The sequence below is a fragment of the Anabaena sp. 4-3 genome, from assembly GCF_001597745.1.
Classification (GTDB): Bacteria; Cyanobacteriota; Cyanobacteriia; order Cyanobacteriales; family Nostocaceae; genus Trichormus.
Genome location: NZ_LUHJ01000049.1, coordinates 1 through 41,754 on the forward strand (window position 1 = coordinate 1; position 41,754 = coordinate 41,754).

Annotated in this window: 37 protein-coding genes and 2 tRNA genes; 20 read left to right on the forward strand and 19 right to left on the reverse strand. The window is 40.9% G+C overall.

Going from position 1 to position 41,754, the window contains the following annotated elements:
* Positions 1-334 precede the first annotated feature (334 nt).
* The gene (locus A3775_RS13060; protein WP_066425282.1) at positions 335-1,195 is read left to right on the forward strand and encodes a hypothetical protein; all 861 of its coding nucleotides are present in this window, start codon (positions 335-337) and stop codon (positions 1,193-1,195) included.
* Positions 1,196-1,261: 66 nt separating this feature from the next.
* Here the strand turns inward: A3775_RS13060 and nadA are convergent, their stop codons facing one another.
* The gene (gene nadA / locus A3775_RS13065; protein WP_066425284.1) at positions 1,262-2,236 is read right to left on the reverse strand and encodes a quinolinate synthase NadA; all 975 of its coding nucleotides are present in this window, start codon (positions 2,234-2,236) and stop codon (positions 1,262-1,264) included.
* A gap of 146 nt (positions 2,237-2,382) precedes the next feature.
* Here nadA and A3775_RS13070 point away from each other — a divergent pair, with 146 nt between their 5' ends.
* A complete protein-coding gene (locus A3775_RS13070; RefSeq protein WP_066425287.1) occupies positions 2,383-3,312 on the forward strand; it encodes a TIGR04168 family protein in 930 nt (309 codons plus the stop codon).
* A 78-nt stretch (positions 3,313-3,390) separates the two neighbouring features.
* Positions 3,391-3,477, forward strand: a tRNA-Ser gene (locus A3775_RS13075).
* Between the two features lie 81 nt (positions 3,478-3,558).
* Here the strand turns inward: A3775_RS13075 and A3775_RS13080 are convergent.
* Positions 3,559-4,962, reverse strand: a complete 1,404-nt coding sequence (locus A3775_RS13080; protein ID WP_066377386.1) for an RNA-guided endonuclease TnpB family protein — start codon at positions 4,960-4,962, stop codon at positions 3,559-3,561.
* A gap of 35 nt (positions 4,963-4,997) precedes the next feature.
* Here A3775_RS13080 and A3775_RS13085 point away from each other — a divergent pair, with 35 nt between their 5' ends.
* Positions 4,998-5,246, forward strand: a complete 249-nt coding sequence (locus tag A3775_RS13085) for a DNA cytosine methyltransferase (protein ID WP_066377387.1) — start codon at positions 4,998-5,000, stop codon at positions 5,244-5,246.
* Positions 5,247-5,257: 11 nt separating this feature from the next.
* Here A3775_RS13085 and A3775_RS13090 read toward each other — a convergent pair whose 3' ends face one another.
* From A3775_RS13090 to A3775_RS13100, 3 genes are all read right to left on the reverse strand, one after another.
* Positions 5,258-6,697: a tetratricopeptide repeat protein gene (locus A3775_RS13090; protein ID WP_066425288.1), complete on the reverse strand. Its 1,440-nt coding sequence runs from the start codon at positions 6,695-6,697 to the stop codon at positions 5,258-5,260.
* 642 nt (positions 6,698-7,339) lie between these two features.
* Entirely contained in the window at positions 7,340-8,371 is a 1,032-nt protein-coding gene (locus A3775_RS13095) for a glycerate kinase (protein ID WP_066377389.1), read from the reverse strand.
* A 16-nt stretch (positions 8,372-8,387) separates the two neighbouring features.
* Complete coding sequence (locus tag A3775_RS13100) at positions 8,388-8,720, reverse strand: DUF565 domain-containing protein (protein WP_066377390.1); 333 nt, start codon at positions 8,718-8,720, stop codon at positions 8,388-8,390.
* 478 nt (positions 8,721-9,198) lie between these two features.
* Between A3775_RS13100 and A3775_RS13105 the strand changes: the two genes are divergently transcribed.
* Together A3775_RS13105 and A3775_RS13110 are read left to right on the forward strand one after the other, a co-directional pair.
* The gene (locus tag A3775_RS13105) at positions 9,199-9,831 is read left to right on the forward strand and encodes a hypothetical protein (protein ID WP_066425289.1); all 633 of its coding nucleotides are present in this window, start codon (positions 9,199-9,201) and stop codon (positions 9,829-9,831) included.
* 96 nt (positions 9,832-9,927) lie between these two features.
* Positions 9,928-11,790 carry a glycosyltransferase family 39 protein gene (locus tag A3775_RS13110; protein WP_066425291.1) on the forward strand — a complete coding sequence of 621 codons (1,863 nt, stop codon included), beginning with the start codon at positions 9,928-9,930 and terminating at the stop codon, positions 11,788-11,790.
* A gap of 101 nt (positions 11,791-11,891) precedes the next feature.
* Here A3775_RS13110 and A3775_RS13115 read toward each other — a convergent pair whose 3' ends face one another.
* Complete coding sequence (locus tag A3775_RS13115) at positions 11,892-15,164, reverse strand: hybrid sensor histidine kinase/response regulator (RefSeq protein ID WP_066425294.1); 3,273 nt, start codon at positions 15,162-15,164, stop codon at positions 11,892-11,894.
* A gap of 650 nt (positions 15,165-15,814) precedes the next feature.
* Here A3775_RS13115 and A3775_RS13120 point away from each other — a divergent pair.
* The 7 genes from A3775_RS13120 (at position 15,815) to A3775_RS13150 (ending at position 23,081) form a co-directional block, all read left to right on the forward strand.
* Positions 15,815-16,399 carry a KaiA family protein gene (locus tag A3775_RS13120; protein ID WP_066425298.1) on the forward strand — a complete coding sequence of 195 codons (585 nt, stop codon included), beginning with the start codon at positions 15,815-15,817 and terminating at the stop codon, positions 16,397-16,399.
* Positions 16,400-16,498: 99 nt separating this feature from the next.
* Positions 16,499-16,825 (forward strand): circadian clock protein KaiB, encoded by a 327-nt coding sequence (gene kaiB, locus A3775_RS13125; RefSeq protein WP_066377399.1) that lies wholly within the window; start codon positions 16,499-16,501, stop codon positions 16,823-16,825.
* 95 nt (positions 16,826-16,920) lie between these two features.
* Positions 16,921-18,477 carry a circadian clock protein KaiC gene (kaiC, locus tag A3775_RS13130; protein ID WP_066377400.1) on the forward strand — a complete coding sequence of 519 codons (1,557 nt, stop codon included), beginning with the start codon at positions 16,921-16,923 and terminating at the stop codon, positions 18,475-18,477.
* Positions 18,478-18,581: 104 nt separating this feature from the next.
* Complete coding sequence (locus A3775_RS13135) at positions 18,582-20,741, forward strand: TolC family protein (protein ID WP_066377401.1); 2,160 nt, start codon at positions 18,582-18,584, stop codon at positions 20,739-20,741.
* Between the two features lie 306 nt (positions 20,742-21,047).
* Complete coding sequence (locus A3775_RS13140) at positions 21,048-21,425, forward strand: hypothetical protein (protein ID WP_066377402.1); 378 nt, start codon at positions 21,048-21,050, stop codon at positions 21,423-21,425.
* Positions 21,426-21,636: 211 nt separating this feature from the next.
* The gene (locus tag A3775_RS13145) at positions 21,637-22,143 is read left to right on the forward strand and encodes a hypothetical protein (protein WP_066377403.1); all 507 of its coding nucleotides are present in this window, start codon (positions 21,637-21,639) and stop codon (positions 22,141-22,143) included.
* Positions 22,144-22,301: 158 nt separating this feature from the next.
* Positions 22,302-23,081 (forward strand): photosystem II S4 domain protein, encoded by a 780-nt coding sequence (locus A3775_RS13150; protein ID WP_066377405.1) that lies wholly within the window; start codon positions 22,302-22,304, stop codon positions 23,079-23,081.
* Between the two features lie 200 nt (positions 23,082-23,281).
* Here A3775_RS13150 and A3775_RS13155 read toward each other — a convergent pair whose 3' ends face one another.
* Positions 23,282-24,058 (reverse strand): SDR family oxidoreductase, encoded by a 777-nt coding sequence (locus tag A3775_RS13155; RefSeq protein WP_066425302.1) that lies wholly within the window; start codon positions 24,056-24,058, stop codon positions 23,282-23,284.
* A 245-nt stretch (positions 24,059-24,303) separates the two neighbouring features.
* On the opposite strand from A3775_RS13155, the gene A3775_RS13160 reads away from it, so the two are divergent.
* Both A3775_RS13160 and A3775_RS13165 read left to right on the forward strand, forming a co-directional pair.
* Positions 24,304-25,800, forward strand: a complete 1,497-nt coding sequence (locus A3775_RS13160; RefSeq protein WP_066425304.1) for a hypothetical protein — start codon at positions 24,304-24,306, stop codon at positions 25,798-25,800.
* Between the two features lie 68 nt (positions 25,801-25,868).
* A tRNA-Val gene (locus A3775_RS13165) sits at positions 25,869-25,942 on the forward strand.
* 101 nt (positions 25,943-26,043) lie between these two features.
* Here the strand turns inward: A3775_RS13165 and A3775_RS13170 are convergent.
* Together A3775_RS13170 and A3775_RS25045 are read right to left on the reverse strand one after the other, a co-directional pair.
* A complete protein-coding gene (locus tag A3775_RS13170) occupies positions 26,044-26,226 on the reverse strand; it encodes a hypothetical protein (protein ID WP_066377413.1) in 183 nt (60 codons plus the stop codon).
* A 5-nt stretch (positions 26,227-26,231) separates the two neighbouring features.
* The gene (locus A3775_RS25045) at positions 26,232-26,705 is read right to left on the reverse strand and encodes a type II toxin-antitoxin system VapC family toxin (RefSeq protein ID WP_066377490.1); all 474 of its coding nucleotides are present in this window, start codon (positions 26,703-26,705) and stop codon (positions 26,232-26,234) included.
* Between the two features lie 225 nt (positions 26,706-26,930).
* Between A3775_RS25045 and A3775_RS13180 the strand changes: the two genes are divergently transcribed.
* Entirely contained in the window at positions 26,931-27,395 is a 465-nt protein-coding gene (locus A3775_RS13180) for a hypothetical protein (protein ID WP_066377415.1), read from the forward strand.
* Positions 27,396-27,481: 86 nt separating this feature from the next.
* Here the strand turns inward: A3775_RS13180 and A3775_RS13185 are convergent, their stop codons facing one another.
* Positions 27,482-27,880, reverse strand: coding sequence for a nuclear transport factor 2 family protein (locus A3775_RS13185; RefSeq protein WP_066377417.1), 399 nt, complete (start codon positions 27,878-27,880; stop codon positions 27,482-27,484).
* A gap of 208 nt (positions 27,881-28,088) precedes the next feature.
* Here A3775_RS13185 and A3775_RS13190 point away from each other — a divergent pair, with 208 nt between their 5' ends.
* Positions 28,089-28,925 carry an SDR family NAD(P)-dependent oxidoreductase gene (locus tag A3775_RS13190; protein WP_066425306.1) on the forward strand — a complete coding sequence of 279 codons (837 nt, stop codon included), beginning with the start codon at positions 28,089-28,091 and terminating at the stop codon, positions 28,923-28,925.
* 10 nt (positions 28,926-28,935) lie between these two features.
* On the opposite strand, the gene A3775_RS13195 is transcribed toward A3775_RS13190, so the two are convergent.
* Positions 28,936-29,730 carry an aspartyl/asparaginyl beta-hydroxylase domain-containing protein gene (locus A3775_RS13195; RefSeq protein WP_066425307.1) on the reverse strand — a complete coding sequence of 265 codons (795 nt, stop codon included), beginning with the start codon at positions 29,728-29,730 and terminating at the stop codon, positions 28,936-28,938.
* Positions 29,731-29,773: 43 nt separating this feature from the next.
* Positions 29,774-29,944: a hypothetical protein gene (locus A3775_RS24250; protein ID WP_156481628.1), complete on the reverse strand. Its 171-nt coding sequence runs from the start codon at positions 29,942-29,944 to the stop codon at positions 29,774-29,776.
* Positions 29,945-29,962: 18 nt separating this feature from the next.
* On the opposite strand from A3775_RS24250, the gene A3775_RS13200 reads away from it, so the two are divergent.
* Positions 29,963-31,432, forward strand: a complete 1,470-nt coding sequence (locus A3775_RS13200) for an amidohydrolase family protein (protein ID WP_066425308.1) — start codon at positions 29,963-29,965, stop codon at positions 31,430-31,432.
* Here the strand turns inward: A3775_RS13200 and A3775_RS13205 are convergent.
* From A3775_RS13205 to A3775_RS13230, 6 genes are all read right to left on the reverse strand, one after another.
* The gene (locus tag A3775_RS13205) at positions 31,429-32,259 is read right to left on the reverse strand and encodes an alpha/beta fold hydrolase (RefSeq protein WP_066425309.1); all 831 of its coding nucleotides are present in this window, start codon (positions 32,257-32,259) and stop codon (positions 31,429-31,431) included. The two genes, A3775_RS13200 and A3775_RS13205, sit on opposite strands and share 4 nt — an antisense overlap.
* Positions 32,260-32,280: 21 nt before the next feature.
* Positions 32,281-33,669 carry a histidine--tRNA ligase gene (gene hisS, locus A3775_RS13210; protein WP_066377424.1) on the reverse strand — a complete coding sequence of 463 codons (1,389 nt, stop codon included), beginning with the start codon at positions 33,667-33,669 and terminating at the stop codon, positions 32,281-32,283.
* A gap of 253 nt (positions 33,670-33,922) precedes the next feature.
* Positions 33,923-34,369 carry a DUF3598 family protein gene (locus A3775_RS13215; protein WP_066425311.1) on the reverse strand — a complete coding sequence of 149 codons (447 nt, stop codon included), beginning with the start codon at positions 34,367-34,369 and terminating at the stop codon, positions 33,923-33,925.
* A 207-nt stretch (positions 34,370-34,576) separates the two neighbouring features.
* Positions 34,577-35,992, reverse strand: coding sequence for an aldehyde dehydrogenase family protein (locus A3775_RS13220; protein ID WP_066425312.1), 1,416 nt, complete (start codon positions 35,990-35,992; stop codon positions 34,577-34,579).
* Between the two features lie 184 nt (positions 35,993-36,176).
* Positions 36,177-37,220, reverse strand: coding sequence for a nitrilase-related carbon-nitrogen hydrolase (locus tag A3775_RS13225; protein WP_066425314.1), 1,044 nt, complete (start codon positions 37,218-37,220; stop codon positions 36,177-36,179).
* A gap of 23 nt (positions 37,221-37,243) precedes the next feature.
* Positions 37,244-38,017: a red chlorophyll catabolite reductase gene (locus A3775_RS13230; RefSeq protein WP_066377433.1), complete on the reverse strand. Its 774-nt coding sequence runs from the start codon at positions 38,015-38,017 to the stop codon at positions 37,244-37,246.
* Between the two features lie 208 nt (positions 38,018-38,225).
* Here A3775_RS13230 and A3775_RS13235 point away from each other — a divergent pair, with 208 nt between their 5' ends.
* Positions 38,226-39,086 (forward strand): oxaloacetate decarboxylase, encoded by an 861-nt coding sequence (locus tag A3775_RS13235; protein ID WP_066425322.1) that lies wholly within the window; start codon positions 38,226-38,228, stop codon positions 39,084-39,086.
* A 375-nt stretch (positions 39,087-39,461) separates the two neighbouring features.
* Here the strand turns inward: A3775_RS13235 and acsF are convergent, their stop codons facing one another.
* Entirely contained in the window at positions 39,462-40,538 is a 1,077-nt protein-coding gene (acsF, locus tag A3775_RS13245; RefSeq protein WP_066425334.1) for a magnesium-protoporphyrin IX monomethyl ester (oxidative) cyclase, read from the reverse strand.
* A gap of 427 nt (positions 40,539-40,965) precedes the next feature.
* On the opposite strand from acsF, the gene A3775_RS13250 reads away from it, so the two are divergent.
* Entirely contained in the window at positions 40,966-41,682 is a 717-nt protein-coding gene (locus A3775_RS13250) for a heme oxygenase (biliverdin-producing) (RefSeq protein ID WP_066425336.1), read from the forward strand.
* Positions 41,683-41,754 lie beyond the last annotated feature (72 nt).

Consider the following 41,754-nt stretch of genomic DNA (forward strand, 5'->3'; position numbering starts at 1 on the left):
ACAATTGCTCGGCGCCAGGTTTATTACTCAAACCAAAAAACCCCCTTTGATATATCAAGGGGGTTTTTGTTTTAGGCTATTATTCCTTATTTTAAGTAACACTTGAGATAGCTAAGTGTAAACCCGGTTATTGCTGAGGTATTGTATGCTTCTCATCCTGGGAATATAGAACCTCCTGACTATCAATGGAAAGAGGCTATATTTTTAAGAATTTATGTGGCAACCTGATGTTTTTACTCGTAAAATCAAAGGCAAGGTAAAGTTCACTAGAACAGTAGCCTTATATTAGGTTTACTTTAAAAATTAGGGTTGAAAAGCTATCAATAAATCTCCAATGGTAGATCGGATAAATGATATCACTTGGCAAGCTCACCAAGGTAGTGTTGCTGCAATTATTCAAGTATTAAACGAAACACTTACTAAGTCTGGTGTCAGAATTAGGGCTGTGTTTGCTGATGGAGTCTTACAATTGCTGTGTGAGGCAGCTAAGGTAGAGGAACTTGAGCAATCTCGCCTAGTAGAAGAAATCCAGCAAATCCTTGAGTCAATTGCACCGCGTAATATTCGGCGCGTCAAAATTAACAGTCGCATCGTTAGAGAACAGCAATTGCTGTGGTTAACAGAGATTGATGGCGATCGCGACAATCAATTACTATGGTCACAGGAAATTACACTGGCTCAACCAAATGTTGTTCAGCAATTAATTAAAGATTTTCAAGCATCTCAAGCTGAAGGACAACTAAATTTACCTAAGTTGTCGCCTATAACTAACAGTGATAAACAAAACAAATCACCTACAGTTAGATGGCAATTAGCATTAGGGTTAGGGTTGTTGCTCACGCTGGGTTGGGTTGTTTATACCCAATTTGGCGAACAGCTTAAAAATTTAGTGCAACTAGAAAATACCAATTCTTTTGCTACAGCTAATACTAACAGAACAAAAACAGAAGCCGATAAATCTCATGATTCATTTGCAGCAGCTGTGCGAATTGCTAACAAAGCTTCTGTTGCTGGGAAAACTGCGACAAGCTCCACTCAATGGTTAGAACTAGCGGCGATGTGGCAACGAGCTTCTGATTTAATGAATGCAGTTCCACCAACTCACAGCCGTTACCAAGAAGCTAAAATCCGCTCTCAACTATACAAAAAATATAGTGAGACGGCACAAAAAGAAGCAGCAAAGAGTGAGTTATGAGATTAAAGAAAATGTAGAGATGTCATATTAAAGTACATCTCTACAAATTTGACAAACATAATTTTACTAATTACTCATTTCTAACATCCGTTGAATTGGTCGCAGTGCTGCAATGCGGATGTGTTCTGGAATGGTGATTTCAGGGGTACGATTTTTCATCGCCCAATAGAGTTTTTCTAAGGTATTTAACCGCATGAACGGACATTCGTTACAAGCACAGTTATTCACTGGGGGAGCAGGGATAAAGTGCTTGTGAGGCGCAAGTTTTTGCATTTGGTGAATAATACCTGGCTCTGTAGCCACGATAAATTCTTGGGTGGGGCTACTTTGACAATATTTAAGTAAAGCTGCTGTGGAGCCAATAAAACTAGCGTGACGCAAGACGCTACTTTCACATTCTGGGTGAGCGATCGCTTCTGCTTGTGGATGAGCTATCTTTAGTTGAACAATCTTCTTCTCGGAAAATGTTTCATGTACTATACAGCTACCTTGCCATAATACCAAATCCCGTCCGGTCTGTTCCATCACATACCGCCCTAAATTTCGGTCTGGAGCAAAAATAATGGGTTGTTCTTCCGGTATTTGCTGCACAATCTTCACAGCGTTGGAACTGGTGCAGATAATATCGCTCATCGCCTTAATTTCGGCAGAACAATTAATATATGACACCACCAGATGATCGGGATGTGCGGCTTTAAAAGCTGCAAATTCGGCTGGTGGACAACTATCAGCCAAAGAACAACCTGCATTCAAATCGGGTAATAGTACCAACTTGTGAGGGTTGAGTATCTTGGCTGTTTCCGCCATAAAGTGAACGCCAGCAAAGACAATCACATCTGCATTCGTCTTAGCGGCGGCTCTAGCTAGTTGTAGGGAATCTCCAATAAAGTCTGCAATATCCTGAATATCTGGATCTTGATAATAATGCGCCAAGATTACCGCATTGAGTTCTTTCTTGAGACTTTCAATAGCGGCGAATAAATCTTGTGGTAGTCCACCCGTTTGAGTCTGTTCCCGTTGAGCTAAAGCAGTGGTAAACACAGTTAGGTTATTTTTTATTACAAATTTTGTCTATGAATCAATTATAGTAGTTTTTACCAAAAATAGTAGATGGGTTGATAGACCGAATTTATGTGCAAATGCGGCTGAGTTTCCTATGCTGGAAATATACGGGAAGAAAAAGTGGCATGACCAGTCAAAAATCGCAATCACAAACTCTCAAAATTGCTGTAGTGGGAGATGTTCACGACCAGTGGGAAACAGAAGATGGCATTGCACTCAAACATCTGGGTGTTGATTTGGTGCTGTTTGTGGGGGATTTTGGTAATGAATCGGTGGAAGTGGTAAGAGCGATCGCTTCGGTGGATATTCCCAAAGCAGCAGTTATGGGCAATCACGATGCTTGGTACACTGCTACAGAATGGGGACGCAAGAAGTGTCCTTACGATCGCACCAAGGAAGACCGGGTACAAGCACAACTAGATTTATTAGGTTCAGCCCACGTAGGTTACAGTAAACTAGATTTCCCAGAGTGGAATTTAACTGTAGTGGGGAGTCGTCCTTTTAGCTGGGGTGGTCAGGAATGGAGATTTGCTGACATCTGCAAACAGCGTTATGGTGTGACAACTTTGGAAGAGTCAGCAGCAAAAATCTGGGAGGCGGTGAAAAGTGCAGCCTGTGATACGATTATTTTTTTAGGTCATAATGGGCCGAGTGGATTAGGCGATCGCCCGGAAGACCCCTGCGGTAAAGATTGGCATCCTATAGGTGGGGACTTTGGCGATCCAGATTTTGCTGAGGCGATTTCTCAAACGCTCACGGCTGGTAAAAAGATTTCCTTGGTGACGTTTGGGCATATGCACCATAATTTACGGCATACTAAGAAACAACTGCGAAAAGCTATCTTTCAGAGTCCAGAAGGGATAATTTACTTAAATGCGGCTAGTGTACCCAGGATTGTAGAGCAGGACGGCGAGAAACTGCGGAATTTCTCCCTGGTTTCTCTAGAGGGGGGTATAGTCACACAGGCTGCTTTAGTTTGGGTTGGTAAAGATTTTCAGGTGGTGACAGAAGAAATTTTGTATCAGAAATCCAATTCAGTAGTGCAACCTGCTTAGTGATAAGGTATATTAGAATCTGTCTGGTTTATTGCTCATCAACGAATGTTAGGATAGGCAGTAGCTCGACAGTTTATTGGAGAGGTGGCAGAGTGGTCGATTGCGTCTGACTTGAAATCAGATGAACTCGCAAGGGTTCCGGGAGTTCGAATCTCCCCCTCTCCGTTGATTTTATAGAATATTGGTGTACCCCGCCCGATTTCAATCGACAGTGTTTACATAGCTCATGCTAAGATACACCGAGAGCTAATTACTTAGCTTCTCCTCCACTCGATGAGGGTTCCCAGGCTCAACCACCAACGCAGTTGATACACCCTGTCTCGCAACAGGCTCCTTGGGCGTACTTTTATCCTGTTTTCGAGGGACTCCCGATACAGCATCTAAATTAATCCCTAGTTCCTTCAAACCGCGCTTTAATATGACTTTTGCTGCATCAACGTCTGCATCTGCGTGATGACCACAATGTTCGCAAAGAAACTTTTCTTGATTTCGGTTTGTAGGACTTATATAACCACATTCGCTGCATTCTTGGGAGCTAAAGTTTGGCCTAACCTCATGTACTAGAACGCCAGCCCTTTCGGACAAAATTTTAACTTTCAGTTTGAGGGAACCCCAAGCAGCATCAGCGATCGCTTTATTTAGCGCAGACTTAGCAGACTGACCATTGCGTAAATACTTACCACTTTCATCTTGTTTGGGTTTGCAGCGTGTGATCATTCCCTGAATGTTGAGATTTTCAAATACAATCAGGTCGAATCGCTTAACTAAGTTATGAGCTATCTTCCATTGATAATCCTCTCTTTGATTCGTAACTTTCTGTTCTAGCTTTGCTATTTGCTGATATGCTTTTTGACGACGACGGGAACCTAAAACTTTACGACTGGCGGCGCGGTTAAGACGCGATCGCCTGCGTTCCATCTGGTTGTAAAATCGAGGATTGACAATAGTTTCACCAGTGCTAAGAGATATCAGCTTTTTAATTCCTAAATCCACTCCTAACGCTGTTTGTATTTGCTGGGATGCTGAAGGCTGAGGAACTGTTTCATCTTGCAACAGAACGGAGATATAAAAACCATCTGCTTTTTTCCGCACCGTCGCTGCACGAATTTTAAACCCAAGTGGAAACGGTCGAGATTGAAAAAATCGCATCCAGCCAATTCCGGGGAATCTGACTTTGTTGTGTTTAAAGCCAACATCCCCTGCTGGGTAGGTAAAAGAGCGAAATTTCCCCCGGCGTTTTGTTTTTGGATATTTACCTAAGCCTTGAAAAAAACGCCCAAATGCAGCATCAACCTGCTTGAGCATTTGTTGCAAGACGTGATAATTAACCTCGCTGTACCAAGGTCGTTCTTTTTTAAGGTCTACTAAATTTGCATCCTGTTGAGCTAATGGACTGCGTTTTTTACCCTTGCTAGTCCAGGGATTACCGTATAAAGCACCTTTGCTCACTGAACAAGTGAGTGGACAGCACTCAGCTTGAGTTTGAATAGTACAGTAGTTGCCCATAACAGGTGCTTTTGCTTGCTCATAAGCCTCTGTCCTTTCCCTGACTCGAAAGTTATATTGCAGGCGTAGCAGATGAAGCCAACGCTCCATTTTTTCAGCTTGTTTCGGTAAGGGTTTGAGTTTATATACGTAAGCCAGAAGCATGATGTAAAATAAGTAATATTTCTATTGTATTCCAAATGAAATACATAGAAAATTCTCACAGGCATTTACTACCTTGGGTTACAGTTTGGAATGCTAAAGGACGTTTTATACATCCTGAACAAGATAGAGATTTTACACCTCGTGAACTAGCTGCTTTACAAGGATTTCCTGATAATTTTATTTTCTACGGCAAGTGTCTACAAGTTCAAATTGTTCTGTTAATGAGTAGTGTTTTTATTCAATTTGTACCACTCAACCATCAAGGTTACTTGGTTGAGTGTTAAACTGAGCTAGGTTAAAAAATTCTCATCTTCCACCAAGGTGTATTTTTAATTTCATTTTCCAAAATTCTGATTTCTTGTTGAATTTTTTTGATTTCGTTGGGCATAGATTTTTTATAAAAAACACTTATTGCCTGCTTCAAATTTTCTACTGCTTCTTGAAGTTTTCCTTGTTGCTTACGGACATAACCCAGTTGTACATAGGCAAAAGCATAATTTTGATCAATTTGTAGAACTTGATTATAGTCTTTAATTGCTGCTCTGTAGTCTTTTTTTAGAGTACGAACATTACCTCGTTTAAAATATGCTTCTACACATTCAGATTTATTTTTAATGGCTAGAGTATAGTCGGCAATAGCTTGATTGTAATCTTTAAGCATAGCACGAGCATCAGCCCTGCTTAATATAGTAGAAACATCATTGGGTCGAATGTTAATTACCTGATTAAAATCTACAATCGCTTTTTCAAATTTCTGATTTGCTAAATAAGCATTGGCGCGATGTAAGTATGACTCAGCTATACAATAATGATTTTCGATAAGATAAGTAAAATCTGTTATTGCAGCATCATAATCTTGTAAATCAAAAAATATACAGCCTCGAATAAAGTAAACATTAAATTTGCGTTTATCCAACTTAATCACTTGGGTATAGTCAGCTATAGCAGATTTATAATCTTTAATTTCAAGATATATTCTTCCTCTTCTTTCATAAATATCCTGATTAGTTGAGTCTATAAGAATACTCTGTGTGTAATCAAAAATAGCAGCATTGTAATTTTTTTCTGCGGCGAAAAGATGCCCTCTATTACAATAAGCATTAATATGTTGAGGATTAATTTTGATTGCCTGAGTATAATCTTTGATAGCTCCTTGATAATCACGCATATCCGAGAGATTACAGCCCCTTAAAAAATATGCTTCATCACATTCAGGGTCAAGTTTGATGACTTTAGAAAAATCTTTAATGGCTGCTTGATATTGACTAATTTGAGAATAAATACAACCCCTTAAGTAATATGCTTCGCCATACTGACGATTTATTTCTATCGCTTTAGAAAAATCTTCAATCGCTTCTGCATACTGTTTATTTTCTAGCCTTTCAACTCCTCGGTTAAAAAAATCCTCATCACTTTTGAATACATCGATAAATCCTAAAACTCCTGCTGTGATTCCGTTACTTGCATGACCAACTACAGAACCTACTCCAGATGCTAGACTTCCAACTATAGAACCTATACTTCTTACGGTACTTTTAACTGAAGACTCTCCTTTTGCACCAATTAAAACACCTCCTATAGCTATAGGTACAGCAATCGGGCCAGTCAAACCTAAAGCACCTACTGCACACAAAGCTCCTACACCACCTGCTACAGCCCCTACTTTGTTTTTTCCAGTAAAATCATTAAATATAAGGTCAGGAGCGATATCGGAAACCAATTCTTCTAGGCTCATTTCTCCTCCAATTGATGACGGTCTAAAATCTCAAAGTATTATTGAGAATATGTGTTTACTTTACTTTATAAGTATGATGGACACAGTTGTTATTTTACACTTGTAAAAATGCTGAATTAGTCAAACATCTATTAATAATATCGATTGAAATGATTTGGCTAAAAGTAAGTAAAAACTCGGTTTAAAATGGATAAAAAATAAAAACTTCTTTTAACATTTCTGTATGTACACAGAAAATTAATAAAAGCTGAAAATAGCTCAGTTGATGCTCAAGTGATTACGTCATATCTTGCACCATTCTCAATAAGCTCCAGGTGGGCATTGCCAACAACCTAAAACTAAGGCTTTCAGCAAGTTGCAAGCAATGCCCACCCTACAAAAATTATCATCAAGGAACAGGTGCAAGATGTGTGTTACAATCTTGCAGAATGCCTTTTAGATAAAAACACAGCCAACGGAAGAGAAAATTTTCCCAGGACTTACGCAAAACATCACGAAAGTAGCGGTAATACCCTGCGGGAAGCCTTCGGCTACATGAATTACCGCTACATAATAATCAAGCTTTCAGTCTTTCAATCACATCTTGCGTAAGTCCTATCTTCCGCCAAGTCGATAGAATATAGGCATTAGTCCCAATCCCTATCACCTGACTGGGTGGTAAACTTTGCCAAAGGAACGATCGCTATGAATCTCAATTACTAAATCAACATTTTTCTGAGATTCAACCAAGGGCTTGATAAATAATTCTGGATGCAGCGATCGCCAGAAATAATTGACAAATTCTTCAATCTGTGCATCACTCATCCCCGTTTTACCAGCCGCAATCATTTGCTGTTCGGCTTGTTTACGCCATTCCACAGACCAACGATAATCAAGGGGATATAACACCACTAAACTATCTAATCTCTCCCACAGTGGTAAATATTCACATAGTCGTTGATTCATATCACGGGCAAATACCCGATCCTCATCAGTGAGAATCGGCGGTGGTGCATCGTCAAATACATCGGGATGAATCGGACGCACACCCACCAACCAACCCTCAAATAGCAGTATATCAACCTTTTCTACAATTTCTGGGTGAGTGCGATCGCCAGCACCACCATAAGCAGATTTATCAAAGCGGGGAATGATCACTGGGCTTTGTGAAGCGCGAATTTGCTCTAACACATTTAAGCCTAAGTCTACATCATGAGTTCCTGGGGGGCCACGCCAAATTAACCGGGGATCAACTTGCACTAAAGCCAGGCGATCGCTATAAGTTTTATACAAGTCATCAATAGACAAACTCACACTCCGATATCCCAACTCCTGAAGAATCAAACCCAGAACTTGGCACATCGTCGTTTTACCTGTTCCTTGTCCCCCCAAAATTCCCTGAATCACAGGACGCTGTAACTGTTGGTGTTGTAATGCAATTTTCATCGCCAGAGGTAGCCACAAGTCCCACAACACCGGCAACATTTTCTCTACTGGCGTATGTAGGCGAGTTTGGCAGAATTCGCTAAACCCTGGTAATACAGATTGTAAAAGCTGCGATCGCTCCTGAATAACTTGCCCGACATTGGCCGACGTGATCCCAAAAGCTTCTGCCCGGAATTTATCTGCTAACGCTGCTGTTTGTGCTGCTTGTTGCCAACTTGCAGTCCCTATCCCTTCTAACCAACTGTTCATCGTCTCTCTACTCAACTTAAGAACCCAGTTTAAAGGCTTCAATAAATAGGCTATAAATGAAACCTACTTTCATTAAGTTGAGTGATTCTACCCAGAGTTCTCGTCTGGCAAAAAAGCTCCGACTATAAAAGATTCTGCTAGTCACTTCAGTCAACACCACTAAAATAGCAGCTATCACAATGTCCAATGTCCCTCTTTGTCCAGCTATGGTAGAGATTGCCGTTCCCAGAAAAAAACCAAACAGAAAACTAATTACCAGTAGTGACAGTCGCCGCCAAGGATTTAAAAACCATAGCCCTAAACTTCTGACAATGGCATCGAATAAGTTGTTAAGACGAGTGTTTTGCATTGGTCAAGCTGGTGGATAAAAGTCACAAAGCTTCTTTGAGCATATCATTTGACACTTGAGGTAATTAAACGAGCCACTCACTAGGAAATATTAAGAAATGTAAATAATATTCTGTGGCGATATCTAGTGGTTTGAGCAAAGTTACCTTGTGACTCAAATTACTTGCTAGCCAAAAATGTCAATGGGACTTTCTCCGAGTAAATACATGATTTATGTATCATATTTTGCGCTTTTTTTGCTAAAGCTGGACAGAATTTTCATGTTTATCAGGGTTTTATTGATTTTTTCAGCAACTATCTCCAGTAATGATTCATGATTAGCCATTTTACTGAAAATGATACCTATGATACATAGCATAGAGGAATTCTACGTGAGTATAGATGAGGCTTGTAGAAAAATTACCTTGGATACAGTTAGTGATAATAGGTTAGTATTTGGTCAAGCCTAAATAAATATTTATTTCTAAATCAATATCATCATGAAGTCTTGCGTGTATCGTAACGCTGCGGTTACAGCTTGCTTTTTGGGACTGCTGGGGTTACTGGTAGGGTGCTTCGAGATGAGTGTCTCTTTTGAGGCGGCAAATCCAGATACATCTTCACCCTTATCTACTGATGTTGATCTGCCAGAAGTACATCACGATGTCGTATCAACTGTCTCACCGTCTAACAGTAATTCTACGGCTATTTCCCAGCCTGTATCCACACCTAGTAACAAATCAGAACAAAACACTAATTCAACTGTCTCTGTACTAGCCTCTCGCCAGTCATTAACCAGCAGTAACAAGTCTCAAGGAAATCTCCGCATGAGCAATCAAACAGATCAACCTGTGCGATTGGCTCTACTGGTGCGACAGTCAGGTAATAAAAGCTCCGTGAAAGCACAAGCTGATATTCCCGCCCATTGGGATTTTGATCCTCAAGAGGGTAGCGCACAAGGTTTGATTCTGTCTCTACCTAATGGCAATCTCAAAATCGAAAAAGGAGATATCTTAGTAGCCTTTGCTCAGGATGGTTCGCGCCGCTATTGGGGGCCTTATGTGGTGGGAGAAACATCCTTACCCAAATGGAATGCTCAACAGCAAGAATGGTTACTGGTACTGACTCCATAGCTGATATTCTTTATTAGTCATGAACAAAACTTAGCCAGCCAACGACTATTGTACAGACGCGATTGATCGCGGATGATGACTATTGACTAATAACTGATGAGGTTGAAATTGAGCGTTACCCACGCTGTTGAGCAGTGGTTTAAATATATTGTCAAGCGTCCAGCCCTTGCTGTGACTGTAGCAATCCTGTGGTTAATTGTAGTTGGTTGGGTAGGCTACGGATGGAATTTGGGCAGTATTGGCTTAGTTGATGAAACTGAGCCATTATTTGCTGAAGCTTCTCGTCAAATGTTAGTTACAGGCGATTGGATTACTCCCTATTTCAATGGTGAAACTCGGTTTGATAAACCGGCTTTAGTTTACTGGTGTCAAGCGATCGCCTATGCTCTAATTGGAGTGAATGAATGGGCAGTCCGTCTTCCCTCAGCCTTAGCGGCGATCGCAGTCATGGCTTTAGTGTTTTACACTGTCCATTGGTATTTCACTCAAAAAGACGAATTAGAACAAGTCTCATTACCCACGCGCCGCTATTTAACCGCCACCTTAGCCGCAGCCATTACAGCACTCAATCCCGAAATGATCATCTGGGGAAGAACTGGTGTCTCCGATATGCTGTTAACCGGGTGTATAGCGTCCGCCTTATTATGCTTTTTTCGCGGATACGGGGAAATGGGGACTGGGGACAAATCAAGTCAACAGTCAACAATACCCAATAAATGGTATTTAGCTTGTTATGTATTAATTGCTGGGGCAATTTTGACTAAAGGCCCGGTAGGAATTGTGTTACCAGGAATCATTATTGGGGCGTTTTTGCTGTATGTCGGACAACTGCGAACAGTGATTCGGGAAATGCGCCTGTTTTTTGGGTTGGTAATTATTTTTACTTTATCAGTTCCTTGGTATGTGCTGGTGATTTGGCGCAACGGTGAGAGTTACATCAACTCATTTTTTGGTTATCACAATATTGAACGGTTCACCGAAGTAGTGAATGGTCACTCAGCACCCTGGTATTTTTACTTTGTAATTGTGCTGCTATTGTTTGCGCCATACTCAGTTTACCTACCTTTGGCAATGGTGAGGCTGAAGTTTTGGAGGCGATCGCACTGGGTAATGCAAGCGCGATCGCAACAATTCGGCTTATTTGCGTTTGTTTGGTTTGTCAGTATTTTTAGCTTTTTTACGATTGCCGTCACCAAACTACCTAGTTACGTATTACCTTTAATGCCAGCCGCAGCTATTTTAGTAGCGTTGTTATGGAGTGACTTCTCCCCAACTGTAGAGCAAAATACCAACCGCACAGTTATTAATTATCCCTTGTCTTTTTTACAAGGTAGTAGTTGGCTTAACGTAGTATTTTTATCAGTATTATCAGTAGCACTATTTCACATACCCCAAATATTAGGTAAGGATCAAGCTGCACCCAATTTTAATCAACTTCTGCAAGATTCGGGTATACCAGCCATCGGCGGTTGGCTGTGGCTATTCTTTGCCGTTGTGATTGCTGGTTTAATTTTATGTCGCTATTGGTACTCAATTATTGGGGTAAATTTATTAGGTTTTGTGGCATTTTTGATTATTGTATTAATGCCAGCATTATTATTGATGGATCAAGAACGCCAACTACCTTTAAGACAATTATCGGCTGATGTTGTGCAATTCCAACAACCAAACGAAGAAATCCTGATGGTTGGCTTTAAAAAGCCCAGCATAGTTTTTTATAGTCACAAGCAAGTAACATTTATTAAATTGACAAAGGATGGTTTGCAGTACATTCAAAACCTAGCTAATCAACCGAATAATCCAGACTCTATCCTACTGCTAACTGAAAATAGAAACTTTTTTAAAATGGATTTGTCACCAGATAATTATGAGAATTTAGCGATGAAAGGTGCTTACCAGTTGAATCGCATCAATTTCAAAAAGATGAAACAAGAAAAAGAAAAATTGAAAATATCCTAGGGAATTGGGCATTAGGGACTGTTGACTGTTGACTAGGTAAAATTTCTGCTCCCTTGCTTCTTCTGCACCCCCTGTCAAGAGTCACTGCCAGTGCAATATTTTCATACCTTAACTTTGATAGTTAAGGCATAATTGATTTGTTTTAATAAGTCTTCCATTGATATGGAACGAGGTAAGACTTGAGTAGTTATTGCTTGGAGAATAGTTTCTATTGATTCCAATTCATTGTTAGGACTATTACCAGTTTTTTGGTGATTTGTTTTAGTCCGAGAATTGACAGTATTTCGATGTAATCTTTGATCAATTACCAAAATTGGTGGCAGATTGAAGGGGAAATCTGGCAATGCTTTTAAGGCTTTCATGACTTGGGGATGAATAGCGGACGCACCTAAACAAATCAGGAGTAAATCTACACTTTGATGACGAATTTGTTGTAAAACTTCTGCCCAACAACGCGCCATTGTCGATTTTAACCCAGCAGTTTGCAAATACTGTATTAAAGCTTGAAACCACTCGGTTCCGCGTTCGGCAGTTTCACCAGTGTTTTTTCCGGTGCTATAACCCTTTGCTTGTTTACGTTTAGCCTGGGGTAAGTCCTGCAACATAGTCAAATCTACTACCAGAATGTTTGGAGGGTAGCAGGCTCCAGAAGCAATCTGTAGCACTGACAGCAAGGGATCAGTTTTATGACTATGACTGTTATTGTCTTGATTCAATGGTGTTAAGCAAGGAAAGACAGACAACCCCGGTATTTGGGATGCTTTTAAGGTGGTGACTACATCACAAGTCACTAGAGGTAAGGCAGCCAATCGCGGATACTGAGTTAATTGTTGTAGATAATTTTGTGCTAAGGAACTTTCAACATCCAACAGCACTACATCAAATTGCCAAACCCTGGCTAAGAGTTCAGCTTGATCTAAATCATCGACTTCGATGACTCGATGTGATTGTAATGAGGGGTGGGGGTTAATTGATGCTAAGTCAGCATCAACCAATCTGAGAATTTTTAATGGTTTGTTGAGTGGAGTCGTTTCACCATTGTCTACACCTGAGTGTTTAACTTTTGGTTTAGTACATAATTTTTCTAACAGTGGTACTAAGGATTGGTGTTCTACGGGTAAGCTTAAAAAAGCATCGGCACGGTTAGCATAAGCTTGCTCTTTTTCTGCGCCGGTGGCTGTGACAATTACGGGAATTTGACGAGTAGCGGCATCTGATTTGAGTAAGGTTAAGACATCCCACCCCGATAGTAAGGGTAACAAGGGATTTAAAAAGATGGCTTTGGGCTGTAAGCGACGGGCTTTTTCTACAGCCTCGGTTCCCGAACGAGCAATGACTACCCGATAACCTAAACCTTTGAGTTTGTCGCTCACATCTTCAATGTATCGGGCTACGGCTTCAACTACCAAGACTAAACGTTGGGAATGATTGGGGGGATGTTGTTTAGCCGTGCTGGCGAAAGCAAGGGCATTGGCGGTTTCGATGTGGCTGAGTGTGGTTTCTGGCTCGGACTCATTCAAGCCTGTGGTTGGTGGACTAGGTGGTAAAAGCAGTGTAAATTGACTGCCTTTACCTTCTCTAGATAAGAAGCTGACATCACCACCGTGGAGACGAGCCAAAGCTCTAGTTAAAACTAGCCCCAAACCAGTGCCTTCAAACTGACGGGTGAGGGGATTTTCCAGTTGTTGGAACTTTTGGAAGATTAAATGTTGCTGCTGTTCGGGAATACCAATACCTGTGTCCCAAACTGTAAAGGCAATCCACCCTTCCCAATGACTGACTTTTAAGCCAATTTCCCCAGATATTTCGGTAAATTTAAAGGCATTAGATAATAGATGTACTAGCATTTGGCGCAAGCGCAATTCATCGGCCACAATCTGGTCTAAACCTGGTTCAATGGAGAGAGTGAATTGGGGAGATGATGACTGTGTAGTTTTACTGGTTTGATGATGGACGGCTTTGGCTTCTAAGAGGGCGCGATCGCAAACAGATTTAATCTTCACTGGTGTCAGTGTCAGTTCCATCTGTCCTGTTTCCATGCGGGTTAAATCCAAAATGTCATTTACCACGCTCATCAGGTGGCGACCGCTTTGATGAATTAACCCGGCATAACGGGCTTGACGTTCATTCAGTTTGCCTAACTGCTCGTCTACAAGTAACCGGGATAGTCCCAACACCGCCGTTAAGGGTGTCTTTAATTCATGACTGATACAAGCTAAAAATTCATCTTTTAAGCGATTTAATTGTACTAAGTCGGCGTTTTTGGCTGCTAGTTCTTTGCACAGTTGCTGCTGTTCCGTTACGTCAGTCGCTAACACCAAACATAAGTCATCATTGCTGCGGATAGCTTCTAACTCAGAACTGGAGAGTTTTAAATCTCGACTATCTAAAGGTATTTTCGCAAACTGCCAAATGCGTTCCTGACCTGTTTTCACTTCCACAACACAGGTACAAGTACCCATCTGACTATCTAAAAAGCAGCGACTGGAGGCAGATTTGGCATATTCTGTAGGTTCTGGATGATCTACTGACAGAGGTCGTAAGCCTGTAGTCGGTAGAGTTGTATAAGGATTATGCTCATGACTTCTGCCATGAGCGTAAACTGGGACTGTTGTAGGGCTGGCGTATTGTGGTTGTTTGATGCGGGTAGCGGCTAAAATAGCTTCTACTTGCTGCCTTACTCCTTCGGGATCTTTGAAAGTTCCTAGTTGTTGCCACCAAGCCGGGTTTTGTGTCAATATCTCACCTGTGCCTGTCTGCAACATTAAAGGCCAAGGCAATTTGGCCAACAACTTGATCAGTGCTTGGTATTCTGGGGATAACTGTTGATTGAGCCGAGGCGATCGCCTCAGACTAGCATCACTTATACTAGAAGTGTCTGGATGTTTTGGGGCTGAGGGTCTGAGGAGAGTTGAAGATTGAGTTCCCACCTTACTATCGGCTACTCGCCCTTTGGCTAGCAATGTCAACAGTCGGACACTATTTAGTAGTCCCAATAATCTGCCATCGGCATCAACTAAAGCCCACTCGCAATGATTTTGAGTAGACTGTGGTTGTTCACGCCAAAATACAATCAATTGCTCTACACGATGAGTGGCTGGTAATATTTGTATTGGCTCAATAATGTCTTGACCCCAAGTTGACAGTGGTTGCTGTAAATTGAAAATTTGCCGATTTCCTGTAGCTGACAAGAATTTTTGTGTTAGCTGGGCAGAGTAAATCACCCCAATGGGATATTGCTGGTAATTTACCACTACCAGGCGATCGCATTGCTCTTGTTCAAACATCTCCAGCACCACTGCCAGAGTGTTCGTTTCTGAGCAACTATTGACAGTTGCTAGAAAATCAGAAAGTGGATACTGTAGCATTGACATAAGACTGTGGGGGTCATTCTTCCTGTGAACGCCTCTGCCTCCTCCATCAGCACTAAGGCCAATAGGGTTTGCACTTGAGACCATATCCTTTAAGAAGACTCATATAAACGATCCGGTACAGCCTCAACGCTATTGAATCCCTAAACTTGGTTTTTCCAAACCAGGTGTTTTATTCAATAGCCAGCAAAGCTGCGACTTTTTCCTGCACCACGTTGAACTTTAGGAAGCAAATCCACACCAGTTTGCCACTGATGTCTCAATTCGGCATCGATAGTGACAGCTACAACAATTATGGCTCCAATGATTCGTTTTAGAACCTTGAGGAATTATAATGATTTAAAATGCGACAATACTTTAAATTGGTTTAAGTATCTTATCAGGGAGTCAAATACAAAATCTCTATCTGGATAGATACGCATAATACAAATCATCTATTAACTAAGTGTTCTCAACAATGCCACAGCCAACCAAATCCTCATATCCATTCAATATCCTATCTGGACGCTAGAACTGCCAGTTTTGTATACATATTGTGACGTAAAGGGTTGCTTGAGGATGGAATTGTTAACTTTCAACACATCCACTATTACCTGTAGTTATCAGTTCATGAGTAATCAGCCATTGTGATTCACAAAATATAAATTATGTAAATGCTACTACCAATATTAATTATCCGACCAGATATTAAAAAAAATTTAGATACTTTAGTGCAGCCAGCTATTGACACTAAATTAAGCAGGTGGATGTGGTTCTGGAAGCACTTTAATCTTTCACAATTGTGCCTATTGTCTCTAGTGGCTCCTACCACCGCGAAAATCTACAATTTACTGCAATGGTTACAGCCAATTATCAACGAAAAGTTTCACAGTAAATATTTCTATGCCTTTGCAGAACCCAGGCAAAAACCACAGCAGGTTGGTCAGCAGATGAGTCAAGGAGTTGATCGACAACTATTATTGCAGCAACTCAAATCAGATTATCGGGAGATTCTCCTTAACTACTTTACTACAGACACAGGACTAAAAGAAAAAATCGATAAATTTATCAATGCGGTATTTTGTGCTAATATTCCTGTGCCACAAATTATCGAAATGCACATGGAACTAATTGAAGAGTTTTCTAAGCATCTAAAATTAGAGGGAAGGAGCGATGAAGCCTTACTAGATTATCGCTTAACACTAATAGACATCTTAGCTCACCTGTGCGAAGTTTATAGATGTGCGATTTTTAAATAAAAAATCACTATTGCAGTAGTCACACATATCAGCAGAGAATGAATGTCAATTCATGAACACATCCCAATATTATTATGTTAAAATTTAACCTTTCTCTTTATGAATAAAGCCAGAAAGACTTATGTTCTCAAGCTTTATGTAGCGGGGAACACCCCTAATTCAGTCCGGGCGCTCAAAACACTCAAAAACATTTTAGAGCAGGAATTTCAAGGCGTTTATGCGTTGAAAGTAATTGATGTGCTGAAAAATCCACAACTAGCAGAAGAAGATAAAATATTAGCCACGCCCACATTATCCAAAATTTTGCCTCCACCTGTACGCAAAATTATAGGCGATCTTTCTGATCGGGAAAGAGTGTTAATTGGATTAGATTTACTGTATGAGGAATTAACTGAAGAAGATTGGCAGGCTCAAGAGGAGCTTTAATTCCTAAAAAAGCACTTACGAATTAAAAATTTAAATTACAAATTATCAACTTTAGTAATAACAAACCTGGGATTAGCACCCACTGATCAACAAAAATGAGCGAGAACGAGCAACAGGAACAAAAAAACACATCCGGTGGTGTCGAAAAAATTCGGACAATGATCGAGGGCTTTGACGATATTAGTCATGGTGGTTTACCTGTAGGTAGAACTACCTTAGTCAGTGGCACCTCTGGAACAGGAAAAACTTTATTATCACTTCAGTTTCTCTATAACGGTATTACATACTTTGATGAATCAGGTGTATTCGTCACCTTTGAAGAATCTCCCAGTGATATTATTAAAAATGCCCATATTTTTGGCTGGAATTTACAACGTTTAATCAATGAGGGCAAATTGTTTATTCTGGATGCGTCTCCAGACCCAGAGGGTCAAGATATTGTAGGTAATTTTGACCTTTCAGCCTTGATTGAACGCTTACAATACGCCATTCGTAAATATAAAGCCAAAAGAGTTTCCATTGACTCAATCACCGCCATATTTCAACAATATGAAGCTGTGGGAGTAGTGCGCCGGGAGATTTTCCGGTTAGTAGCACGTTTGAAGCAGTTGAATGTTACTACTGTAATTACCACAGAACGTAGCGAAGAATACGGGCCAGTCGCCTCTTTTGGTGTAGAAGAATTTGTGTCAGATAATGTAGTCATTGTCCGCAACGTTTTAGAAGGAGAACGTCGTCGCCGCACAATTGAAATTCTCAAATTGCGCGGCACTACACACATGAAAGGCGAGTATCCTTTTACAATTACCAATCAAGGCGTGAACATCTTTCCCTTGGGTGCAATGCGCCTGACTCAAAGGTCTTCTAACATCAGAGTTTCTTCCGGTGTCAAAACCCTAGATGCAATGTGTGGTGGTGGTTTTTTTAAAGATTCTATTATTTTGGCCACAGGAGCCACAGGTACAGGGAAAACACTGTTAGTAAGTAAATTTTTACAAGATGGCTGTGTCAACGGAGAAAGAGCCATCTTGTTTGCTTATGAAGAATCACGCGCTCAACTTTCTCGCAATGCTTACTCATGGGGTATTGATTTTGAAGAATTAGAACATCAAGGATTACTAAAAATTATTTGTACGTATCCCGAATCCACTGGTTTAGAAGATCACCTACAAATTATTAAATCAGAAATTGCCGAGTTTAAACCAGCAAGAATTGCAATTGATTCTCTTTCAGCCCTGGCTAGGGGAGTCAGTAATAATGCGTTCCGTCAATTCGTGATTGGTGTGACTGGCTATGCTAAACAAGAAGAAATTACTGGTTTCTTTACTAACACTACCGATCAATTTATGGGATCACATTCAATTACCGATTCCCATATTTCCACAATTACAGACACAATTTTAATGCTACAATATGTTGAAATTCGTGGAGAAATGTCACGGGCAATCAACGTATTTAAAATGAGGGGTTCCTGGCATGATAAAGGTATCCGTGAGTACAATATCACCGCCGACGGCCCGGAAATTAAAGATTCTTTCCGTAACTATGAAAGAATTGTGAGTGGTGCTCCTACCCGCGTTAGTATCGATGAAAAGGCAGAACTTGCGCGCATAGTCAAGGGTTTGGAAGATAAACAGGGTTCAGATTCTTAAATTTGGTATCCTACTATATTCCTGCCTTGATTTAGTATCGTGCTATATTCTGTGGTGAAGAAAAGTTTTCTGCCGCTAAATTGATTTTCGTGTGAGGGGATGCGGTGAAAGGACAACCATTATTTTATAGTTTCTTACCTAGTGTAACAGCAGCAGTATTGACAACTCAGCCAGCTGTAGCTGAGGCTATGAAGGTAAATAGTGTACAGTTAGGGTCTTCTCCTAGTACCTTGACTGCTAATGATAGTCAAACCTTGGTAGCAGACAATATCCAGACACAGTTACCTCAGACTACCGTCTCAGTTTTTCCAGACGTTACTAAAATTTCTGAATTGTCTGTGGTAAGTTCGCAGACCGTAAGTAGTAAAAGTAATCCAGTTATCTTGACAGAAACTACTGGTATTGCTAAAGAAGAAAAATCTCAAACGGCATCCCAGAGAAATTTTGTCCAAAAGCTGAAAGAACAACGTTTAGTCAACAATCAAAAACAAAGTAACTTCGCTGCTGCTGAACCAGGATTGGTGAAGACAGTAGCAGCTATTACCGATAGCAAATCCCAATTATCAACCAAACAAACTTTTGCCTTATCTTCTTTAGAGGATTCAGCACCACGGCCAAATCTGAAAACTCAGTTACCAAAAACTTTACAAACTGCTGTCAATGGTGTAAGAGGAGCAAATCTATTAGCAGTAAATAGTTGCTCATTGGTGAAGCAAAATCAAACTTCTTTACTGGTGACTTCACCTGCTTGTGGTAAGTCCTATTTGATGAGCAAGCAAGTAAGTCAAGTTGCTGCGCCCACGAACCCAACAAGGACAACCGCAGAAAGTGTAGAATTTGGACAAAATTTTCCGCCACCAGAAACAATACCGGCAGCACAGGTGGAAGCACAGCCAACTCCCAGTGAGCCAGCAACAGTGACTCCTGTAACTGGGGGTGCTGTACAGGTGCCAGAAAACCTGATTTCCAACCCCAACCCCCTGCAATTTCCTACCAAACCGGAAGAAGTAACCATTCAGGCAAATCAGCCAATTAGTTTGGCGCAGGCTTTGGAACTGGCAAAACGCAATAACCGGGATTTACAAGTGGCTCTGTTGCAGCTAGAACGCTCTCAAGCGGCACTCAGAGAGGCACAAGCGGCGTTGTATCCCAATCTCTCTGTGAATGCTGATATCAGCCGTAGCCAGTCTGCGGAAGCTCAACGCCAGTTGGAACAAGCAGGCAGCCAGCAAACTGATCAAGCTAGCACAGTTTTCAATGGTCAAGCACAGTTAAGCTATGACCTTTACACCTCTGGGAGACGGCAAGCTAGCATCAAGGAGGCTGAGGAACAGGTAAGGTTTAATGAACTGACTGTAGAGCGTCAGGCCGAGGAAATCCGGCGCAACGTTGCCACAGAATATTACAACTTACAAGAGGCAGATGAACGGGTACGCATTGCTCAATCAGCCGTGGAAAATGCCCAAGCTAGTTTACGAGATGCCGAAGCGTTAGAAAGGGCTGGGGTGGGGACAAGGTTCGACGTGCTGCGATCGCAAGTCAATTTAGCCAATGCCCAACAGGAACTGACCAATGTTGTTTCTCGGCAGCAAATTGCTCGCCGTACCCTAGCAACGCGGTTGAGTCTACCCCAAGGCGTAAACATCAGTGCCGCAGATCCTGTACAATTAGCCGGTCTGTGGAACCAGTCCCTAGAGCAAAGCCTCATACTAGCCTATCAAAACCGTCCCGAACTACAACAACAACTAGCACAACGTAACATCAGCGAACAACAACGACGGCAAGCACTGGCAAATCTCGGCCCACAAGTGAGCCTAATCGCTAATTACAACCTGCTAGACCAGTTTGATGACCAAATCAGCGTCACAGATGGTTATTCTGTGGGAGTGAGGGCGAGTTTGAATTTGTTCGATGGTGGCGCAGCTAGAGCCAGAGCCGCTCAAGCTAGAAAAAATATTGCGATCGCAGAAACCCAATTTGCCGAACAACGCAACCAAATCCGGTTTCAAGTAGAACAAGCATTTTTTACACAGCAAGCTAATCTAGAGAACGTCCAAACTGCTAATACTGCCTTAGAACAAGCTAGGGAATCACTACGTCTAGCGCGGTTGCGATTCCAAGCTGGTGTAGGTACTCAAACGGATGTAATCAACGCAGAAAATGAGTTGACTAGAGCCGAGGGTAATCGCATTTCAGCAATTTTGGACTACAACCGAGCTTTGACTGATTTACAACGAGCTGTCAGTTCTAGAGCGTTGCCTTAGTTAGTCATTAGTTATTAGTTATTAGTCATTAGTCATTAGTCCAGGGGCTGATGGCATGGGGGAGGCAGTGCGGTGGGCGGGTTTCCCGACTTGTAGCAACTGCCGTCAACTGCCGTCATTGGGCTGAAGGCATGGGATTTTTCCCTCTGCTCCCTCGGCTTCCTCGGCTTAAGAGTTAAGAGTCAAGAGTCAAGAGTCCCCAATCCCCAATTCCCAATTCCCAATTCCCAAAGAGTGATTGACTATAAACTCCCAACTATGGACGATGGACTATAGACTATTTAGCTGCTCGGCTATCAAAAACTCATGACTACAGTTACATCACAAGAAATTGCACTATTTCGTTCTCAATTAGTCGATGATGAGGTCGCTATGCAAGCCCTAGACTTGATTGAGGACTGTGAGGGAGATTTAGAAGATGCAGCTATGACACTAGCAATTAAAGCCGGACAAGAGCCACAACAGGCTAATTCCGAGTGGTTGGGCGATTTGGCTAAAAAGTGGCGTGCTGTAATTTGTGAACAAGAATTTCGGGAAGACTTGCAAAACGGCTCAATTAAACAGATGATGGCACATCTCAAAACAATTCCAGAATTTCCCAAAATTCTGGCAACACCAGTTTTAATGTACGTCCTCAAGCAAGGTGTGGGTAAATTTTGTGAACCCATCGATACTGTGAGGTAGCGAATGGGGGCTGGGGACTGGAAGGGACTGGGAAGGTAGGGGAGCAGAGGAAGCGGAGGAGCAGGGGATAAGAAAAAAGTTTTACCAATAACTAATGACTAATGACTAATGACTAATGACTAATGACTAATGACTAATGGCTAATGACCAATAACAACTGATAGGCTGTTAATTAAGGCAACATTTTTATAAGACAAATAATATTCCACCAATGAATTACCTTATTGCCGTATTACCAGACCGTATCCAAGCTGAAGCTGCTTACTTAGCTTTAGAACAAGAAGGCATAAATAGCACAATCCTGGGAAAAGGTTATAAAACTGCTGATGAATTTGGCTTAATTGATCCCAACGCTCAAGCTAAAAAACAAGTGCGGCTGATGGCATTTTGGCTAGTACCATTTGGCTTTTTTGCTGGTTTTACCTTCAGTCTGATCACTGGTTTAGATACCTTCGCCTGGGCTGGTGAAATTGGTAATCACGTCATTGGCGGGTTATTGGGTGCTGCTAGTGGTGCTATGGGTAGTGTGTTTGTTGGCGGTGGAGTTGGTTTAGTTGTAGGTAGCGGCGATGCTTTACCCTACCGTAACCGTTTGGATGCTGGTAAGTATCTGATTGTAGTTCAAGGTTCTGAAGCTCTCTCCCGACAAGCTACTCGGATATTACGCCAATTTGAGCCAGAAAATATCCAAGGTTACGCTGACACAGCTAGTGTTTAGGGGATTGAGGACTCTGAAGAAGCAGGGGAACGGAGGAGAAAAACTAATAACTAATGTAAGGGCGGGTTTACTAAGAATTATCATGGCTCTACAGATTATCTGGTAAACCCGCCCCTACTGACTAATGACTAATAACTAATGACTAATGACTATTTATCATGTTGCCACGAGAAGAACTGTTAAAGGGTGTTGAAAATCGAGATAGTATAGCGCGTGTAATTGATCTAGCGGAACAAGCGATTAAAACTTGGGAAGTGGTGTTGACAGATTTTCTGTCACCTCCAGAATTGGCAGAAATGCAACGGGTGTTTAGTCGTTTAACGGATGTGCATTTGCTGGCTTGGGGTGGGTATCCACAAGCTGAACGCCAAAGAGTAGCGATCGCTCGTTCTGAGTTACCCCTAGATCAATCTCAAGTTAGCTTGGTACTCCTAGAAATCGCTGGTAATTTCCTATTCGATCCCGCTACCCACCGCGACTTTTTAGGCGCAATGTTGGGAACAGGAATTGTGAGGGAAAAAACTGGGGATATTATTGTTTTGGGTGAACGGGGAGCGCAAGCAATTGTCATCCCAGAGTTAGCCGAATTTTTGACAATGAATCTTCAGCAGGTGCGCTCTGTTCCTGTGAAAACCCAGCACATTGATTTCAGCGAGTTAAAAGTTCGCGAACCCAAGAAAAAAGAATTAACCACAGTGGAAGCTTCTTTAAGATTAGATGCGATCGCCTCTGCTGGATTTGGAATGTCACGCAGTAAAATGGTAGACTTAATCGATACAGGCGATGTGCGTGTTAACTGGAAGGAAGTTACTCAAGCCAGTTCCCAAGTAAAATCAGGTGACTTAATCGCCATTCGCGGTAAAGGACGTTTAGAAGTTGGAGAAATCGCCGTAACTAAAAAAGAACGTTACCGGGTGCAATTAACCAGATATATGTAAGGGACTTCCAAGTAAAAAAATATTCCATCATGTTGACTGTTGGCTGTTGACTGTAAACAGTGAACTGTCAGAAAATTGAAGTGGAATAATTTATTTTTTGGAGTTCCCTAATATTTAATAAGCATTGGGAATGGAAATCAAAAAATTAATTACCTCCAATTCCCAATCCCTAATCCCCAATCACAGTCTATTCAAAATACCTACGCTTTAAACTGTTTTTCTAAAATATGTACAAGGGTTTCTCTTGGTAAAAATCTGGGCATATTAGTAATTATTTTACTCAAAAATCCGCCACTAATTACTGTAGACTCACCCTTATTCAAAGCATTTAAAGCATCATGTACTACTTCTTCAGGAGTAGAGATTTTATTGGTTTTACTTGTAAAAGCTGGGGGAAAATTCGCCTCAGTAAAAAAGCTGGTTTCCGTTGGGCCAGGACACACCACTAAGACACGAACACCATACTTACGATTTTCTGCCCACAATGCTTCACTAAAACTCAACACAAAAGCTTTACTAGCAGCATATACCGAAAGATATGGTATCGGTTGAAATGCGGCAATTGAGGATACATTAATAATGCTGCCAGAACGGCGTTGACGCATCAAAGGTAAAAATTTATGGGTTAAATCTACCAAAGTCAGAATATTTAATTGTACCATTTTGACTTGGCGTTCCCCGTTGGTTTCGGCAAAATCACCATAATCACCAAAACCAGCATTGTTGATTAACAAGTCAATAGTTAGTCCCTTGGTTTTTGTAATATCAAATACAGCCGCAGCCGCATTAGGTTCGGTGAGGTCTTTAACTATTACATCTACTTGGATTTTATATCGCTCTTGTAGTTCCTGAGCAAGCTCATGTAGCTTTGCTTCTGAACGAGCCACGAGGACTAGATTTGTTTGACGTGCAGCTAATTCTTGGGCAAAGGCTTTACCAATACCACCTGATGCACCGGTAATTAAAGCAGTTGACATTCTAGATTATCAAGTTTTTCTTATGAGACTTATAAATTTTAACAATAATTTTTAGGGTGGAAGATAAGAGTCATTAGTCATTAGTCATTAGTTTTTCTTCTCCGCTTCCTCCGCGCCTTGTGCTTTCTCGGCTTCTTCTGTTCTGAAAGCTTCCTACACAAGTCGTTCCTCTGTTGTTTTCGAGGAATAGTAATTTTTATTATACACAATGGGAATACTAGATTGATAAGTTACAGCTTATATCTATGTATCGTCTCAACAAAAAAGCCTGGAAACTATTGCTTGCAGAAGTACAAAAATGTAGCGGGAATGACCAAGTAGGTCAAATTGAGCAGCAAATAGTCATTAAACGATTAGAAAAACTGCGTCTAGAAAAAGGTTCTCCTGCGGGGTTAGAAGAATTACGTGACACAGTTATTGATATATATCCACAATTTAGTGAGAAAATTCTCAAACAAGCAGCAAAAGCTAATCAACCACCTGGAATTTTTAGCAAAATCAAGTGGGTAGTGATAGTTGTAGGTGGTGCAGCTGGTGTGCTTTGGGTAGTGAATTTACCTTATCCAATGATTCGCCGGCCTGTTTCCAGAACTGTACCTCTGCTACTATTGCCTAGTTATATCAGTATGGATTATAACTACCGGGAAGCAATTCACAACCTGGAACAAGCAGACCAATTAATTAATCAAGCTACCAGCCCAGCAGATATTCAACGTGGTGGTGAAAAAGTCAAAGCTGCAAAGCGAAACTTAGATAAATTGCCAGTGTGGTTTTTGGGGTATTATCCACAAGCGTACTGTAATTTATTTGGGTGTAGTTGGCGGTTTACTGTGGATGAATTTGACACAGCACGCCAACGGGTAGGACGGATAGAAGCGATCGCATTTCAAGATCAAAATGCTTTAGTACCATTGACTCAGGCAGAACAAACCCTGAAAACCGCCAAGCAGCAATATCAACAGGCTAGCACTACTGAACAGAGAGAACAAGCGATCGCCATTTGGCAAGAAGGAATAGACCAATTAGAACAAATTCCCCAACAAACACTAGCCGCAAAAACAGCACAAGCTAAAATCAAAGCCTACAAACGTGATTTTGAAAATGCTCGCATTGGTAGTTTTATCACAGCCGCCCAAGAATTTGATTTAGCAGCCGAAAAAGCCAAAGCAACTCAACCACAAACCGCATCTGAATTATGGCAACAGGCTATTAACCGCATTAAAGAAGTTCCTGTAGAAAATCCCCGCTATGTAGAAGCCCAAAAGTTATTAGCAACCTACCAAGGCAAAATTCAAGGTATTGTTGACCCCCGCAGTAGCAAGATAATTGAGGGTGCGAAACAATTCGCCTTTGCAGCCGCTAAAGCATCTCAAAATCCGCCCCATACAGAAACCAAGTGGAAACAAATTGCTCAGTTATGGTCAACAGCCATTGAAAAATTGCAAACCATTCCGGTAGAAGAACCGGGTTATTTAGAAGCTCAGAAATTATTAGCGACGTATCAAAGCAATTTGGGAATTATTGAAACTAGACTGCAAGCTGAGATAGAATCGCAATCCTCACTGAAACAGGCTAATGAGGAAATCGAAAGGTTAATTGCTGCGCCACCCTCCGACCCGCAACAGTTCAAAGCGCAAATCCAAGGCATTATTAACGAGTTAAATACTGTCAAGTCTGGTACAACAGCTTATGCAGAAGCCCAAGCATTGCTAGTACAAGCTCAGAAACGACTTCAGCCCTAGAAATTTGCCACACAAAAAATCTTTGCTTTCTAATAAATATATGCTATACTAATAAATCGTGTGGTTAAGGACGTATAGCTCAGTTGGTTAGAGCGCTACGTTGACATCGTAGAGGTCACTGGTTCGAATCCAGTTACGTCCATTTTAGAGATATACAAATTAGCTGTCATCAGTGACAAACTAATGTCCTTGGCACAGGTGAGAGAGGATGAAGCGGGTAAGGTTTTTAAATGAGCGATCGCACTAAACTTTATTCAAAACAGAAACATCCTTCAACAACTTTGGAGGATAAGAAACAAATTTTCTATTGCTCCTTTTTTCTTGTTCTTTTAAATCTTGATAAATTGCCTGTAAGTCATTGTTAAATTCATTTGAATGTGCTTCTCTAACTTGATAAATTTCTTCGATAATTGGATCTTGCCACATAAATTTTACCTCTCTATCAGTTCTTCAGGGGTACAAATTATTACTGGTTCATAGCCTTGGGAACGACAAATGCTTTCAATTTCTCTCCTCATGAGAGCATTAGCAATATGCTTACAATTCCATGTTAACAAATAATTGATACCATTGGTTACAGCAATAGCAATATGTAAAGCATCCTCAGCCGCTTTTTGGGGCATAATTTTAAAATCAAGAAAAGCTTGGGCTAAAGTTAGTGAATCTTCTCTAGCTTCTAATAATTCTATTGTTTCTAAGATTTTTAGTCTTCGTTCAGCTGCTATAGAGTCTCCAGCACTGGCTTCTTGAATAACTAGCTGTGAAGCTACCAGAGCAAATTTATCTCGATAATTTTGCCACCATTCTTGGGTAATTTGTTGATGTCCTGCAATCACAATATCTCGACTAGGACGAGAAGTTAGATAACTGATTACTGAAGTTTCAACATAGACTTTTTCTTTCATTGTTAATTTTAAATTAATATATTTTTGCATATAATGATAACGCGATTGCATCCCCCGTTTCCGTAAATTGCACTCAATGCGTAGACAAGGTGTTGCCGCATAATAAGCCTCAGATAACCGAAGGGGTTCATGCAGCATACCCACAGCAACAGGGGGTTACATTTCGGCTCACCACAGAAGTGTTACTATATATATTGACAATCGCCCCTTTAATCCCCTGTGTCGATGAACAAAGAATTGGATCAAGAACTTTCCCTCAAAATAGCTGAAAGCATTAAAAGCAAGGCGAAAAAACCCTTTGATAATGCTTACAAAGCAGCCTTGGCGACTCAGGGGGCGAGGTATACCCAAGGGTTTTTAGTCTGCGCGGGTAGACAATACAAACCCATAGAACACGGTTGGATTGAGATAGACAACTGCATTGTTGACCCCACATTACCACACCTGCAAAAGAACTCTCAACAACTGTGGTACTTTTCAGCCCACAGCTTGAGCGTGAAGCAGCTAAAAGCAATTATCGAAGAATCAAAAGAAGATTATCCTGAAGATGACCCCCTACCCATCTATGGCGATGCACCTTATGAATATTATGGGGATGTGATGTTGGGTGGTAAAGAATACCTAGAAGCTTACCAAGCAGCAGAGGCTAAGTGTAAAGAATTGCAAGCAATCAGAGCTAACAATAATTAACTCAAATTAAGATACTTGCAAATAAAAGTTTCAACACCTTGTAGAGACGTTGCATGAAACGTCTCTATACTGTATTCACCTTCCTATCAATAAGATTTACCATCGCTACCGAAGTATTCACGGTAGCCACAAATTTTGTCACCACGCACATCAAAAGCAACTGCTACACGATTTTTATAAGGCTGTCCGAGTAAAAGTCCTTCATCTCGGAATTCAAACACCACAGTCGTTTCATTGCTGGTAACGTGGTCGAGAGATGTTAGTTTTAGTCCAGAATTAAAAGACTCAGAAACGTATTCAAAAAACTCTTTAGCTCGTTCTTTACCCACGTTCAAACCGTGGAATTTACCCATCGGAAACCAAAAGGTAAAATCGTCTGTGAGCATATCAAAAAATGCTTGCCATTCTCCTGTTGCTAGACCTTGGGTGAAATATTCAAATGCCTGTTGAGCAACTTTTAAAGTTTTTTCTGAGTTTTGTGCCATCATCATTAACTCGATATACACTAAGTTTAATTATCTAGTGCGATGTGCTATGCAAGCTCTTAATTTGTTGCAAATTATAAATAATCATTACAATAATTATTTTTTGATTTACTTGGTTGTTCTTAAGTGATATTAGAGATTTAACATTACTTTTGTAATTACTGATTTTTTTGAGTTAATTGAAATTAATAATATTTAGTAATCAAACATGATATCAAAGCTAGCAATAGTCACAGGTGGCACACGTGGTATCGGTTGGGGAATATCACAGCAGCTAGCTGAAGATGGCTATGACTTGATACTTGGCTTTAATTCCAATCAAGAGGCAGCAAATACTGCCAAGACTCAACTAGAATCAACCTATGGAAACAAGGTTTATATTATTCAAGGAGACTTAGCAGAAGAAGCTACTATTGAAACCATATTTAAATGTGTAGAAGATAATTTTCATGGTAATCTTACAGCATTCATTCATAACGCTGGGTTATATGTGGGAGTGACAACATCGACGGAATCTAGTCAAGCGATCGCAGCTAATAAGGAATCACATCAATTATTAGGTAGTGGTAATTTGACTGGTTTTGATCAATATGATTACTATCAAAATGTCTATCCTAAATGCTTTATTAGATGTGTCGAAAAAGCCATCAATTACATGAAAGATGGAAACGGCTATATAGTAGCAATATCTGCTCCTGGATGTAATAGCAGTCAAACGCCAAAATTGCAATATGCCTTACCAGGTTCAGCTAAGACAGTTGTGGAATTTTTAGCAAGATACTATGCTAAAACACTTGCGCCACGATGCATTACAGTTAATGCAGTAATTCCCGGTTTTGTCAAAACTGAAGCTTGGGAATTAGTAACATCTAATAGCGATGGAGTAGATAGTGATACTATGAAAAATATGATTAAAAATACACCCATGCAACGTTGGGCATCTCCCAAAGAAATAGGTGAAGTAGTAGCTTTTTTATGCTCTCCTAAAGCTGCATTTATTACTGGAGTAGCTTTACCTGTTGATGGTGGGTTACATCTAACTTAAAGACTTATTCTTATAAGGCTTTATCCCACTCTAATTGATGAGCTAAACCATACTTAATAAAATCTTCAGCTTGTGCTTTATCACTCTTACCAAAAACCCCTAAGCTGTAAGGATTATCTTGCATACGTTGTATAACTTGCTCTTGTTCAAATTTTATTATTTCTTCTCTCGGTTTATCCGTTTTAAAAAAGTCTACAACCAAAACAGTTCTATCGTAATTAGTGTAATTATGTGGACAGTGTGGATAGCTATGATCTAAAACCATAAATTCGCCTTCCTGCCAATACAGTTTTTCGTGACATATTTTCATAGCTACATCCCCCTCTGGCACAATCAAACCTAAATATCCACGATTTGTATGATGGTTATAGTTAACATGAAGCTTGATATCTAAACCCGGATGAAATGTCCCAAAATACACGTTTCTGATTACATTATCATCTTTGAAGTTGACTTTTTCGATTACATTAGCCAAATTTGGGAAATATTTTTTTCTTAAAGCAAGTGCTTTGGCTGATGCTTCATCTGTCCCATAATCAGGATAAGTTATTTGATGTAACTGAATATATTCTTCAATAAACAAACCTTGGAATAAAATCCCAAAAGCACTATATTTTGAACTACCTTTAGTTTTAATCGTTTTACTTTTAGGCCCTAAAACTTCATAAGTAAATTTTAACTCCTCCTCAGATGCTTGCTTAGTAAAGCTGGTAAACTCATCTCTAATGACTTGCCATTGCTCTTGGAAACTTTTAAGAAAAGTAAATTCTTCAGGGTTGAGATGATACTCATTAAAATTTGCCATAGGTTGTTATCCTCAAGTAGATTCAATAAAAAACTGTTACATATTAATGGGTTTTAGCTGGTCTTCCGGTAGGATATTGGAATTCCTGACTACTTACATCTTGCACCAGTGGCTTTATTGCCATGACAGTGCGGCGATGCACTCCTAAAACTACGCTTAAACCCTGATTTTTATCTTGGTGTATTGCCCACCCTACAGAAATCAATGTAATCATTTTAGTGTGAGGTCTACTATGTCTGAACCTCCTGTATTGGATAAAATTATCAAAAATGTGCGGGTAGTTCGTCCCCATGATGATGCTGTTGAACTACTGGATATAGGAATTAAGGATGGGAAATTTGCCCAGATTGCTCCTCATATTAGCGTAGACGAAAGCAAAGATGTATTTGATGCTAACAACCTGCTAGGCTTTCCTGGGGTGGTGGATGCTCACATGCACGTGGGTATTTATCAACCCCTAGATAAAGATGCGGTGACTGAAAGTAAAGCAGCCGCAATGGGGGGAGTAACTACCAGTCTTAATTACATTCGTACAGGACAATATTATCTCAATAAAGGCGGCTCTTACCGGGATTTTTTCCCGGAAGTCTTGGCGTTATCCGCAGGTAATTTTTTTGTTGATTACAGCTATCATGTTGCACCTATAGCTAGTCAACATATTGAAGAAATACCTCTACTATTTGAAGAATTTGGTGTCAGTTCCTTTAAAATCTTCATGTTTTATGGTGGCTATGGGTTGCATGGTTTATCAGACAAGCAAAACCTGTTTTTGATGATAAATAAAGAGGAACGCTATGACTTTGCTCATTTTGAGTTTATTATGCGTGGTATCACTCGCTTAATGGCAGAAAATCCAGCAGCGAAAGATATTATTAGCTTAAGTTTGCATTGCGAAGTTGCAGAAATTCTTAACGCCTACACCAAAATAGTTGAAAATGATTCTAGCCTGAGTGGACTACACGCTTACAGTGCAGCGCGTCCCCCCCATTCGGAAGGTTTAGCTGTTTGTATTGCATCTTATTTGGCGCATGAAACCAACTGTGTAAATATCAATTTATTGCATCTGAGTTCGCGGAAAGCAATGGAAGCAGCTTTGACTATGCAAGCTGCTTTTCCACATATTAATTTTCGCCGAGAAGTTACTGTTGGTCATTTACTCTTAGATGTGAATACCCCTAACGGTGCTTGGGCAAAAGTTAACCCGCCGATTCGTCCCCGTGCTGATGTAGAATATCTATGGCAAGCTGTACTGAATCATCAAGTAGATTGGATAGTTAGTGATCATGCTTGCTGTTCTGCGGAACAAAAAAGAAATGCTAAAGACCCGAATAATATTTGGTTAGCAAAGTCTGGTTTTGGCGGTACAGAATATTTACTTTCTGGTGTGGTGAGTGAAGGTAGTAAGCGGGGGATGTCTTACAACCAGATGGCTAAGTTGCTATCTTGGAACCCATCCCGGCGGTTTGGGTTGCTAGAAAAAGGGGATATTGCTCTTGGTTATGATGCTGATTTGGTGTTAGTAGATCCGAATGAAAGCTTTGTGGTAAGTGCGTCTGAGTCGGAATCACAACAAGGTTACACACCATTTGAAGGAATGGAGTTAACAGGAAGGGTTAAAAGTACATTTTTGCGGGGAAATTTGATTTACCACAACGGACAAGTTTTGGGTTCACCTACTGGGCGTTATTTAAGAAGAGCTTAAATTTGAACACCAGCATTTTCTAAAAATTGGATGACTATCTTTGCTATTTCTTCAGGCATTTGATTCATCATACAAATAGTTCCTCCAGGTAACTCTACAACCTGACTGTGAGGTATTGCTTGTGATAAGAAATATCTGTCTTTTGCTAATGCTAAACCTAATCTTTCAAATTCTTCTACATCATCAATTCCCCAGAATATCAGCGTGGGACACTTAATAGCTGTAAATCTTTCTGCCGCTTCCATACAGTAATTTCCCACCGCCCAAACTGCATATAAAGGATAGCCAAAACATTTCAAATCATCTAAAACCCAACGATGATTCAAATCAGCAGAACCTACATAACTGCTACGCGCTAACCATCTTTCCATCAGGTGAGAACCATCTTCTTGAATGACGAAACCTTCCTGAAATCGCCGCATTAAATCTGCTTTGCCAGCTTCACCAAAACCAGCAACGTTACACAGAATTAATTTGTTAACTCGTTCTGGATAAGCTGCGGCGACTTCTCCAGAAACGAAAGCACCTGTATGGTTGCCTAAAATGTTGGTTTTGGCAATACCTAACTCATCTAATAAGGCAATGACAGTTTTAGCGTAGTCTGCAACTGAATATAATCTTGGCGGTTTATCAGAATCACCAAACCCCATTAAATCCATTGCAATAACACGGTATTTCTTGGCCAATATGGGCATTAATTCCCGATATTCATCACTACTGCGGGGGTTCATGTGCAGTAATAATAAAGGTTCTCCTTCGCCACCAATACGATAAAGAATTTGTCCATCTTCGGTATCTAAAAATGCCCTTTTGATTGGTTTATTCATAGCACCCTGTTAATTGATTAGTTATACAAGTTTCTGTTTAATTGCCTCAGCTAAATCTGCCAATGCTACCTCTATTTGTTCGCCTGTTTGTAAATCCTTAAGTGATGATTTTTGTGCAGCTGCTTCGTCAGCACCAATAATTACACAGAAACGTATCCCTTGTTTATCTGCTGCTTGGAATTGTTTACCTAAGGGACGCTTATCAAAGTTAGTCACAACATTAATACCCGCTTGGCGTAACTGTTGCGAAACTTTTAAATAAGTTGGCATTAAATCTTCTTGCATATTTACTACCACTACCTGCGCTGGTGTTGCAGGTAAGGTGTTAAGAATACCCGCTTTCAGTAAGCGACTAATTAAGCGAGTTAAACCGATAGAAATACCCACTCCCGGCATTTTTTCGCCTAAAAACATCCCCACTAATTCCTCATATCTGCCACCAGAACAAATACTTCCTAAAGCTTCATGTCCGATGAGGGTGGTTTCGTAAACAGTGCCAGTATAGTAGTTTAAACCACGGGCAATAGACAAATCAATACAAAAACGTTTGTCAGGAACTCCTAAATTCCGCACACCTGCAATTACTGTTGCTAATTCACTGACACCTAAACTAAATTGTTCACATTCTGGCAAGTTTTCTGAGAGGTGTTGGAGTTTATCTAACACTTCATCAACATCACCATCAATTTTGATGAAATCAATAATCTTTTGTGTTTGCTCAGGGTTAATTCCTTCTTTCTCTAACTCTTGCTTAACTTTCGCTTCTCCGATTTTCTCCAAATTATCAATGATGCTAATACAAGATTTAATTTGAGTTTCGGAAATTTCTAAAGATTGGAAAAATCCTGTCAAAACTTTTCGGTTATTTATCCGAATTACAAAATCACCAATATTAATTGCCTCAAATATCTCGGTGATAATTGCGGGCATTTGGGCATCATATAATAAACTGAGTTCCCGCCGCCCAATTACATCAATATCACACTGACGAAACTGCCGAAATCTCCCATCTTTGGCGCGTTCCCCCCGAAAGACTACATCCATTTGGTAACGCGCAAAGGGAAAGGTTAATTCATTCAGGTGACGGGCGATATACGCTGCTAAAGGGACTGTTTGATCAAATTTTAAAGCTCTGGCTTCTGAACCTGTTTCGCCTGATTTATCTTTTTCTGCTTGGCGATTTGGTGGCAGAATTGGTTCAATACCATAAATGATATTATCGCCTTGATTTCCTTTTGCTTGCAGGACTTCTAATCTTTCTACTGCGGGTGTTTCAATAGGTGTAAATCCATAACTTTCATAAACTCTACGGATAGTATCTAATAAATATAATTCTAGGCGTTTCTCGCTGGGGAGAAATTCAGGAAAACCGCTAGGAGTAGAAAAGTTAATTTTGTCAGTCTTTGCCATGCGTCTACCTTATCAAGTTAAAATCTGATGTAATAGGATGTTTATTTTTTCATAAAATGGTGCGTTACACTACGTTAACGCACCCTACTAGCGTGACAAGCTTAAAATGTTGCATTAAAACACTCTTGTGGTGCGGGCTTCTAGCCCGTCCGGTGCAGGCTAGAAGCCCGCACCACAAGAACTATATTTTTGCACTATTTTAGCCTTGCCACGCAGCTACTAAATTCAAAAGTATATCTGATTATGGAATTTACTATTTTAACCTTTCTTCTTTAATCAAAGTACGTTGGTAAATTTGATGATTTTTGAACCAGTGCCATGTACGGGCGCGATGGTTATTGTCTGGACTAATTTGAATCATTTCATATAAATACATTTCTGGTACTGTTTTGTAAGCAAACCATAATATTACTGTTGAGTCGTCGATTTCCCAAGCTTTGCCTTGAATGCGCTCTGTATCAAACCAGAGAATTTTATCACGATAAGTTGCGGGAAATTGATGTTCTTCTTGTTTACCGTTAGCCCATTTGTAACGGTTAATTTGGTAGTAGGGATAGGGGCTATTGTCTGGAAATTGACAGGTTAAATGTGATTCATGTTGGTCAAGAATTTTTCCTGATGTATCAACTAAAGTGTATGTACCAATCCAATCGCCTTCATGACGGGCAAGTACAGGCATTTCTGCTTTAATTTTAGTCATTTTTAATTCCTGATATTATTAGGTTTTAAGTTGTAGGGTGTGTTGAGCTTAAAATGTTGCATTAAATCTCTCTTGTGGGATAAGCTCTCTAGCTCGTCCGGTGCAGGCTAGAAGCCCGCACCACAAGAACTATATTTTTGCACTATTTTAGCTGTGTCAGTCCAGTAGGGTGTGTTAAGGTTAACGCCTTGATTTAGCGATCGCTCATTAGCTATTAAACCACCAAGGGTCAGGGGCGGAGTTAGCTTTGATTAAAAACGCTTGTTTTCTCAGAAACCGCTTGAGTGCTGCTGCACCCATGCGTGAACCACCCAAACCGGAAAATTTGAAGGCGTTTTTCTCTCCTTCGTACATGATGGCAGTCAAAGCCGCATCATTAATACTAATAGCACCTGCCTGGATTTGCCGAGCGACGGTTAAGGCTTCTTCTTCTGAACCAGCAAACACGGCGGCACTGAGTCCATAAATGGAGTCGTTAGCTAAGTTTACTGCTTCCGTCACGTTGGAGAACGACATTACGGGCATAATGGGGCCGAAAGTTTCTTCGGTCATGACTTTCATGGCATGATTGACTTGGGTGAGTACGGTGGGACGACACCACCAACCGCCGCCTAATTCCTCTACTTTACCGCCACAGTGAATGATTGCGCCTTTGTGCATTGCATCGGCGATGTGTTCTCTAATGATCGCTGCTTGTTTTTCGGCGATAATAGGGCCGATTTGTCCGCTTTCCACGTTGGGGTAAGCTAGCTCTAGACGATGCGCTTTAGCTATGAGTTGATGATAAAAATCTTCATATATGGATTCAGCAACGTAAATTCTTTCTATGGAGAGACAGGATTGACCTGTGTTGACGACTGCACCCCACAAAATCGCTGAGGTAGCTAGGTCTAAGTCTGCTGATTCTAAAACGATCGCTGGATCTTTTCCTCCCAATTCTAAAAACGCTGGGATAAACCTTTTAGCTGCGGCTTCTGCAACTTTCCGTCCTGTGGCTACACTCCCTGTAAAACAAATTAAATCTACATAGTCAATTAACGCTGCTCCTGTTTCCCCTGCTCCCTCAATAAAAATTAACACATCCCGCAGGTGAGGAACTTCGTTGAGTGCTAACAATAAAGGTGCAACAAACCGAGGCGCGATTTCACTGGGTTTGACAACGACAGCACAACCCGCCAACAATGCCGGGATAGCATCAATCATTGACAACAACAAGGGAAAATTCCACGGACTAATTACGCCAACTAAGCTGTAGGGAATTGATGCTTGTTGTAAGGCGATAAACGGAATACTGGTATTTTTAGCGGTTTCTTGTAGTAATTCTGGTGCTAGGTTACACCAACGGTCAATAGTGGATAGGAAGGAATCAATTTCTAATACTGAGATGGATAATCTACCCGTGTCATTGACTAAAGCTTCTGTTAGCTGTTGCCGTTGAGATAATATTGCTTGTTTCCATTGCTGTAGGGCTTCAATTCTAGCTTCTATACCGATTTGATACCAACGAGTTTGCGATCGCCTCGCCCGGTTACATTGCTGGGCTAGCAACCTCACTGGTGGTGGGATAATCACATAATCAAATTTTCCCGTCCGAGGATTACGTACTTCTATAGGGTTAGTCATTAGTCATTAGTTATTAGTCATTAGTCATTGGTCATTAGTCATTAGTCATTAGTTATTAGTCATTAGTCATTAGTTTAGTTTCTCTCCCCTGCTCACCTGCTCCCCTGCTCCCTCATCTCCCTCATCTCCCGTCATGACTCCCAGTCCCCAGTCCCCAATCCCCAGTCCCCAGTCGCCTCCTGTGTCAAATTATCCCTAAATTGCTGAGGCGTTCAATAGTTTGTGTTTGGGCTTGGATGAAATGCTGGCGGTCTACGGTTTGATTTAACATGGTGTTGGCTGGGTAAAATTGGGACTGGCTGTAGCTTTGGGCGTATAGTTCAAATCGCTGACGAGACAGTAAATTATTTAACCCTGGACGGTGGCGATCGCGTCTTAATGCTGCTAAATCTATCTCTGCAAATGCCGCCATACTTTCCCCTGCACCTGTCTCTGCTAATACTATCCCGCGATGGTCAATAATTTTTGAACCTCCATCTACTGAACTCATGGCAATAGGGCTATTACTTAACCCAGCAGTATTAGCTGACACTACATAAGCCATATTCTCTACAGCACGGGTAATTTTAGCAGCGTCTTTGGGTGTGATATTCTTACTGTAAACTTCCGAGGTGGAATGGAGAAAAATTTCCGCGCCACGCATGGCTAAACACCTCGCTACTTCTGGGTATAAAATTTCCTCTGATGCTAAAGCTGCTAAATTGCCAATGGCGGTTTTCGCTACGGGAAAAACTCCCTCTAAGCCATAACAGTCAAGGTATTTATCCCAGACATCATGGGGTGTAGGCGCAAACATGGAATTAAGTCGCCGATACCGTAAAACTACTGTACCAGAGGCATCAATTACAAAGCAGGTTTGAAAGTACAACCCTGGAAAATTGGGGTCGAGTTCGTAGGCGTTACCAGCTAAAAATATGTGATGTTTTTGAGCAATGTTACCGAGAGCTTCATACTCTGCGCCGTTCATTTCTATACAGGCTTTATTTGCCCATACTTCCACAGATTCCCCCATTGGGAAACCTGTCAGGAAGTATTCGGGTAGGACAATTAAGCGACAATCAGAACCGATGAAAGCAATACTGGCGGCGATTTGTTGCGCCAAGCGGGTAATAGTTTTTTGCATCAGTAACCCGACTTCGTGGCGATCGCGTGCTGGATTAACTGCATGACAAGTAACTTGCAATGCCAAAGCACGGAATGATTCTATAGTATCAGTATGATTCGCCATATTCGCTAGTATATTAAGATTGCCTATCTAGAAAGTATACGATCGCCACCCCAAAGCGATCGCACCAGTTTATCTGTCATTTCCTCACCAAAGAACCGCACAGCAACTTTATTGTCTGGATCACGTTCTGCGATGGTTCGACGCACAAATAAATCACGTTCAGCTAATGCAGCCCGTTCTGATTCTGCCACAGGTGCGGCTGTATCTATCCAAGACAACCAACGATCCACCATTTCATGAGCAACTTTGCTCACCAAAGCTAAAGTTTCCTGCTCTTCTTGAAACGTATAACACAAACTCGTGTGTGATTGTGCCTGCCGAATATATAAAGTTTTACTAATAAATGGCTCAAAACGTGAATCACCCTGTAGTGCTAAGTACGTTTGATTAACGGGTTCATAGTAGCGGTCTAAATATTCTAAGTCAACGAACAAATCAGTGCGCGGGATGTAATCCATATAAAACAAAATCCCCAGTTGGGGAAACGTACTAAACGCGCAAGCTAGATGAGGAACACGGATATGAGATTTTAGCCAAACCGTCAAGTGCATATTGCTAAAACCCGAAATCGGATCACGTAACCATGAATGCACTAACCAATCGACTTCCGCACCTGTAAAAGTATTCAGTGAACCGTGGGCAGCACCCACCTGAGCAGCATAACTGTGTAAACTTTGAGTGGAAGCATCGGGATGAGTTTCAAACCGAGCATCTATTTTCTGGCGCATTTCTTTTGTAATCTGCCATAAATGCTCAAACAAAGCGGTATTATCTAAATTAGCTTGCTGCTCCAGCATAGTTTATAGATACCTTTTGGCGTAAATGTCAATAAACTTAATTTAGATGAAAAACCTTGACATCTTACCTACGCCAGAAATTATTTAGGACTTACTTTAAATGTAAAATAGACTTTTGTTCGTAGAGAGCGATTTATCGCTCCTATTTAGGGATTTAAAGGGCTAAAGCCCTTACTACGAACGTATCTTTTATTACAAATTACTCACTATGTCTTCTAGCCAAACACTACGACAGTTACTAGCGCGTCCTGAAATTATCGTGATTCCTGGTGTTTACGACTGTCTCAGTGCAAAACTGGCTGAAAAGATAGGTTTTGAGGTAATAGCTACCAGTGGCTTTGGGATAGCGGCTTCTACCTTGGGTTTACCAGATTATGGTTTTCTCACCGCTACAGAAATGTTCTACAGTGTAGGCAGAATTGCCCAATCAGTGAATGTTCCCTTAATTGCAGATTTAGACACTGGTTATGGCAACGCCTTAAACGTCATGCGGACGATCAAAGATGCTGTACAATTAGGTGTAGCGGGAGTATTGCTAGAAGACCAAGAATGGCCGAAAAAGTGCGGACATTTTGAAGGTAAACGAGTCATCCCCACAGCCGAACACGCCGGAAAAATTAGAGCCGCAGTAGAAGCGAGAGGCGATAGTGGCTTAGTAATTATTGCCCGTACAGATGCCCGTGCGCCACTAGGATTAGAAGAAGCGATCGCCCGTGGTCGTGCTTACATTGCCGCCGGAGCAGATATACTGTTTGTAGAAGCACCGCAATCAGTAGAAGAACTAAAAGCGATCGCTGCTGCCTTCCCTAATATCCCATTAGTAGCGAACATAGTTGAAGGAGGTAAAACCCCCTCCCTGTCAGCAGCAGAACTACAAAACTTAGGTTTTAAAATCGTCTTTTTCCCCCTCACAGGCTTATTAGCAGTCACACAAACACTAACCAATTGCCTAACCCACTTAAAACAACAGGGAACAACAGCCAACCTGACTGATTTAGTCAAATTCCCAGAATTCCAACAACTCGTAGACGTTCCCCAATTTCTAGAAACAGAAAAAAAGTTTAAGTAACCCAGCACAACAAAAACGCATTATCTTCTGCGCTCTTCTTTGGGGAGCATCCCAAATGTGTAAATTTATTTTTACCCAATGTCAAAGGCTGGGAAGAAACGAACCACGAAGGACGCAAAGATCACGAAGGTAAGAAAGTTCAGAGAGTTTTTGGTGTTGCTGCGGTTATTTTTGCAAAATTGGGATGCTCCCCTTCTTTGCGCCTACTCTGCGAGAAGCCGCTTTGCGTCTTTGCGCCTACCGCAAGCGGTTCCGCCTTAGCGGTATGCGCGAAATTTAAAAAATCTTCATCCCCAACACGAAATAATTGATCAAACCTCAAAAAAAAAACGAGCAATTTACGCAGAGACAAAAAACCCAAACCAAAAACCCTAACTACATCACAGTACCACGAGTAGCCTCAGCATCAATCGGCTTAATCAAATACAACCGTAACATATTCCAAAAAATACCAATAGCAGGGGGAATACTTTGGAAGAACTTGACAAACTTCGGCAACTGATTATTTTTAATCGCCGCAAGTTGCAAATTATTCACCGCACAAAGTTCTAACCGCCAGAAAAACTCAGGGTGATTAGTATTTAAAATCAGAGGAAAAGCTCTAGCAGAAGTATTGTTAGTCTCTTGAATAACTCTAGTGTTGTACTTGCGGGGATGGATACCGATAGCTTCGTAAAAGCTAGCCCGTTCAAATACAGTCATAGTGTGGGTAGCAAACACAGCTAACAAAAAGAAACGCACCCATAAGCGAGCCTTCCAACTTTTCCATAATTTGGGTTGCGATCGCAATACTGCTTTAAAAAAATCCCCGTGTCGGTTTTCATCCTGACACCAACTCTCAAACTTACGGAATAACGGATAAAACTGGTATTCTGGATGCTCCTGAATATGGTGATACATCAAAATATAACGCCAGTAACCAATTTTCTCCGATAGGTAGACTGTGTAAATAATCCACTCTGGCGGGAAAAATGTATATGTGCGGTTTTTGGTTAAGTAATTTAAATCGAGAGACAGATTGAAATCCGCCATTGATTTATTCAAAAATCCTGCATGGCGTGCTTCATCCCGTGCCAGCAAATGAAAAGCCTCTGATAACAAAGGATTTCGTTCTTTGACACGGCGTGATAACTCTTTAAACAACAGAAACCCAGAAAACTCGGAAGTACAAGAACGTTCCAAAAAGTCAATAAAAGCCCGGCGTTTTTCCCCAGTGATATGATCCCAATTTTGCTGAAACTCTTCATCACGGGCAAAGTGATGACGGTTGTAGTCAGCACGGAGTTCATCAATAATCGCTCTAATCTCCGCCTCATTGGCTGAAATATCCAAATTTGCCACCGCATCAAAATCGGTGGTGTAAAACCGGGGTGTTAATAATGTTTCTTGAACAGGTGCTTTCACGCCTGGTTTAAGCGTCTGAGGTTCTGGAGTTGCCAGAGAATTAACCATGAGACTCCTTAATGGTAAACGTTTTCATAACTATATAAACATAAAAATATCTTTCTCCACATCAGTTAAATAACTGGGTATGACGATAAATCATGATGCAAACTACACTCAATTTCTCCAGAAATTTTTCCCCGTACCCAATCCCCAATCCCCAGTCCCCAGCCCCAATATGTGTAGTCAGATTAAGAGAAATATAAAAAATTATTAATAGCTATGTAGTTATACAAGCAATAATAGTTAAATGAGTTTGGGAGATATAAAAAAACCAAGGATCTGTATTGAGCATGATAGTTGCTAGATAGAGTCGTGCAGATCCTTGCTCAACCCCGAATAACAATCATTTCACCTGAGACTTGACTGTGAATTGGCAGCCATTCTGAGTCTGTAAACGTGACTGCCTGAACAATTAAACATTAAGGAAGCAAAAATGAGTAATAATCTAGCTGTTAAACTGCGTTCTGGCACTCAAAAAGCTCACACAGCAGCAGAAAACGTGGGATTCATGAAATGTTTTTTGAAGGGGGTGGTAGATAGAGACTGTTTCGCCCAGTTTTTAAGTAACTTGTATTTTGTTTACAGTGAACTAGAAGCCGCTATCAAAAGCCAAGTCAATCATCCTGTGATTGGTGCAATTTACTTTCCCGAACTAAATCGCCAAGCCTCCTTAGAAAAAGACATGGTATTTTACTATGGTAGCGAGTGGCGAAGTCTAATTACACCGGGAACTACTGCCCAGTCATATATTAACCGGATTCGACAACTTTCTGCCCATGAGCCTGTGTTGTTAATTGGTCATACTTATACGCGCTACATGGGTGATTTGTCTGGGGGACAGATGTTGCAGAAAATTGCTCAGTCAACTTTGCGGTTGTCTGGCTACGAAGGCACATCTTTCTATAATTTTGAGCAAATTCCCGACAAGAAAGCATTTAAAGATAAGTATCGTCAAGCATTAGATTCATTACCTATTGATGATGCTACAGCAGACCGCATCGTTGCAGAAGCCAATTATGCTTTCCAATGCAATATGCAAATGGCTAGAGAACTAGAGGGAAGTTTAATCAAAGCTATTGGTCAAGTAGTATTCAATAGCTTAACCCAAAGCCATAATAACCCCGGTAGCACCGAAGCACCTGCGATGTGAGCCTGTGGGGGGACAAATAAATTCAAAATTCAAAATTCGTCTTGAAAAGTTTCCTACGGCGGGAAACCCGCC

Excerpts from the sequence above, each read along its gene's own strand:
- A3775_RS13230 (WP_066377433.1), bottom strand. The coding sequence starts at position 38,017 with ATGCTGGAGCAGCAAGCTAATTTAGATAATACCGCTTTGTTTGAGCAT.
- A3775_RS13215 (WP_066425311.1), bottom strand. The coding sequence starts at position 34,369 with ATGACTAAAATTAAAGCAGAAATGCCTGTACTTGCCCGTCATGAAGGC.
- A3775_RS13205 (WP_066425309.1), bottom strand. The coding sequence starts at position 32,259 with ATGAATAAACCAATCAAAAGGGCATTTTTAGATACCGAAGATGGACAA.
- kaiC (WP_066377400.1), top strand. The coding sequence starts at position 16,921 with ATGAGCGAGAACGAGCAACAGGAACAAAAAAACACATCCGGTGGTGTC.
- A3775_RS13115 (WP_066425294.1), bottom strand. The coding sequence starts at position 15,164 with ATGTCAATGCTACAGTATCCACTTTCTGATTTTCTAGCAACTGTCAAT.
- A3775_RS13090 (WP_066425288.1), bottom strand. The coding sequence starts at position 6,697 with ATGAGCCTAGAAGAATTGGTTTCCGATATCGCTCCTGACCTTATATTT.
- A3775_RS13195 (WP_066425307.1), bottom strand. The coding sequence starts at position 29,730 with ATGGCAAATTTTAATGAGTATCATCTCAACCCTGAAGAATTTACTTTT.
- A3775_RS13180 (WP_066377415.1), top strand. The coding sequence starts at position 26,931 with ATGAACAAAGAATTGGATCAAGAACTTTCCCTCAAAATAGCTGAAAGC.
- acsF (WP_066425334.1), bottom strand. The coding sequence starts at position 40,538 with ATGGTTAATTCTCTGGCAACTCCAGAACCTCAGACGCTTAAACCAGGC.
- A3775_RS13080 (WP_066377386.1), bottom strand. The coding sequence starts at position 4,962 with ATGCTTCTGGCTTACGTATATAAACTCAAACCCTTACCGAAACAAGCT.
- A3775_RS13145 (WP_066377403.1), top strand. The coding sequence starts at position 21,637 with ATGAATTACCTTATTGCCGTATTACCAGACCGTATCCAAGCTGAAGCT.
- A3775_RS13110 (WP_066425291.1), top strand. The coding sequence starts at position 9,928 with ATGAGGTTGAAATTGAGCGTTACCCACGCTGTTGAGCAGTGGTTTAAA.
- A3775_RS13085 (WP_066377387.1), top strand. The coding sequence starts at position 4,998 with ATGAAATACATAGAAAATTCTCACAGGCATTTACTACCTTGGGTTACA.
- A3775_RS13150 (WP_066377405.1), top strand. The coding sequence starts at position 22,302 with ATGTTGCCACGAGAAGAACTGTTAAAGGGTGTTGAAAATCGAGATAGT.
- A3775_RS13220 (WP_066425312.1), bottom strand. The coding sequence starts at position 35,992 with ATGACTAACCCTATAGAAGTACGTAATCCTCGGACGGGAAAATTTGAT.
- A3775_RS13250 (WP_066425336.1), top strand. The coding sequence starts at position 40,966 with ATGAGTAATAATCTAGCTGTTAAACTGCGTTCTGGCACTCAAAAAGCT.
- A3775_RS13095 (WP_066377389.1), bottom strand. The coding sequence starts at position 8,371 with ATGAACAGTTGGTTAGAAGGGATAGGGACTGCAAGTTGGCAACAAGCA.
- A3775_RS13170 (WP_066377413.1), bottom strand. The coding sequence starts at position 26,226 with ATGTGGCAAGATCCAATTATCGAAGAAATTTATCAAGTTAGAGAAGCA.
- A3775_RS13190 (WP_066425306.1), top strand. The coding sequence starts at position 28,089 with ATGATATCAAAGCTAGCAATAGTCACAGGTGGCACACGTGGTATCGGT.
- A3775_RS13100 (WP_066377390.1), bottom strand. The coding sequence starts at position 8,720 with ATGCAAAACACTCGTCTTAACAACTTATTCGATGCCATTGTCAGAAGT.
- A3775_RS13160 (WP_066425304.1), top strand. The coding sequence starts at position 24,304 with ATGTATCGTCTCAACAAAAAAGCCTGGAAACTATTGCTTGCAGAAGTA.
- A3775_RS13155 (WP_066425302.1), bottom strand. The coding sequence starts at position 24,058 with ATGTCAACTGCTTTAATTACCGGTGCATCAGGTGGTATTGGTAAAGCC.
- A3775_RS13225 (WP_066425314.1), bottom strand. The coding sequence starts at position 37,220 with ATGGCGAATCATACTGATACTATAGAATCATTCCGTGCTTTGGCATTG.
- A3775_RS13120 (WP_066425298.1), top strand. The coding sequence starts at position 15,815 with ATGCTACTACCAATATTAATTATCCGACCAGATATTAAAAAAAATTTA.
- A3775_RS13140 (WP_066377402.1), top strand. The coding sequence starts at position 21,048 with ATGACTACAGTTACATCACAAGAAATTGCACTATTTCGTTCTCAATTA.
- A3775_RS13235 (WP_066425322.1), top strand. The coding sequence starts at position 38,226 with ATGTCTTCTAGCCAAACACTACGACAGTTACTAGCGCGTCCTGAAATT.
- hisS (WP_066377424.1), bottom strand. The coding sequence starts at position 33,669 with ATGGCAAAGACTGACAAAATTAACTTTTCTACTCCTAGCGGTTTTCCT.
- A3775_RS13185 (WP_066377417.1), bottom strand. The coding sequence starts at position 27,880 with ATGGCACAAAACTCAGAAAAAACTTTAAAAGTTGCTCAACAGGCATTT.
- A3775_RS13060 (WP_066425282.1), top strand. The coding sequence starts at position 335 with ATGGTAGATCGGATAAATGATATCACTTGGCAAGCTCACCAAGGTAGT.
- A3775_RS13105 (WP_066425289.1), top strand. The coding sequence starts at position 9,199 with ATGAAGTCTTGCGTGTATCGTAACGCTGCGGTTACAGCTTGCTTTTTG.
- A3775_RS25045 (WP_066377490.1), bottom strand. The coding sequence starts at position 26,705 with ATGAAAGAAAAAGTCTATGTTGAAACTTCAGTAATCAGTTATCTAACT.
- A3775_RS13200 (WP_066425308.1), top strand. The coding sequence starts at position 29,963 with ATGTCTGAACCTCCTGTATTGGATAAAATTATCAAAAATGTGCGGGTA.
- A3775_RS13070 (WP_066425287.1), top strand. The coding sequence starts at position 2,383 with ATGACCAGTCAAAAATCGCAATCACAAACTCTCAAAATTGCTGTAGTG.
- A3775_RS24250 (WP_156481628.1), bottom strand. The coding sequence starts at position 29,944 with ATGATTACATTGATTTCTGTAGGGTGGGCAATACACCAAGATAAAAAT.
- kaiB (WP_066377399.1), top strand. The coding sequence starts at position 16,499 with ATGAATAAAGCCAGAAAGACTTATGTTCTCAAGCTTTATGTAGCGGGG.